Genomic DNA, 44,909 nt, shown 5'->3' with positions numbered 1-44,909 from the left:
ATGGCCGCACGGATCTCACGCCAGCCATCATCGCCGAGGCGGTTGACACCAGTCTGGCACGCCTACAAACCGGCTACATCGATCTGTATCAGATCCACTGGCCGCAACGCAACGTGCCGAATTTCGGTGCCACGGAATTCGATCCCTCCAAGGAGAAAGGCGGGCCCTCGATTCACGAACAAGTAATGGGCATGGCCGCCATGATCAAGGCCGGCAAGATTCGCTACTACGGGCTGTCCAATGAAACCGCTTGGGGGGGTGTGCGAGTTTCGGCGCGCGGCCAAGGAGTTGGGGGTTACGGGCCCTGTCACCATTCAGAACATCTATAGCCTGGTATCCCGCAACGTGGACAACGATCTCGCCGAAACGCTCTTTCGAGAAAACATGTCGTTGCTAGCTTATAGCCCGCTCGCTGGTGGCATTCTCTCCGGCAAGTACCTTGGGGGTGCGCGGCCGGCTGGCGCGCGCTTCACTTTGTTCGATTCGCTAGGCGTTAGCTTCCGCCCGCCCCTCGTGGCGGAGGCTACGCAGGCCTACGCAGCGCTGGCTAAACGCCGGGGACTCACGCTGGTGCAACTAGCGCTGGGCTACGTGGCCAGCCGCTGGTTTTTGGGCTCGTCCATCATCGGCGCCACAACCATGGGCCAGCTTGAAGAGGATATCGGCGCCGCGCAACTCACGCTCGATGCCGAAACGCTAGCGGACGTACGCGCCATACAAGCGCGTTACCCCAATCCGGGCGCTTGATCTTTCTCGTGGGAAAATCCCGGCACTCAACTTGAGGCCACCGCCATGCACACTTTGAATTTAAGCGACCAGGTCATAGCGATCACCGGCGGATTCGGCAGCCTCGGCATGGCAGTCGCCAAGGTAGCATCGCAAGCTGGCGCCATAGCCGCCTTGATCGACCGCGAGGCAGCGCCCGCATCGGATCTCGCGCCCGCCTTGTTGTTTGGGGGCGTGGACTTGAGTTCCGTGGAATCCACGCAAACGGCTTTCAACGATATTGCCCGGCGTTGCGGCCGCATCAATGCTCTGGTCAACGTGGCAGGGACTTTCCGTTGGGAGAAAATCGAAGACGGAGACGTACATACTTGGGATCTGCTCTACAACGTGAACCTGCGCACCGCGCTCAACGCCAGTCGCGCGGCGCTTCCCCATCTACTTAAGCAGCCCTCTTCGCGCATCGTGAACATCGGTGCGGGCGCGGCGGCCAAGGCGGCGCTCGGGATGGGTGCTTACGCGGCCTCGAAATCAGGTGTGGCGCGGCTGACCGAAGCCATGGCGGAGGAGTTCAAGGATCGCGGCTTGACGGTGAATGCGGTGCTGCCATCCATCATCGACACGCCACCCAATCGCGCGGACATGCCCACCGCGGATTTTTCGCGGTGGGTGAAGGCGGAAGACATCGCCAATCTGATCGTGTTCCTGCTATCGGGCCTTGCAAGCGCCATCAACGGCGCTTCGATCCCTATCGTGGGGAGAGTGTGATTATTCGAAGTGCACGTCCAAGGGCTTGGCTTTCCTAGCGGTGTCCGCATCGCGCGCGACAAAAAACAATAGCGGTAGTCCGATCAGGGCCGCTACCGCGAACATGCGAAAATCTCCCATGTAACCCAGCATCGCGGCTTGCATGTCGATCTCGCGCGCAAGAGCCGCCAAGCCTTCAGGGGTGTTGATGTCCCACAAGCTGGCGCTCGCTCCGTGTTGAAGTGCCTCGCTGAAGGGCGTGACGTGCTCGGTCATGTGAGCACGGCTGGCGCCGCTGGTACGCAAGAATAATGCGATGGCGGCCGAAATCCCCACGCTGGCCGCCACGCTTCGCACCAGGTTGAACAGCGCGGCGCCCTCCGTGCGCCGTTGCGGATCCAGCGAGGCGAAGGCGATGGCTTGATTGGGCACAAGCATGATGCCCCCGCCGATGCCTTGTAGAAAGTTGGTCCACACCAACGGCCACGCACCGACTTCAGGGGTCCAGCGCGCCATCTCCATGTCCGACGCAGCAAGCAAGATCAAGCCAACGGCCATCTGCAAGCGCGCATCCACTTTACCCAGCAAGCGGCCTCCCAAGGCCATGGCCAGCAACATTCCCATGCCGCGCGGAGCTTGCAAGAAGCCGATGGTATCGATGGGATAGCCGCGCATATCCTGTAGAAACGCCGGCATCAACACCACGAGCGGCGTCGTGACCAATCCGTAACCCGCCGAGTAGATCAGTCCGATGGAAAAATTACGGTTACGGAAAATACGCAAGTCCAGGAACGGATGCTTGCCGTAGGTGAGGCTATGCGCCAGAAACAGATAGAAGCCGAGTACCGCCAAGCATGCTTCGATCAGGATTTCCCATGAGTCGAACCAATCGAGCCTGCCGCCGCGATCCAGCATCAGTTGTAGCGAGCCAATCCCCAAGGCCAGCGCCAGAAACCCTGTCCAGTCCATGGAATGATCCTCATGGCGTTTGGTCTCCGGGACGAAGATGAAGGTCCCCAACAGAGCCAGCATACCCACCGGAATGTTGACGTAGAAGCAATAACGCCAGTTCATGTATTCGGTGATGATCCCGCCCACGAACGGACCGACGAAGCTACCTCCGGTGGACCCGATGGCCCATATCGACATCGCCTTGCCTTGCTCCTCCGGCGGGTAGGTGTCCAGAATGATGGCGTGGGAAATCGGGATAAGAAAGGCGCCGCCGATGCCTTGCACCACGCGCGCGAAGATCTCCACCTCAAGCGAGGTGGCCGCGCCGCAGGCCACGGAGGAAACTAGAAACAACGTGGTCGCGTACATGTAAACGCGCTTGCGCCCGAAGCGGGTCGCCAGCCATCCGGCCGTGGGCAAGGTGATGGCGGCTGCCACGATGTACGACGTAATCACCCAAGAGATCTGGTCCTGGGTAGCCGAGAAAGTGCCCTGCATGTGCGGCAGGGCCACCGCGACGATGGTCCAGTCCAGCGAGTAAAGGAAGCTCGCCGTCATCACCGAAATGGTGATGAGCAACGGGTGGCGCGCGGCGCTCATGGCGAGATTGGCTTAGCGCTCGTTACGCGCCATCGCCGAAGTGGGTTCGAGAAATTGCGGCAGATAGCCCTTGTCGATAAGGGCTTGTATGCGCTTTGGCAATCCTCGGTTGTGGCCGGTATCCACGCGCACCGTGACGGTCATGCCGGCGCGCAATGGCGGCTGCCCAGGGGATTGGTGCACGGTCACTCGCACCGGAATGCGCTGCACGACCTTCACCCAGTTTCCCGTGGCGTTTTGCGGCGGTAACACGGCAAACTCCGCTCCGCTCGCCGGTGCGATCGCCTCGACCTTACCGACCCACTCCACGTCGGGATAGGCGTCGGCCACCACCCATGCGGGCTGCCCTTCGCGCATGTTTGTAAGCTGGGTTTCCTTGTAGTTGGCTTCAACCCACGGCGGGCCGCTCTCGATCAAACTGAATACGGGCGCGCCGCGGTTCACCCATTCGCCCACTTGCAATTTCATATTGCTCACCACGCCGTCGTTGAGCGCTTTGACATGCGTGCGGGCCAATTCGAACATAGCGGCATCGTAGGCTGCCTTGGCTTCCAGATAGCGCGGATGCTCCTCGGCCGGCGCATTCAGATTTCCCCCCAAGCTCGCCTGCACGCGCTTGCTGTGCTCTTGAATGGTCTGTAGCCGGCGCTTGGACGCTTCAAGATTGTGCTTGGCCTCGTCGTATTGGTCCGCCCGGCTCATGCCGCGCTCCTTCAAGCGCTCTTGCCGCTCCACTTGCTTCGCAAGATACTCGATACGCTCCTTCGCTTCGGCCGCTTCGACCAAAGTGGTGCGATAGCCGGCACGCAAGGAATCCATTTCCGTGCGTACCACGTCCATCTGCGCCCGCGCGCGCGCAGCGGTAATTTCGTAGGGCGTGGGATCCAGGAGAAACAGCACATCGCCTTTCTTCACGGCGCTGTCGTCATCCACCGATACCTCGATCACCCGCCCCGTCACCGCCGCGCTTACCGTAACGATATTGGTCTTGACGTAAGCGTTCTCGGTTTCCATCTCGCGCCCGCCTTCCGCGTACATGCGCAGACCGATCAATGCCGCCACCAAGGGCACCACCAGCAGCAGTGTGAAGCGCACGAAGCGCATCCCCGGTATCCATGGTTCGATTTGCTTGCGGGTCATGCGCGCACCCGGGCCCTAGCCCCGCTTTTTACGCCGTTCTTGGCCCCGTTCTTCACTCCGTTGCCACCGTTTTCCGAGCGATACAAATTGGTCTTCACCGACAACAGGATGTCCACGAATCTTTCTTGTTCTTCAGCGGACAGCCCGGATAACGCATCGCGGCGCACGTCCGCAGCGGCTGAGCGCATGGTCTTCATCACTGGCTCAACGGCCTCTGTGAGGTAGATACGCTTCGCACGGCGGTCGGCGGCGTCGCTTTCGCGGCGTAGCCAGCCATTGCTTTCCAACCTGTCGATGAGACGGCCTAAAGTGGCTTTCTCGATCTCGAGAATATCGGCCAACTCGGACTGCGTGACCCCGGAATTACGAAACAAATGCAGCAACACCCACCACTGCGAGCGGGTGAGTCCCATGCCCTTCACCCTGCGGTCGAAGGTGGTGCGAAGCAGCCGCGCCACGTCGTGCAGGATGAAGCCGAAATTGCGGGATAAGTCTTCCTTGATAGCCATGCGGACATTTTAGTAGCCTAGCTTACGATAAGCAAGGCGACTATATTCATGATTACGGTAGTCTGGGCTATTAGTTGAGAAAAATTCTGGGAGGAGGGAGGCGTGAGGCGTCCGAACCCTTACTCGTAGACGAGGGCGCCATCGTCCAGATTGGCAGCAGGTAACTGGTCTTTTTCCGCCCAATAGTCCTGGCTATGTTGCCATTCAGGCTTGTCGCCGCGTTTGGGTAGTAAGTGCATGCTTCGCGCGAGATAGCCTGGATTGAAATTCTCCGGATCTATCCAGGGCAGGAGTGGCATGTCCTCATCCTCGGGACGAAGGGCCGGGGTCACCCTCCTCGCCCCTTTTTTCTTCATATGTTGGAGCAGGCGGCAAACGAAGTCGCCGGCCAGGTCCGCGCGCAAGGTCCAGCTCGCCCGGAAGTACCCGAATACCCAGGCCATGTTGGGAATGCCGGTGAACATCATTCCCCGGTAGGTCACCGTATCGGAGAAATTCAGCGGCTTGCCATCAATGGTGAATTCGATATCCCCCAGCACATTGAGGTTGAAGCCCGTGGCCGTGACGATGATATCGGCGTCAAGAGCCTTGCCTGACTTCAGCAGCAATCCGTCGCGCGTAAAGCGATCAATCTCATCGGTGACCACCGATACCTTGCCCTCCCGCACCGCCTGGAACAGGTCGCCATCCGGAATGAAGGCGATGCGTTGCCGCCATGGCCGGTAGCGCGGCGTGAAGTGCGCTTCCACCACGCTGTCCGAACCCAGATAGGCGCGCGCGGCATCGAGCAGTTCCCGCTTCACGGCCTCGGGTTCGTGGAAAGAGCGGCGCATGAACACGCTTTGCTCGTAGAGGATCTTCTTGCGGACGATCTCGTGAATCCACGCCTCGTCGATTTGCAGCGCGCGCAATTCGTCGGCCATGGGGATTGCATTTCGGCCTGTCCGAAAAAACGTTGGCGAGCGCTGAAGCATCGTGACGTGAGCACATTCTTCCGCGATGGCCGGAATCAATGTCGCGGCGGTGGCGCCTGAACCAATGACCACGACTCGCTTACCAGCGTACTCTAAGTCCTCCGGCCATTCCTGTGGGTGAACGATGCGGCCCTTGAACGCATCCATCGCCTCCCACCCCGGCGTGTAGCCCTTGGAGTGCCGGTAGTACCCCTGGCACATCCAGAGAAAGTTGGCGCTAAATCTCACCGCCTCGCCGCTGTCCGTGCGGATGGCATCGATCGTCCAGAGATTGTTCTCACCCGACCAACTCGCTGCCTCGATGCGATGCCGGTAGCGGATATGGGACGCGATTTCGTTCTCCTCGATGACTTCGCCCATATAGCGCAGGATCTCGGCTGCGGTGGCAATGGGCGCTCCTGTCCACGGCTTGAAGCGGTAACCGAACGTGTAGAGATCGCTGTCGGAGCGAATGCCTGGAAAGCGGTGGGTCAGCCAGGTACCGCCAAAATTTTCCTGGGCTTCGAGCACCAGGAAGCTCGTTCCAGGACATTGCGTGGTGAGGTGATACGCGGCACCGATCCCGGAGATTCCGGCTCCAATGATGAGCACCTCGAAGTGCTCGCAGGTATTTGCTGCCGCGCTGGTCATCGCATCCGGACCGTGGCCAGAAGAATTACGTTTTAGTTTTGACTCCTAGCACGAACGGCTGGGTGCGCCACCAATTCTCGGATCTGCCGTGCCACGGCCTCGAAATGATTGATCATCGATCCGACCGCGCGCTGAACGTCTTGCAACTCTCTCGGCGAAGCCGCCAAGCGGTAGTCGGTTTTATTGGTGAACGTATACGTGCTCATGAGCACCTCGCCCACGGACAGCTCGATCACATGGCGCTGCAATTGGCTTACTTCGGTCGTGAAATGCACGGCAATTTCATCCGCCTCCTCCTCCGTCATGTACTGGGCGATGGCGGCGCCGAGCACAGCATGGAACCATGCGGAGTCGCGCACCTGGGCATCGATTATGCGGCCTACCTCGGCAAGTTGCGTGGCGGATAGCGGCTTGCCGCCAGCCGAGCGGATCGCCTCCTGTTTCAGATAGAGGGCGCCGGTGCTCACGAATATGGCCGGATCGTGAGCCTGAACCAGGCGCCTCGCAGCATCCCCCTTGAGATTCTCCTCTTGCGCGTGAACGACGCCAAAGGCTAGAAAACACAGCAGGGCAAATCCACGATAAAGAATTGTCATGAGGAACCTTGGATAATAAGACCGGGGACCAGGGACGGGTTTCGCGAAGAGTTACGCCAGCCCCTTACTTAGATTTTTCTCCTACTCGCCAAGTCTTTAGTACCGGCAAGACTTCCTTGGCGAACAGTTTCAATCCGCGCTCGGCGGTTTCATAGGGCACTCCGCCAAAGCGGAATGCCACATTGAGTTCAAAGTCGCCGATGGCCTGGCGGCGGGCTTCCAGTTCTCGCAGGATACGCTCCGGATCTCCCCAGATGGCCGCCTTCATGAACGCTTCAACGGCGCCTTCCAAGCCCCCCTTGCGCGCAATTTCGGCTTTTTGAGCATAGGCGTCGTAGCCCTTCACGGCCTTGAAATGCTCGCCGAGAAATTCATAGTGGTGGAAATTGCTCTCGATGAACTTTCCCATGTATTGCCGCGCGTGCTCCTCTGCGCGCGCGGAATCCGAGCCGCAAACGGCGAAATCGGTGATCATCATGACGGGCGCTTCGCGGCCATGGAACTTTCGATGATGTTCGCGGTTGCTCTGTATAGCCGGCAAGCGCATGTGCCAGGGCCGGTCGGAGAACATCACCATGTGCGCGCCGATGCGCGCGGCGGACTCCACCGAATCCTCGCTGGATGCCACGGCGTAGATACGGCCATCGAAGCTGTATTTCGCGCGCGGGCGAATCTCCACGCGTGGCTGTTTGTAGTGCTTACCGTTGCCTTCCATGAAGCCCGTGCGCAGGGCTTCCACGATCATGGCCGCGGACTCGTCGAAGCGCTCGCGCGACTCGTTCATGGTTCCGCGAAAGCCCTCGAACTCGCGGCGGGCAAGGCCACGCCCAAGGCCCAGGCGCAGCCGGCCCTTGCAAAAATAATCCAGCACGGCAGCTTGCTCCGCCACGCGCAACGGGTCATGCCAGGGCAGGATGACGGCGGCGGTACCCAAATCGACATTCGGGCAAATACCCGCGAGATAGGTCATCAGTTGCAGATTGTCCGGGCAGAAGGAGTAATCAAAAAAATGATGCTCCGCGGACCACAACACATCGAAACCTGAACCGGCGGCTAGCCGTGCAAGCTTGATCTCTTCATCCCACACTCTATCATCGCTGCAATTCTCCCAGCCATAGCTGGCGAAGAGCATCATCATGCCTACATCCATCGCTGCCTCCCTTGCCGGCGGCACCGGCCCCAAGCGGATTCTAACCGCCAAAGCGTTCTCACGGCATGCCCTGCACCGGCCCAAACCGCACCCACTCCTTTCCGTCGAAACGCATGAGCTGTGCTTGCTTGACTGGAAAGTAATTCGTTGGAGTCGTATTCAGTGCGATGCCTGGCAAGAGCAATGGTAAGCGCAAGTTTCTGATGTCCGTTGCCTGGCGCATGACGTTCTCTCGAGTTAAGTCGTCGCCGCAACGCGCCAACACATCCACCATCGTCTGCGCGTAGAGATAGCCGTTGACATTGAAGTCGTCGGTGACATCCCCTTGAGGATAGTATTTCTTCATCCAGGCGAACCATTCCTTCATGCCGGGATCGTCCTGCCACTGCGGTTCCGTGGGATCCTTCGTCGAGTTGAGCGAGATGATGCCGGCCGCCTTCTCCAGGCCCGCGTTTCTGAGTACGGCGCCCACCGACGAGGAAACCTTGGGAATGAAGTACAAAGGCTTCCACCCGATGTCATGCACTTTGCGAATGGCTTGCGCCGCCCCCTTGGGCGCGGCAAAGGAGAAGAAGGTGTCGGCTCCCGAATTCTTCAAGGTCACGATCTGGCTGTCGATGGTGGGGTCGGTCACCTCGGTGGTGGCTTCGGCGATGATCATGGTGGCGGCTTTGTCGCCCAACCCGTCCTTGAGGCCCTTGAGATAGTCCCGGCCAAAATCGTCGTTGTTGTAGAGCACCGCGATCTTCGCGTTGGGTTTGTTGCCGAGCAGATAGCGCGCGAAGATTCTCGACTCGTATTGGTAGGGCATCTGCCACGACATCGTCCATGGAAAGTTCTTGGGATCTCCCCATTTCGTGGCACCCGTGGCAAGGAACAGGTGCGGCACCTTCTTATTGTTCACGTACTTGTGGATGGGGGTGTTGGGTGCCGTGCCGAGCGAGCTAAATAGCAAGAGCACTTGCTCGTCCTCGATGAGTCTGCGGGTCTGTTCGACCGTCTTCGCCGGATTGAACCCATCGTCCAAGCTGATCAATTTGATCTTGCGGCCGTTGATACCGCCCTGCGCATTGATCTTGTCGAAATAAGCGCTCTCGGCTTTGCCAAAGGTGCCGTAGGCCGAGACCGGCCCGCTGTAGGGCATGGTCTGACCGATCTTGATTTCCGTGTCGGTAACACCAGGACCGTACTTCTTCTCCGCTCCGGAACATAGGAACGCCGCACACCACGACAGCAGCCCCAGCGACAGCCCCATCCAGGAACGGCGATTCATCTTTTTTCCTCCGGTTGGAAGGCAAGGCGCCTCCTTGGGTGAATCTTACCTTTTCGCCCGATACAATGCCCCACCCTACACCGAGGAGAAAAAACCATGGGCGATATCACCACGAAGGACTTGTTCGAGACGGGTTTGAAGCTTCGCCGCGAAGTGCTGGGCGCGGACTATGTCGCGCGCGCCTTTGAGCTAAAGGACGAATTCAGCGAGGACGTGCAAAACTACCTGACCACCCACGCCTGGGGTGCGGTGTGGGCCCGGCGCGGCGCCGACGGGGAAATGACGCTCTCGAAGAAAATCCGCTCCATCATGAATCTCGCCATGCTGGCCGCCATCAACCGGCCCCATGAGTTGGAAATCCATGTGCGGGGCGCCATCAACAACGGCATCACGAAAAAAGAGATGCTGGAGATCTTTCTGCACGTCGCTCCCTACGCCGGAGCACCAGCCCTTATCGATGCGGTAAGGATCGCGCGCAAGGTGTGGGCGGAGCACGACGCCCAAGACAAGAAATAGGATGTATAGCGAAACAGTCACGAAGTAGAATTTCCGCCCTCATCCTATCCGCGAGCCCGCCATGAAAGTTACCGCCATCGAAACGATCAACCTGGACGAGTACCCGAACGTCCTCTGGGTCCATGTGCACACCGACGAAGGCATTACCGGGCTGGGCGAAACCTTCTACGCCGTGGAACCCGCCATCGCCCATATTCACCAGACCATCGCGCCTTACTTGCTGGGCAAGGATCCGCGGCAGATTGACAAGCACAGCCGCCACATGCTCTACAACTATCTGGGATTCAAAACGGTGGGCGCGGAGATGCGCGCGGCTTCGGCGGTGGATATCGCGCTGTGGGACATCTTTGGGCAAATTACCAACCAACCCATTTACCAATTGCTGGGCGGGGCTTCGCGCGACAAGGTGCGCGCCTACAACACCTGCGCCGGTTATCAGTATGTGCGCGCCAAGTCGGAACAAGGCACCGCCAACTTCGGTATGCCGGGCGACCATGGCAAGTACCAACCCTACGAAGATCTGGTGGGCTTCATGAAATACGCCGACGAGTTGGCGGTTTCGCTCCTCGAAGAAGGCTACACCGGCATGAAGATCTGGCCCTTCGACGAGTACGCCGAAGCCAGCAACGGCACCTACATCTCCAACGCGGATCTCAAGAAAGCCATGCATCCCTTCGAGAAAATCCGCAAGGCCGTGGGCGACAAGATGGACATCCACGTCGAGTTTCATTCTCTGTGGAATTTGCCCACCGCCATCAAGATCGCCAAGGCGCTGGAGCAGTTCGATCCCTTCTGGTACGAAGACCCCATCAAGATGGACAACCTCGACGCCATCGCCGAGTTCGCCCATCGCACCGATGTGTGGGTCACTGCCAGCGAAACCTTGGCCACCCGCTGGGCCTTTCGCGATTTATTCGAGAAGCGCGCGGTGAGCGTATGCATGTTCGACGTGGGCTGGACCGGCGGACTTTCCGAAGCGAAAAAAATCGCGACCATGGCGGAGGCCTATCAGTTGCCCGTCGCGCCTCACGATTGCACCGGGCCCATATTGCTTACCGCGTCCGTTCATCTCTCCATGAATTGTCCGAACACGCTCGTGCAGGAAGTGGTACGCGCCTTCTATACGGATTGGTACGGCAAGCTCGTCACCCAACTTCCCCCTCTGGAGAACGGCTATATCACGGCGCCGAAGGGACCCGGCTTGGGAACGAAGCTGCAACCGGATGTGTTGAAAAGGAAGGATGCACGGATACGAATCAGCAAACTGTAACTCCTGCGTGGTTTTTCGATGGATTTTTTTAGAGGATTGAACGTAATGCGAATTGCAATAGCGCTTGCGGCAACAATGCTGGTAATGAATGCGTCTCGCGCGCTGGACCTCGACGATCTCAAAAGCCTCAACAAACTGGCGGACAAGCCGCTGCTGGAGAACGCCAACAAGGCGCTGGCGGACCAGCAGATCAAGGACGGCCAGTTCGAATTCAAGACCGGCAAGGCTGAGTTCGCGCCTGGCAACGAAAGCCGCTTCAAAGGGCTGGTCAAGATTTTGGCCGACAACTCCAAGACGCTGAAAACGGCATTTCCAAAACTAAAGGTGACTGCGGAAGGCCACACCGACGCCGACGGAAAACCGGAGGCCAACATGAAGCTCTCTTTATCCCGGGCAACAAAGTGTGCTCGGCGCTCAAGGCCAAGGGAATGAAACTCCCGTGCGTGGCTTCCGGAGCCGGTTCTTCCAAGCCGCTAGTCTCGCCGGAGAACACACCTGCGGACAAGCAGCGCAATCGCCGGGTGCTGGTGCAGGTGGCAAAATAGGTACATGCGGGAACACGCATGAATACCGATCCGCGAGTTCTTGTACTGTCCCCAGGGGACAATGTGGCCATGTCGAAGACCGATCTTAGCGCCGGCACGCCAGTGAAGGTGTTGGGTGCAAGCGTCACGCTCAAGGTGAGAATTCTCACCGGCCATAAGTTCGCCTTCCGGCCCGTGAAGAAGGGCGAAACGCTGGTCAAGTATGGCGCGCCCATCGGTGAGGCCACGCAAGACATCGCTCCGGGCGGGTACATTCACATCCACAACGTGGCCAGCAGCTATATTCCCACCTACACGCTGGACGAAGGCCACGAGTTCTTCAAGGAGGCGCACTGATGAGCATCAACGTGTACCTACGCCCCGATGGCAGCAAAGGTATCCGCAATACCATCGTGGTGGGTTATCTCGTGGAGTGCGCGCATCACGTGTCGCGCGAGATCGTCTATCCCTATCGCGAACAAGGCGTGCACCTGATCGGATTTCCAGGATGCTTTCCCAATCCCTACTCCTACAAGATTATGGAGCGGCTATGCACCCATCCCAATGTGGACGCGGTGTTGTTGGTTCCGTTGGGCTGCGAGGGCTTCAACAAGGGCAAGTTACTGGAAAGCATTCGCCAATCGGGCCGGCCAGCGAAGCTTGTCATCATTCAAGATACTGGAGGCACGCGCAAATCCGTCACCGAAGGCAAGGCGTGGGTGGAGCAAACGCTGAAACAACTGGAGAACACCCCGCGCGCGCCCATGGCCATCGATGAGTTGGTCGTGGGCACCATTTGCGGGGGATCGGACGCCACCAGCGGCTTTACAGCGAATCCTGCCATGGGCCGCGCCTTCGATTTTCTGGTGGACCAAAACGCCACCTGCATCTTCGAGGAAACCGGCGAGTTGATTGGCATGGAGCATTGGATGGCCAAGCGTGCCGAGAATCCCGCTCTGGGCGAGGAGATCGTGAAGACCGTGGCCAAGGCCGCAAAGTACTACGCCGCTTACGGCCATGCCAGCCTCGGCCCCGGCAATGCGGACGGCGGTCTCACCACCATAGAGGAGAAATCGCTCGGTGCCTACGCCGTCGGGCCAATCGGTTATCTCCGGCATCATCAAGCCGGGCGATGTACCCATGCGCGGAGGTTTTTACTTGCTGGACGTCGTGCCGGATGGCGAGCCGCGCTTCGGTTTTCCCAACATCAGCGACAACGCCGAAATCGCCGAACTCATGGCGTGCGGCTCGCACCTGAGTTTGTTCTCGACGGGGCGCGGCTCGGTGGTGGGATCGGCCATCGCCCCGGTGATCAAGGTGTGCGCGAACCCGGCCACCTATAAGCGCATGAGCGAGGACATGGACGTGGACGCGGGCCGCATCCTGGAAGGGCGCGCGAGCTTGGACGAAGTGGGCCACGAAATCCACGACTTGATTTTGCGCGTAGCCAATGGCGAGCAAACCAAGTCCGAAGAGTTGGGCCACCAGGAATTTATTTTGACGTACAAGAGCTTCGAGCCTCTGGGTCCGGCATGCTTTCCGAGTGCCGCGTAATGAACATATATAACATATAGCATCGTATTTTAAGGAAAGTGCCATGGCTCTAGTCCTTACCAACATCTATCTCGAACCCAGTCAAAAGAAATTTCTGGAGAAGCGGGCAAAGCAGAATGACTCGAACGTCTCCGTGGAAGCCAGAAATGCCATCGACCTCTACAAGCTCGGTATATCGGCCGAAGATCTGGATATGCTCGACAAGGCAACAGCCCAAGCCAAGAACGACATTGACGGCATGATCGAGATCCTCGACCTAGGCGCTCGCCGGGCTGAAGCATTCTTCAAGAAGATCGACGCCATCAAGCGAAGCAATGCCGAATGAGCGTGCTAGCGGATATTCTCGACCGGCTGGCCGGCGTGGCAACTCTGAAGGAGAAAATTGGGAATCAGGACCGAATTATCGAGGGAATGCAACACGTCCTGCTAGATCAGCAGAAGGATCTGGCCGAGTTAAAGGGAATGATGCGCGCTCTCGTATCTATTCAGAGCGAAGGGAGGAAATCCCGTTGAGTTCGTTCCCTGCTCCCCGCGACTACGTGGCCCGCTCGGTGATTTTGCCGGGATGGCTCGCAGCCCTATGTCTTGCCGTTGGCAGCCACGTTGCCTTTGCCCAAGATGTCCCCCGGTTTGCGGTCGATGCCGCTTGGCCCAAGCCATTGCCCAACCGGTGGCTGCTCGGCGAGATCGGTGGCATCGCGGTGGACAAGCACGATCATATCTGGGTGTACCAGCGCCCCCGCAGCCTCACCGACGACGAGCGGGGCGCCGCGGTGGATCCGCCCACTTCCAAGTGCTGCATTCCGGCGCCCGCCGTTCTGGAATTCGATACAGAAGGTAATCTGCTGCAAGCCTGGGGCGGGCCTGGAGCGGGATACGAATGGCCCAAGCGGGAACACGGCATCTCCGTGGACGCCAAGGATTATGTGTGGATCGCCGGTAACGATAAGGATGCCGATCATCACATTCTCAAGTTCACGCACGACGGAAAGTTCGTGATGCAAATCGGCAAATCCGGCCGCAACGAAGGCAGCAACAGCCGCACCTCTCTCGGCAGGCCGGCACTTGCCATCGTCGATGATGCAGCCAACGAAGTGTATGTGGCCGATGGTTATGGCAACCGGCGCATCGTGGTGTTCGACGCTACGAGCGGCGAGTACAAGCGCCATTGGGGTGCCTATGGCAAGACCCCGGATGACAAGGATCTTGGCCCCTACAACCCCGATTCCATCGTGGCGGAGCAGTTTCGTACGCCCGTGCATTGCGTGCGCATCGCCATGGATGGCTTGGTCTACGTTTGCGACCGTGTGAACAACCGCATTCAGGTGTTTCGCAAGGACGGAGGCTTCGTCGCGGAATACACCCTCGAAACCAGGACAAGGTTCGCGGGTTCCGTCTGGGATATCGCGCTCTCCGAAGACCCAGCCCAGAAATATCTGTACGTGGCGGATGGAACCAACAACGAGATCCACATCCTCACCCGGGCCCATGGAAAGGAGATCGGAAGTTTTGGCCGGTCAGGGCGCAACGCGGGGGATTTTCATTGGGTGCATGGCATGGCCATCGACTCCAAGGGTAACCTCTACACTGGCGAAGTGGACAACGGCAAGCGCGTGCAGAAATTCTTTCGGCGAAAATAATACCGGCCCACATCTCGCGAAAGAAGCGCCCCTTCTTGCAAGCGAACTACAGCAACCCCCTTAACGCAAAGACGCAAAGGACGCGAAGGAACCCATTGGGGATTTTCTTTGCGTTCTTTGCGTTGATAGTTTTTACCGTCTGGGGACAGGGAAACTTACATTCACTTTTCCTCAGGGCAGAGCCTTTCGATTCTCACCGCTAAAGGCATGACTTGGCGTTGGGGTTACGAATAGAGAATTAGCCGCCCTGCCCGCACTCCGGCTTGAATTCGATAATCACGCCCAGCAGGGGAACATCGCCGATGTTCTTCGCCGTGTGAATCACCGGCGGGTTGAAAATGGGTTTGTCCGGCACTGTTTCCACCACGATCTCCGGCATTCCATCGGGCCACTGTCGTAGCGTTGCGCGATTGAGCTGGATCACCACGCGGTGGCTGTGGCTATGCCGCGCCCGCGTATCTCCGGGAGCCAGCCGTTCCTCGAACACGAAAAAACACGTCCCATCGTAGAGCATAGCGTTCTTCTCGGCGGGAATTGTTTCCTTTGGTTTGCCAGCCGGCGGATGCTCGCGCTTGAGCACCACTTCAAAATACCCCGGTCTAGTAGGTGCCGGCACGGATTCATCGTCCAGCGCAACTCTGATGTCTCCGCGCTTTAGGTCTCGTTCGCCAGCCCTCGTCTCCGCGATGGCCACGATCACCCGGTGTCCGCAGTTCGGCGCCTTGGCCGCGGGGCAGGAGATTTCATCACGGGTTACCCGAACGTAGGTGTTGTCGAGCACCACTTCGCCCGCGGTCACGGTGAGAGAGCAGAAATACAGTAGGAGTGGAGTCAAGCTTCGCACGGATACCGCCTCATGAGTACAACACCTTGGGTAACCACATCGCGATGGCGGGAAAAACGTACAACAAAAACATCGCGAATACCTGGATCAGCATGAAGGGCATCATGCCCGCGAAAATTTGCCCGAGGGTGACGTGCGGAGGCGCCACTCCCTTGAGATAAAACCCCGCCATCGCCACCGGCGGCGACAGGAAAGCGGCCTGCAGATTGACCGCGACCAGAATACCGAAGAACAGCGGGTCGATGCCGAAGTGATGCAAGAGCGGCAAGAAAATAGGCACGAAGATCACGATGATCTCGGTCCACTCCAAGGGCCAGCCCAGCAGAAAAATGATGACCTGCGAAAGCAGAAGGAACTGGATCGGGGTCATGTCGAGAGAGCGCACCCACCCTTCCAGCAACGACTGCCCCCCCAGCAAGGCAAAGGCCGACGAAAACAATTGCGAACCCACGAACAGCCACGCCACCATGGCCGTGGTGCGCGCGGTGAGGATGACCGACTCCTGAAACCGCCCCCACGTGAGCTTGCGGTACCCAAGCGCTAGCAATATCGCGCCCAGGGCGCCCACCGCGGCCGCCTCCGTGGGCGTCGCGATACCAGCCACGATGCTTCCCAGCACGGCGGTAATCAATGCCGCCAATGGAAGCACGGACGTGCATAGCATGCGCACCACTTCACCGACTGGCACATCGCGTTCCTCGGGCGGGGGCTTGGGCGCCAGGGAGGGATTGATGACGGCCCGCAGAATCGCGTAGGCGATGTAGAGCCCAGCCAGCATCATCCCCGGGAATAAGGCGCCCGCGTAGAGCTTCACCACCGACACTTGCGCCGTGGCGCCGTAGAGAATCAGCATGACGCTGGGCGGGATCAAGATCCCCAAACATCCGCCGGCGGTGATTACTCCGGCCGAAAGTTTGACGTCATAGCCCGCTCGCAGCATGGCGGGCAACGCCAGTAAACCCATCAACGTCACGGTGGCGCCCACGATCCCCGTCGCCGTTGCGAACACCGTGCACGTCAAAATGGTGGCGACCGCCAAGCTACCCGGCACGCGCACCATGGCCAATTGCAGGGCACGAAACAAGCGGTCGATGATGTTGGCACGCTCGATCAGATAGCCCATGAAGACGAAGAGCGGCACCGAGATCACCACATCGTTGGTCATCACACCGAAGGTGCGCAACACCATCTGGTCGAACACGGGGTTGCTGAAGACCGGCTGGCCCTCGCGGTAAAAGGCGAAGTAGCCGAACACCATGCCCAATCCCATGAGAGTGAAGGCCGTCGGGAACCCCAGCAGAATGGCCACCACGATGAGCCCCAGCATGAGCAAGCCCAAGTGTCCGCGCGTGATCTCCTCGGGGATCAGCAGCAGTAAGACGATGGCGGCGATGGCGGCGACCAGGAAGAACAACCCGAAGCGTGCTGCTTTCATTTTTCCGCGCTTTGCGCTTGCGCGAGGCTCGCTTTCAGTTCCTCGATGTCCAATTCCTCCACGTCTTGCAAGCGCATGGGCCATTCGCCGGTACGGATGCAGATCACGCACCTAACGATCTCGGCAATGCCCTGGACCAACAACAACGCGCCGGCGATGGGAATGATGGTCTTGAGCGGGTAGACGGGAAGCCCGTTGGAGGTGGTTTGAGATTGTTCCAGCATCGCCCAGGAATCCGTGGCGAATCCCACGCCGAACCAGGCAAGCGCGGAAATACCAGGAATGAAAAAGAGTAAATAAAGCGCGAGATCCAATGACGCCTGTACCCGGGGCGAAAGAAAGCGGTACAACACATCGCCGCGCACGTGCCCGTTACGCGAGAGGGTATATCCCCCGGCCATCATGAACAAGGCGCCATAGAACATCAGGCTCACGTCCAAGCCCCAGCTGGTGGGCGCACGCAAGACATAACGCACCACCACGTCATAGCACACCATGGCGGTAAGGCCTACGATGCACCAAGCGAAAGCCTTACCGATCCTGGCGTTCAGCCGGTCCACGGCGAGCAGATAACGGTTCATGCGGGCGGCGTCTGTTTAAGCCTTGCCGAAGAAATGCTCATAGGACATGGAAGGCGAGGCTTCGAACTTGATCTGATAACCCACCACGCGCTTCATGTAAGTCTTCTGCGATTCCAGCACCTTGGCGAAGAAGGGATTCTCCTTGCTCTTTTGCTCGGCCACTTGGTCCCAGGCCTTGAGCTGTGCCTGCAGCACATCCACCGGAGATTCGATGAACTTCACTCCCTTGTTATCGCGCAGGTCAAGATAGGACTGCGAATACGCATCCATGATCTTCCACGTGAACTCCGAACTCAGCACCTTGGGCGCATAGCGCAAAGCCATCTTGCCGATCTCGGGTAATGCCTCGAAGGTCTTCTTGTTGATGAGCACCTCGAAACATTCGGCCGGCTGGTGGTAGCTGCGCACCATGCAGAATTTCGCCACGTCTTGCAAACCCAGGCCCGCATCCACCGTGGGATTATTGAACTCGGCGGCTTCGATGACGCCTCGGTCCAAGGCCGGAACCACATCGGGCCCCGGCATCGCGGTCACCGCCGCGCCCATCGCGGTGAAAACATCCACCGAGAGCCCCACCGTGCGGTATTTAAGTCCCTTGAAATCCTCCGCGCTCTTCACTTCTTTCTTGAACCACCCCAATGGTTGGGTCATCATCGGGCCCATCATGAACGGCGTCACATCGAGTTTGAGGACGTCGCGATAAAGCTCTTCATAGAGTGCCTTGCCGCCGCCATGTTCGAACCACGACAAGAACGTATTGCCGTTGTGGCCGAGCGCCGGACCCGTGCCGAAGAGAGAAAGCGCCGAATTCTTGTTGTACCAAAACGCAGGCACACCGAAGCACGCATCCAAGGTTCCCTTGTGCACGGCATCGGCCATGTCGAAGGCCTTGACCACGGAACCCGGTTGCAAAACGTCGAACTTGAGCGCTCCGGCGCTCAAGTCGGACACAATGCGCGCATAATCCTGCACGAAACCGAAGAACAGGTCTCCGGCGCCGGTTCCGGCTTGAATTCGCAGGGTCATCGATTTCGCTGCTGTGGCCGCCGCGGCTGGACCGGCGGATTTTGGCTGCTCGGATTTGCCGCAGCCCGCCAGCCCGGCAACCGCTACGCCGCCCGCGAGTGCGGCGCGGCCGAGGAATTTCCTGCGGGAGTCCACGGCGGGCGAGTCAGCCTTTAAGAGTCGCTTGGATGGCATCTTGAATCTCCTCTACGTTTTTCTTACCTATGCGATTAGGCTTCAAACCACCGGCGTGGGCGGCTTATCCGCGCGCCAACAAACCTTCGCCCGCAGTGACCTTCCCGCGAATCTTGTATAGTTCGCGCCTTTTCTCGAAATACCGTACCTTATCCCATGCTATCTTCCATCGCCCATCGCATCGCCACCGAAATCGCCGCGCGTGAATCCCAAGCGCAAGCGGCCATCGCGCTCTTGGACGAAGGCGCCACTGTGCCATTCATCGCGCGCTACCGCAAGGAGGCCACGGGCGGGCTCGACGACACCCAGTTGCGCGCACTGGAGGAGCGATTGCACTACCTGCGAGAACTGGAAGAGCGCCGTACCACCATCCTGGCTTCCATCGAAGCGCAAGGCAAGCTCACCCCGGAACTGCGCGGGCACATCGAATCCGCGGCGGACAAGGCACGTCTGGAAGATCTCTATCTCCCCTATAAGCCGAAGCGCCGTACCAAAGCACAGATCGCCCGCGAGGCCGGCCTGGAACCCTTGGCCGATGCGCTTTTAAGCAACCCGGAACTGGTGCCAGACGACGAGGCACTCAAGTACATCAAGCCCGCCTTCAAGGCCGCGGATGCGGAGAATCCCGGCGTTCCCGACAGCAAGACGGCGCTGGAGGGGGCACGCCAGATCTTGCTGGAGCGTTTCGCCGAAGACGCGGATCTCGTTGGCGCACTGCGCGAGTATTTCCGCGAGCACGGCGTCGCGCAATCCAAGGTGATCGAGGGCAAGCAGGAGAAGGGCGCGAAGTTTTCCGATTACTTCGCCTATTCGGAGCGCATGAAGAATGTGCCTTCCCACCGAGCGCTGGCGTTGTTTCGCGGGCGGCGTGAGGAGATTCTGCACATTGCGTTACGCCTGGAAGGCGAGGAAGAAAAACCAAAAGGGGATGCACCGCTCAATCCCTGCGAGGCGCGCATCGCCGAGCGCTACCACATCGCGCAGCAAGGCCGCCCCGCCGACGCTTGGCTAGGTGACACGGTGCGTTGGGCGTGGCGCGTGAAAATATCCCAGTCCTTGGAAACCGAACTCATGGGCGAGCTGCGCGCCCGTGCGGAGACCGAGGCCATCCGCGTGTTCGGCATGAATTTGAAAGACCTGTTGCTGGCCGCCCCCGCCGGGCCGCGTGCAACCATGGGTTTGGATCCGGGCTTGCGCACGGGCGTCAAGGTCGCCGTGGTCGACGGCACCGGTAAGTTGCTCGATACCGCCACGATTTTCCCCCACGCGCCGCGCAACGATTGGGATGCTTCGGTGGCACTTCTGGCTGCGCTGTGCACCAAGCACAACGTGGAACTGATCTCCATCGGCAACGGCACCGCTTCGCGAGAGACCGACAAGCTCACCGGCGATCTCCTCAAGCGCCATCCCGAGTTGAAACCGCACAAGATCGTGGTGAGCGAGGCCGGTGCCTCCGTCTACTCCGCCTCCAGCCTGGCGGCGAAAGAGTTTCCCGATTTGGATGTATCCCTGCGCGGAGCCGTGTCCATTGCCCGGCGCGTGCAAGATCCCCTGGCCGAACTGGTGAAGATCGAACCCAAGGCCATCGGCGTGGGGCAGTACCAGCACGACGTGAATCAAGCGCATCTGGCACGCGCCCTCAATGCCGTGGTGGAAGATTGCGTCAATGCCGTGGGCGTGGATGTCAACACCGCCTCCGTTGCATTGCTCGCGCGTGTGGCGGGTTTGAGCAGCGGCATCGCGCAGAGCATAGTGAATCATCGCGATGCCAACGGTGCCTTCCTCACGCGCCATGACCTGATGAAGGTTCCGCGCCTGGGCGAGAAGACCTTTGAACAAGCCGCCGGTTTCTTGCGCATCATGAACGGCACCAACCCCTTGGATGCCTCCGCCGTTCACCCGGAAGCATACCCCTTGGTGGAGCGCATCCTGGCGGATATCCAACGCGAGGTAAGGACCATCATCGGAGACATCAACACGCTGAAGAACCTGGACCCCGCCCGCTACGCCGGCGAACACTTCGGCGTGCCTACAATCGCCGATATCCTGAAGGAGCTGGAGAAGCCAGGCCGCGATCCGCGTCCCGAGTTCAAGACCGCCGCCTTCAAGGAAGGTGTGGAAGCGCTGAAAGACCTGGCCCCCGGCATGATGCTCGAAGGTGTTGTCACCAACGTCACCAACTTCGGCGCCTTCGTGGACGTGGGCGTACACCAGGACGGATTGGTGCACATCTCCGCCTTGAGCAATAAGTTCATCAAGGATCCGCGCGAGGTGGTCAAGGCCGGGGACGTAGTGCGGGTTAAGGTCGTCGAGGTGGACGAGAAGCGCCAGCGCGTCGCGCTCACCATGAAATTTTCCGATCCCGCCGCCGCGCCGCCCGAAAAGCGCCGGGAGCCGGCCCGTCCGCCACGCGATTCGCGGCGGGACGCTCGCCCTCGCCATGATCCCAGGGCCAAGCCGAATAAACCTCCGCAGCCAGCGTCTCGCCCCGCCGTGGTGGAGTCGCGAGAACCGAGTGCGCTTGCTCTGGCAATGGCAAGGGCGCGACAGAAGTAGCGGGAAACGTGAGGAGTGAAGGGTGAAGCGTGATGACACGCGCACGCACATTTCACGTTTCCCGCCTCCCGCCTTCCGCCTCACGCCCTTCAGTTCCGCAAGCTAAACTATGCGCCCGCCTACAACTCGCGCTGAAGCCCATGTCAAAACTCGAACCCTATAAAGTCTATGCCGTCCAGTACGGCCATCATGAACGGCGCGCCAGCGCGAACTTCATCGGCGGCGACGAACACGACGGACCCATGCCCATCAATTTCTTCGTGTGGGCCATCGTCGGATCCGGGCGCACCTTCGTAGTAGACACCGGCTTCACCGCCGAAACCAGCGTGCGCCGCGACCGCACCCTCACACGCTCGGTGGAAGCAGGTCTGGCCAAAATCGGTATCGATGCCGCCAACGTCAAGGACGTCATCGTCACCCACATGCATTACGACCACGCCGGCAATCTGGACTTGTTTCCAAACGCGCGCCTGCATATTCAGGACGCTGAAGTCGAATTCGTCACCGGCCGCTGTATGACCCATGGGGCGCTTCGCCATGCCATGGACGTGGACGACGTGCTCACCTTGATCCGAAGGAATTTCGCGGGCCAGGTCGCCTTTCACGACGGCGATGAAGAACTAGCGCCCGGCGTAAGCGTGCACCGCATCGGCGGCCACACGAAGGGACTCCAATCCGTGCGCGTGTGGACCGAGCGCGGCTGGGTGGTGCTGGCCTCGGACGCCAGTCACTTCTACGCCAACATGGAACAAGGCCGCCCCTTCCCCATCGTCTACAACGTGCAAGACATGCTCGACGGCCATCGCAAACTAGTCTCGCTCGCGGAATCGCCCGATCACGTCATCCCCGGCCACGACCCTCTGGTACGAGAGCGGTATCCGAAGGCGGTTGAAGGCATCGCCGATATCGTCAGACTGGACCTCTCACCGCGTCGCTAGGAACATGGCTGGAGTTTTCCTCTGCAAGCGGCATGAGGGATACCCCGTCATATGAACAAAGCACGCTCAGCCATTGACCTTGGCACCACCAAGCCGCTGAAGATCTTCTCCCCGGAAGAGGCAGCGGATCTCGCGGTGCAGTGGATGAATGCGTTCTGCGCGAACATGCAAAACGCGAGCTCCGAGACTTTTATGTGGCACGTTTTCAGTGGCGGGAACTATCCAAGTGTGCGCCGAGCCGAGGCCATTGCAAGATACGAAGAACAGGTAGCGCCAGAGTACATCGTGCTGTCGAACGATCGCATACGTGCCATTGAAACGGATTCTCGTCCCGCCGCAGAGGTATGTGCCCGAACCGACTACTACGTTTTTCCGCGGAATCTAGCTTGGACCATGGCGTTTACCCATGAGGCGGGGTGGTTGGGTCCATACTTCGCGGCGCACCGAAACTACGAGGCACTAAACAAACAGAATCTTTCCGATGTTAGAGCCAGGTCACGTAAACGGCAAGAGGCCGAGAACGCGAGGCGCAGAGGCTGGAAGTAGAGCTTAACCAGCCGCCGCATCACAACACCGAGGTTGGAACGTAACCTACCCCGGCGCATCCACCACGCGCGTCTTGAAATCGGCCGGAGAAACGATCTCCAGCACTTCGTAATCCTCGGAACAATCGATCTCACGATGTCTGATGCCCGGGACCTGGTTGATGCAGTCGCCTTTGCGGATAGTTTTCACTCCCTGGCCTTCGTACTCGAAGGTGGCCCAGCCGTTGAGCACCAGCACAAACTGAAATGAGCAGTCGTGCACGTGCCACTCCTGCACTTTGTCCTTCGCCTTCTTACCGTTGTGGCGGATCAAGTGGGCGATGTAGTCGCCCTTGGTACCGTCCTTGATGCCCAAGTCGCGGTACTCGAAGATTTCCCGCAATCCCGGCGTCCATTTCGCGTCTTGCGCGAGGTTATGAACAAAATCCCAAGACTTCTTGCCCACCGTTTTGGCTTCACTCACGTTGTGCTCCTCCCCAATAATGCCCTTAATCTTATCGTACTTCGTGACATGTTCTTTCCCTCACCCTCGATCCCTCTCCCGGTGGGCGAGGGAAGCAACCCAAACCCCACCAGCGGATCTCCCATCCGAGTGAGTTGCTCGGCTCGCTCTTGTACATCGAAGAATCCAGGCTGCTTGGGTTTGGGTTGCTTCCTGCGTTTGTCTTTCTTCATCGGCCTCTGGATCACTTTGCGCTTCGAGGATTTTTATCACATCGATTCCATACGCACTACTCTAGAATGCTGAATTATTAGAGGTGCCCTATACACATGTTCGGTCCCATCGTCGTTTTCTCCAGTCCCTTGTTTAATTAGGCTGTCCAGGTTCACCGCTTGTGAGAACAGCCTCTAACCGAATGCCATCGACCGTACGGATGTACGGCCGGTTGATTCGCAGCCCCGGGGGAAGGGCGTCCAGGGCTTGCAATGCTTCCGCCCGGTTGAAGAAGGTTCCATACAACAGTGTGACCGAAGGCCCGCTACTTGTTCGGGTACGGTACACAAAGATTTTTTCCGGCTCAACCGACTTTTGCAATTCATCGAAATATCGGCGTAATAAACCCAGGTCGTTCGACCCCAGCAATTGAATGCCGAGGAGATTACCCGGTGTCTTGGCCAGCCATTCGTGCGTGGCCGAGAGACGCGATTCCAGAGGGTCGGAAAAGGCCTCGGCCCTTGAATTCGCGGAATTCGCGTTTACCGCCGGAGTTGACAGTGCGGATGGTGCCGGCTGGCTGGGAGCGGGCGCGGCCACGGCGGGTTGCGTATTTCGTGAAGTCGGGGGGGCGGCCGTGGCATTCCCGGGAGCTTTCGTGTCGTTCAGTGCGCGATAACCTACCCAGGCCATGGCTGCGACGATCAGGCACGTTGCCGCCATGAGCGCGATGCGCCAGCGGAACCCGGTTCCGGCGGCGAACTCGCTATCGGCGGCCGCCGCGTCCAAATGCTTCTTCTTGATGTTGTGTGTTCCGTCGGCGAAGGCCGCGAGCAAGGTCTTGTCGGCCAGGATGTTGATGCGCCGGGTCAACCCCTGGCTGGCTCTGGCCATCTGGCGGGCGATCTCGGGACTGAACAATTCGGGCCCGCGGTAGCCGGCCGCCCGTAAGCGGAAGGAGAGGTACTTATGCACATCGTCGATGCGCATGGGGCCAAGGGAAAAGCTGTGGGTGATGCGATCGCGTAGCTGGCGGATCTCGTTGCGGGCAAGATTGACGTCCAATTCCGGCTGTCCAAATAGCACGATTTGCAACAGCTTATGCTGCTTGGTTTAGAGATTGGAAAGCAGGCGAATTTCTTCAAGCGTGGGAATGGGCATGCTCTGCGATTCTTCCACGAACACCACGACCTGCCGCCCTTGCGCATGGCGCCCAAGCAAATATTCGTTCAAAGCATGCATGACTTCGAGCCGAGAAGCCTCCCTAGTGATGGGCAACTGTAGTTCGAAGCCTATGGCGTGAAGGATTTCCTCGGGCGATACGCTGGGGTTGGCCAAGTAGACGCCTTCCACGTGCTTGGGTAAACGTGCCTGCAGTACCCGGCACAGCATGGTCTTCCCGCTGCCGACTTCCCCCACGACTTTGACGATGCCCTCGCCTTGGGTGATGGCATAGACCAACGCCTCCAACACCGCGCCACGATTGGCGCCCTCGAAGAAAAAATCAGTGTCGGGGGTAATGCGAAAGGGCGGTTGGCTCAGGCCAAAATACGAGTAGTACATGGGCGGGAAGCATCATGACTGTGGTGCGCCGCCCGAACTTGCCGCCCCGCCACCAAAGGTCTGCATCCGGCTATATAGGGTTGTGCGATGCACGCCGAGTACCCTGGCCGCTTGGCTCAAGTTGCCATTGCTCAGCGCCATGGCGGCATCGATGAAGGTCTTTTCCCAGTGCCGGAGCAATGCGTAGAGACTGAAATCCTTGTGCGCTTGGAGGTAAGCTTTGGCCGACTCAAGAGCCGCGCCCGTCTCCCGCGGCAATACCAGCCAGCTGCTTTCCGAGGTGAAGGCGTCTGGATCCAGTTCGGCTTGCAATTGCTCCGTGTCGACGCACTGGCCGGGATACTTCGTGGCGAGCCGGATCACGATGTTGCGAAGCTCCCGCACGTTGCCTGGAAAGTCGTAGCGCATCCAAAGATCCGTTGCGCCCGCGTCGAAATCGAAGGGCGCGAGGCCGCTTTGCTTGGCGTAGAACGAGCAGAAAAATTCCGCCAACAAGCGCCGGTCCTCGCCCATTTCGCGAAGGGGCGGGACGTTGATCGTGAACACGCTCAACCGGTGATAAAGATCGACGCGAAAGCGGCCGGCCTTGGCTTCTTGCCGAAGATCTCGGTTAGTGGCGGCGATCACCCGTGCCTGGCTGAAACGGTTCTGTGTTTCGCCTACGCGCTGGTATTCGCCGTTTTCCAGCACGCGCAGCAGTTTCGCCTGCGAATCCAGAGGCAACTCGCCAATTTCATCCAGGAATAAGGTGCCATCCCGAGTGTCCTCGAAGAACCCGGCGCGCTGGATGGTGGCGCCGGTAAACGCCCCGCGCGCATGTCCAAATAGAGCGGCTTCCATCAGATTAGGCGCCATGGCCGCGCAATTCAGCGTGAGATAAGGCTTGCTCGCGCGCGGACTCTGGTTGTGCAGGGACACGGCCACAAGCTCCTTGCCGCTGCCCGATTCGCCTTCAATGAGCACGGAAAACGGGGGGCTGGCGTACTGCCGAATCTGCTGCCGAAGTTTCTCGACAGCGGGTCCTTTCCCAATCAGGCCATCCGCCTTTTGCTGTTTTTCCGCGGTGCGTTCGGCGGTGGCGATATTGCGCGCGCTGTGCAGCAAATCCTTGAGCCGCTCGGGCTCGCAGGGTTTCGAGACAAACTCGATCGCGCCCAATGTCCGCGCATGCTTGGCATTGCTTTCGTCGCTTTGGCCAGACAGCACCACGATCTTGATGCGCGGCGAATGCGCGAGCAATTCGGTGATGAGCTGAAAGCCTTCGTCCGGCTGATGCGGTTTCGGCGGCAGGCCCAAATCGATGAGAGCGAGTTCCGGCGGCGCGTCCAGTTGCCGCAACAGGCTTTTCACCTGCGGGCGCGACTCGGCGCAGAAGACATTGAAATCGCGGCTTAAGACGAATTGAAGCGTGTCGGTGATGAGCGGGTCGTCATCGACAATCAACAGATCGGGTTTCTTTGCATCTTTCATGCGGTTACCTGTTCGATCGAAACCAAGGCCAATTGTGCCAGATCATCCGCGGGGCCCGTTAACTCGTATAGTCCCGTTCATTTTCGTCCTTCCGAGATGCATTCAAGATAAGCGGCCTCCAAGGTGGGCGCGTTGAACTTCTCGCGCAATGCCTGGGGCGATCCCATGAATAGCAATCGTCCATGGTGCAACAACGCCATGCACTGGCACATTTCCTCGACATCCCCCAGCGAGTGGGACGTGAGCAACACAGAGCGGCCGCTGGCCACCGCGCCCCGTATCCGCGTCTTGAAAAGCGCCCGGGCCTTGGGGTCTAGGCCCGTTGTGGGTTCATCGAAGACCAGCAACTCCTTCTCGCTCAAGAAACACATGGCTAACCCGAGTTTCTGAGTCATGCCTTTCGAATAGTCGCGCACGGGCTTGCGCAGCGCGCTCTGATCTAGGTCCAGACCTTCAAGGATCGCGGCAGTCGCACCGGCGTCGTAGGGCCGCTCATGCAGCTTGAGCATGTAGCGCAGAAAATCCACTCCAGTCAGATAATAGGGAGGGACGAAGCGCTCCGGCAGGAAAGCGATCTTGGAGCGCGCGCGTGTCTCGCCGTAGGGAACACCGTATATCTCTATAGCGCCCGCATGTGCCGGGATGAAATCCAGCATGCATTTGAGCAAGGTGGTCTTGCCCGCGCCGTTTCCGCCAACCAAACCGAAACACTCTCCCGGCAGGACGTCGAAGCTCACGTCCTCCACGGCGAGGTGCGCACCGTAACGGCGGCTGGTATTGCGGAACCGAATGGCGGGCGGGCGGTCCGCGCTAGGAGTTTCTGGGGCTTCCATGATGGGGGCGAACAGTGCCGGGATTTTCCTTCGAATGCAACCGGCATACTAGAAATAGGCGGCGGGCTCGCATTGAATTAGAATGCCGCGCACCTTCAACGCGGAATGAACAGCGTGCCGGCAGGACAAGATAACGTCGTAGAAATCGATAACGTTCGTTTCGGCTACGGCTCTCGCGCAATTCTGAATGGAATTTCCATGTCCATTCCGCGCGGGAAGGTGGTGGCCATCATGGGTGGCAGCGGGAGCGGGAAAACGACGGTCCTGCGTTTGATCGGCGGGCAACTCAAACCCGGCGCCGGTCAGATACAGGTGATGGGTGAAGTCGTTCACCAATTGCCCCATGACGAACTGTACGCGTTGCGCCGCCGCATGGGTATGCTGTTTCAGTTTGGCGCTCTGTTCACGGATCTCACGGTGTTCGATAACGTGGCGTTCCCACTGCGTGAGCATTCCGGGTTGCCGGAATCCATGATTCGCGACTTGGTGCTCATGAAGCTCAACGCCGTTGGCTTGCGGGGCGCCCATGCGCTCAAGCCTTCGGAGTTGTCGGGCGGAATGGCGCGCAGGGTGGCCCTGGCCCGGGCCATCGCCCTGGATCCCATGCTGATGATGTACGACGAACCTTTCACTGGATTGGATCCCATTTCCGTGGGGGTCATCTCCAACCTCATCCGCAAGCTAAACGATGCCCTGGGTGCCACCTCGATTCTGGTGACCCACGATATCCACGGCTCCATGCCCGTGGTTGACTATGTCTATATCGTGGCGGCGGGAACCATCGTGGCGAAGGGCACGCCGCGGGAAATACTGAGTTCGGAAGATCTCTTCGTGAAGCAGTTTGTGCACGGACACCCCGACGGACCCGTCCCCTTTCATTATCCCTCGCTGCGGTACGCCGAGGATCTTGGCATGGCGGCACGATGATCAAAGCACTGGACAGCGGGGTGCGTCTGATTGGCCACCAGGTGGTCAATGGGGTGTGGCGCTTTGGCTCGGCCACACGCTTCATGGGGCAGGTAATCTCGCAAAGTTTGCTCGGTTTTCGCCGGCCGCGGTTGCTGTTGGACGAAGTGTTTTTTAGCGGCGTGCTGTCGCTCATCATCATCATTATCTCGGGCTTGTTCGTGGGTATGGTGCTGGGGGTGCAAGGCTATGAAACCTTGAAGCGCTACGGGTCGGCTGAAGCCCTTGGAACCTTGGTGGCACTGTCTTTGGTGCGCGAACTGGGCCCGGTGGTTTCCGCGCTGTTATTCGCCAGCCGCGCGGGCTCCGCCATGACGGCGAAGCTTGGACTCATGAAATCCAACGAACAACTCTCCGCCATGGAGATGATGGCGGTGGACCCCTTCGCGCGCGTGGTGTCGCCCATGTTCTGGGGCGGCTTTATCGCCATGCCTTTGTTGGCCGCCATCTTCAGCGCCATGGGCATTTTCGGGGGCTATCTGATCGGGGTGGTGATCCTCGGTGTGGATACGGGAGCCTTCTGGTCGCAAATGCAGGCCAATGTTGACCTACGCTACGACATCGTCAATGGCGTTATTAAGAGCGTGGTGTTCGGCGCGGCGGTCACGGCCATCGCTTTATTCGAAGGCTACGATTCGCCGCCCACCGCGGAGGGAGTGTCCTTCGCGGTGACGCGCACCGTCGTGACCTCCGCCTTGGCGGTGCTCGCGCTGGATTTCGTGCTGACCTCGTTCATGTTTACCGGAATATAAGGATCTCAAGATGTCACGTACCGCGGTCGATCTATGGGTGGGAATTTTCGTTACCGGGGGATTGATTGCCCTACTCGTGCTGGCTCTCAAGGTGGGCAATGCCAGCTCCGTCAGCGAAACCGGCGGCTACCGCGTTATCGCGGAATTCGACAATATCGGCGGCTTGAAGGTGCGCGCACCCGTCAAGAGCGCGGGCGTGGTCGTCGGGCGCGTGGAGCAAGTGCAGTTCGACAACAAGAAGTTCGTGGGGCGCGTTACCATGCTCATCGGCAAGAGTTACGAGTTTCCCAAGGATACGATCGCCTCGATACTGACGGCGGGTCTGTTGGGCGAGCAATATGTGGGGCTGGAGGGCGGCGGCGACGAGTTGCTTTTGAAGAACGGGGACACCATGAAGATGACGCAGTCCGCCGTGGTCTTGGAGAAGATAATCGGGCAATTCCTTTACAGCAAGGCCGCCGAGGGTAATTCGCAGAAATAGCCGGAAAATTCAAGCGAGGGTAAGAATGAATTTCAGCAGAAGAACGTTTGTTGTATGGGCCGGCATCGCGGCATTGTCGGTGTTCGCGCGCCTGAGCTTCGCGCAACTAGCACCCGACGCGCTGGTAAAGGGCGTGGCTGACGATGTCCTCAAGATTTTGAGTAAAAACGATACGGACGCCGCCACGGTGGCGAAGGCCATCGAGGAAAAAATCGTCATGCACTTCGATTTCGAGCGTATAGCGCGCTTGGCGGTGGGCAAGAGCTGGCGCCAAGCTACGCCGGAGCAACAGCAGAGCATCGTCGCGCAGTTCCGGGCGCTGCTGCTGCGCTCCTATACCACCGCTTACTCGGCGGCGCGGGGGGTGGTGGTGGACGTGAAGCCCGTCAAGCTGCAACCTACCGACGACGATGTACAAGTGAAGACCCAGATCCGCTTGCCCGGCGGTGCGCCCCCCATCAGCGTGGACTACAGCATGTTCAAGGCGCCGGACGCCTGGAAGGTTTACGACGTGACGGTGAACGAGGTGAGCCTGGTCAGCACCTATCGCAGCACTTTTTCCGAGCAGATCAAGCAAGGCGGCATCGATGGCCTCATCAAGGCATTGACCGAGATGAATAGCAGGCGCACCGCCGCCGCGCAAACCAAGAAGTGACCATCGAGAATAGGGATGGCCGTTACTGGGTAGCGGGCCCGGTGACGATTCGAAATGCCACGGCGTTGCGAGACGAGGGCCTTCGGCAATTCCAGCAACGGGGAGGCGGAGCCATCGAGGTGGATCTCTCCGCCGTCACTGAAGTGGATTCCTCTGCCTTGAGCATCCTCTTCGAATGGGCGCGAGTCCTTTCCCGCCAAGGTGGAACCGTACGGTTTCACAACCTTACTCAAAACATGCGCAGCTTGGCCTCGGTGTACGAGGTCCTCGATCTGTTACCCAGCGCTTAAAGCATGGCGGCCATCGAAGTGCAAGGCGCGTACAAGCGCTTTGGCCGTGTGCAGGCCTTGGACGGTGTGACGCTTACCGTGCAATCTGGCGAGTTCTTTGGCCTGCTGGGGCCCAATGGCGCGGGGAAAACGACGCTCATCAGCATCCTGGCGGGGCTCGCGCGCGCTGACCAGGGAAGCTTTAGAGTCGCCGGTCACGATGTGCGTACCGGTTACCAACAGGCGCGCAGGGCCTTGGGCGTGGTGCCGCAGGAATTGGTCTTCGATCCGTTTTTTTCCGTGCGCGAAACCTTGCGCATTCAATCGGGGTATTTCGGTTTGCGGAATAACGATGCGTGGATCGGCCACCTCATCGAGCGCCTCGACTTGCAGGACAAGGCGCATGCGAACATGCGATCCCTCTCGGGGGGCATGAAGCGCCGGGTGCTGGTGGCGCAGGCTCTGGTCCACAAGCCCCCGGTCATCATATTGGATGAGCCCACGGCAGGTGTGGACGTGGAGTTGCGCCAAGCCCTCTGGCAATTCGTTCGAGAACTCAATGTGGCCGGCCACACCATTGTGCTGACGACGCACTATCTGGAGGAAGCGGAAGCTCTATGCGGGCGCATCGCGATGCTCAAGCAGGGCCGCCTCGTCGCCCTCGACACGACGGCCAATCTCGTGCGCGGCTTGCCGGGGGTGCATTTGCGGTTGCGAACGGCGCAGGCTCGATTGCCGCCTGCTCTGCGCGCCAAGGTCACCGCGGAGCAGGAGGGCGGTTTTGTAATGAGCCTCAAAAGTTATGGGGAAATCGAAGCGACTCTCGCCGCGCTACGGGAAGCCTCGGTAGAAGTGCTGGAAATGGAAGTGTTGCAGGCGGATCTGGAAGAAGTATTCGTGCGCATGATGGCCAAGGCGGCATGAGCGGATTTTCGACCCTGCTGTACAAGGAGCTGTTGCGCTTCTGGAAGGTGGCGTTTCAAACCGTGGTCGCCCCCGTGCTCACGGCCTTGCTCTACCTCCTCATTTTTTCCCACGTTCTGGAGGGGCGCGTCGAAATCTATCCCGGAGTGGGCTATACGGCCTTCCTGATCCCGGGCCTCGCCATGATGTCATTGCTGCAAAACGCCTTTGCCAACAGCTCGTCGAGCTTGATCCAGTCCAAGGTGACGGGCAACATCGTATTCCTTCTGCTCACGCCCCTGACCCCGGGAGCCACCTTCCTCGCCTACGTCCTGGCCGCCACCTTGCGCGGGATAACGGTATGCGTGGGCGTGGTACTGGGGACCATGTGGCTGACTCAGCTTCCCCTGGTGCATCCCCTCTGGGCGCTTGCGTTTGCCATCGGCGGTGGTGCTATCCTCGGCGCTCTGGGACTGGTGGCCGGACTGTGGGCGGATAAGTTCGATCAGATGGCTGCATTCCAGAATTTCATCATCGTGCCGCTCACATTTCTCTCCGGCGTGTTCTACTCCATCCACTCCCTGCCCGCTTTCTGGCAGGGGATTTCGCATTTGAACCCGTTCTTCTACATGATCGATGGCTTTCGCTTCGGCTTTTTCGGAATGAGCGATGTGCCCCCGGCGAAAAGCCTGGCCATCGTGGCGGTATGTCTGGTGCTGCTCAGTGCCTTCACTTTGCATCTCATTCGAACGGGCTACAAATTGCGCCATTAGCAAAGTAGCGAAAGGAGTATCCCTTGGTATCACCGGAAGACGTCAAGAAGTACATCTTGGAAGGCTTAGCGTGCGAACACGTCGAAGTGGGCGGCGACGGCCATCACTTCGAAGCGGTCATCGTGTGCGAGGCGTTTCGTGGCAAGAACCGCGTGCAGCAGCACCAATTGGTCTACAAGGCATTGGGAGACCGCATGCGCCAGGAGATCCACGCGCTCTCCATGAAGACCTTGACGCCCGACCAATGGGCACGGGAAGCGAACTAATTTGGACAAGTTGCTGATCGAAGGCGGAGAGCGCCTCACCGGCGAGGTACGCGTTTCCGGCGCCAAGAACGCCGCGCTGCCCATCCTGTGCGCTTCACTCCTCACCCCGGAGACTTTGCGGGTGCAAAACGTGCCGCACCTGCGCGATGTCACGACCAATCTAACCCTCTTGGGGCAGATGGGCGTGGAGGTGGAACTCGACGAGAAGTTGGGCGTGTGCTTGACCGCGGCCAATGTCCATTCTCCGGTGGCGCCTTACGAGTTGGTGCGCACCATGCGGGCATCGGTGCTCGTCCTTGGCCCCTTGGTGGCGCGTTTCGGCGATGCCAAGGTGTCATTGCCTGGCGGTTGCGCCATCGGGCTGCGGCCCGTCGACCAGCATATCAAGGGCCTTCAGGCCATGGGTGCCGAAGTCAGCATCGAGCATGGCTACGTGCATGCCCAGGCAAGGAGACTCAAGGGCGCGCGTATCGTGATGGACTTGGTGACCGTCACCGGTACGGAAAACCTCATGATGGCCGCCACGCTGGCGCAAGGCACCACCGTGCTGGAGAACGCCGCGCGCGAGCCCGAGGTCGTGGACTTGGCCCGCTGCCTGATCGCCATGGGCGCCAAAATCAGCGGGGAAGGTTCCGACGTGATCACCATCGAAGGGGTGGCGCGCCTGGGGGCGGCCACCCATGGAGTCATGCCCGATCGCATTGAAATGGGGACTTTCCTGGTGGCAGGTGCCATTACTCAGGGCGATATTCGCCTGCGCGATACCCGGCCTGGGCTGGCGGACGCGGTGCTGGCGAAGTTGCGCGAAGCGGGCGCCCAGGTGGAAGAAGGCGCGGACTGGGTGGGTGTGCGCATGACGGGCAAGCCCAAGGCCGTAAGCCTTAGAACGTCACCTTTCCCGGCCTTCCCCACGGACATGCAAGCGCAGTTCATGGCGCTGAATTCCGTGGCCGAGGGTACAGCGGTGATGACCGAAACCATCTTCGAAAACCGCTTCATGCACGTGCAGGAACTGCGGCGCCTGGGCGCGCGGATCGACGTTGAGGGCAATACTGCCATCATCCGTGGTGTTTCGCAATTGGAGGGCGCCAGCGTGATGGCGACGGACTTGCGGGCCTCTGCCTGCCTGGTGCTGGCAGGCTTGGTGTCCAATGGGCAGACACTTGTCGACCGCGCCTACCACCTCGACCGCGGCTATGAGTGTATCGAAGAAAAGCTCGGTCAATTGGGTGCGCGAATAAGGCGCACCCGGTGACCGAGCTTTCGGTGAAGGCTAACCCACGCGGTTTTGTGCGGGTTAAGGTTGCCCCTCGCGGGCAACCGGCCGGAGCCAAAAGCCCTTCGGTGGGTGCGCGCATAAGGCGCACCCGGTGAGCGGGATAGAATTGTCCTTTATGTAGCCGAACTCGAAGTGAATCAAGTCACCATCGCCCTATCCAAGGGCCGCATCTTTACCGAAACCTTGCCTTTGCTGGCGGCGGCCGGAATCCGGCCGAGCGAGGATCCGGAGTCCTCTCGCAAACTTGTGATTGGAACCAACCGCGCGGACGTTCGCATCGTCATCGTGCGGGCCACCGATGTTCCCACCTACGTGCGTTATGGTGCCGCGGATCTTGGGATCGCGGGCAAGGATGTGCTGCACGAACACGGTTCCGAAGGGCTCTACCAGCCTCTCGATCTAGCCATCGCGCGTTGCAAGATGGTCGTGGCGGCACCGGAGGATTTCGACTATGCCCAAGCCGTGCGCCGGGGTGCGCGGCTCAAGGTGGCGACCAAGTATGTAAAGACGGCGCATGAGCACTTTGCGGCAAAAGGCGTGCATGTGGATCTCATCAAGTTGTACGGATCCATGGAATTGGCGCCCTTGGTGGGGTTGGCCGACGCCATCGTCGACTTGGTGAGCACTGGCGGCACCTTGAAAGCCAACCGGCTGCGGGCGGTGGAGGACATCATGGCGGTGAGCGCGCGCTTGATCATTAACCAAGCGGCGCTGAAGGTGAAAAGCGCGCTCATTGCTCCATTGCTCTCGGCATTCGAAGCGACCGCGGCCAAGAATGCTTGAGGTTTCCTTGTTACGCAGCGATGCGCCGGGTTTCGATGCGGCCTTGGGGAGATTGCTGGCTTTCGAAGCGTCTCTGGACGAGGGCATCGAATCGGCCGTGCGCGCGATCCTCGCGGATGTGAAAAGCCGGGGTGACCAGGCTGTGCTGGACTACACGCGGCGCTTCGACGGCGTCGCTGCCCAGGACATGGGCGCGCTGTGCATCCCGAAGGCGGAGTTGGAGGCTGCCTTCGCGGGCTTGCCCCATGCCCAACGCGATGCGCTTGTTCAAGCCGCCGGGCGCATACGTAGCTACCACGAGAGACAGGTGCAAGAGTCGTGGAGTTTCACCGATGGGGACGGTAACAAACTGGGACAGAAAGTCACGGCCCTGGAGCGAGTGGGTCTCTACGTTCCAGGAGGCAAGGCAGCTTATCCTTCGACGGTGATGATGAATGCATTGCCCGCAAAGGTGGCGGGCGTGGCGCGGATCATCATGGTGGTTCCCACCCCTGGCGGAAATCGTAATGCCCTGGTACTGGCTGCGGCGGCCTTGTGCGGCGTGGACCAAGTCTACGCCATCGGTGGTGCGCAAGCCATCGGCGCGCTGGCGTACGGAACCACGAGCATTCCCCAGGCGGACAAGATCGTCGGCCCAGGTAATGCATACGTCGCATCAGCGAAGCGCCAGGTGTTCGGAACCGTTGGCATCGATATGTTGGCGGGCCCCAGCGAAATCCTGGTGCTAAGCGATGGCACGGGCAATCCCGATTGGGTGGCCATGGATTTATTTTCGCAAGCCGAGCACGACGAAGTGGCGCAGGCCGTCCTGCTTTGCCCGGATGCCAACTTCATCGATGCCGTGCACGCGAGCATGGCGCGCCAGATTCACGACATGCCGCGAGCGGGCATTATCCGAAAATCTCTCAAGAATCGTGGGGCGTTGATACAGGTTCGAGATCTCAATGAGGCCTGCGAGATCGCCAACCGAATGGCGCCCGAGCACTTGGAATTGAGCTTGGCGGATCCCGAGGCATGGCTCGGCAAGATTCATAACGCGGGCGCGATCTTCCTGGGCCATTACGCCTCCGAGGCTCTGGGCGATTACTGCGCGGGGCCAAATCACGTGCTTCCCACGGCTCGCACGGCGCGATTTTCTTCGCCTCTTGGCGTCTACGATTTTCAGAAGCGCACCAGCATCATTCAGGTTTCGCGCGAAGGTGCCGACAAGCTGGGAAGGGTGGCCAGCGAACTGGCGCGTGGCGAAGGCTTACCGGCGCACGCCAAATCCGCGGAATACCGGCTGCATCACTAAGGCGTAGCGGCTGGCGCTACGTTCGATCCCCTATAATGGCGTTGCATACCCAACAGGTTCCTTCATGCGTGAAGCGCAGGTAGTTCGCAATACCATCGAGACGCAGATCTCGGCCAGGCTTAATCTGGACGGCACGGGCCGTTCCAAATTATCGACAGGGATCGGATTCTTAGATCACATGCTCGACCAGGTGGCGCGCCATGGTTTGATGGATCTGGAGATAGACGCCAAGGGCGATTTGCACATCGACGCGCACCACAGCGTCGAAGATGTGGGAATCACGCTGGGCCAGGCTTTCGCCAAGGCCGTGGGCGACAAGGTGGGACTACGCCGCTACGGCCACGCCTACGTGCCCTTGGACGAAGCCTTGAGCCGGGTCGTGGTCGATCTATCGGGGCGGCCGGGACTGGAATACCACATCGATTTTTCGCGCAGCTTGATCGGCGCGTTCGATGTGGATCTGACCCGGGAATTCTTTCAAGGCTTCGCCAATCACGCCTTGGTTACCTTGCACATCGACAATCTGAAGGGTCGTAATGCCCACCACCAGGCCGAAACCGTGTTCAAGGCCTTTGGGCGGGCGCTGCGCATGGCGGCCGAACCCGACCCGCGCATGCAGGGACAGCTTCCGTCCACCAAGGGGGCGCTCTAGCCGTATCCCCCATGTCGTACGTGGCGATCGTCGATTACGGTATGGGCAATCTGCGCTCCGTGGCCAAGGCCGTTGAGCACGTGGCCTCCCATGGAAGCGTCCAAGTAACGAGCGATGCCAATGTGGTTGCGGCCGCCGAAAGGGTGATCTTTCCTGGGCAAGGGGCCATGCCCGATTGCATGCGCGAACTGAAGGCGCGCGGATTGCGAGAAACGGTCATCGAAGCGGCACGCAGCAAACCTTTCCTGGGAATATGCATCGGTCTTCAGATGCTGTTCGGCATAAGCGAGGAAGGAGACCAACCCGGCCTTGGGCTTCTCGCCGGCAAAGTCGTGCGATTTCCCGCTAACGCGCGTTCGCCCGGCGGCGAAAAACTCAAGGTGCCTCACATGGGCTGGAACGAGGTGGAACACACCCGGCCGCATCCGCTGTGGGAAGGCATCGTCAATGGCTCGCGGTTCTACTTTGTGCACAGCTACTACCCGGTGCCCGCCGATGAGACGCTCATCGTGGGTTGCACGACCTATGCTTCACGCATAGCTTGTGCGGTGGCCAGAAGCAATTTATTCGCTGTCCAGTTCCATCCCGAGAAGAGCCAGGCGGCCGGTCTACGCCTGCTCGGCAATTTCTTGAGTTGGGATGGGCGCGCCACGTAAGATCCGGACTGTTGTATGATGCCCTTGCTTATCGTCACGACTTCTCAGCGCACGCACTCGGCCCGCCCCTATAACGCTTCGCGAACCACGAGTATGGTAATCCGCTCCGCGCGTGATGCTTCCCGCGTACTTGCCTTGCCTCGCTGACCGTACGACATCCCATGCTCATCATTCCCGCAATAGATCTCAAGGACGGGCACTGCGTTCGCCTCAAACAAGGCGATATGGGCAGTGCCACGGTGTTCTCCGAAGACCCGGCCGCCATGGCAAAAGTCTGGGCGAGCCAAGGTGCCCGCAGGCTTCATCTCGTGGATCTGAACGGAGCCTTCGCGGGCAAGCCCAAGAACGAGCCAGCCATCAAAGCCATCGTGAGCGCTCTGGGAGAAGAGATTCCGGTGCAACTGGGAGGCGGTATTCGCGATCTGGACACGGTGGAGCGCTATCTCGACGATGGCATCGAATACGTCATCATCGGCAGCGCGGCAGTGAAGACGCCGGGATTTCTGCACGACGCCTGTTATGCCTTTCCTGGGCACATCATGGTGGGCCTAGACGCCAAGGATGGCAAGGTTGCGGTGGATGGGTGGTCCAAGGTCACCGGCCACGACGTGATCGATCTGGCCAAGAAGTTCCAAGACTATGGTGTCGAGGCCATCATCTACACGGACATTGGGCGCGACGGCATGATGACTGGCGTCAACGTGGACGCGACGCTGGAGCTGGCCAAGGCGCTTTCCGTACCCGTGATCGCCAGCGGTGGCATCAACAGTTTGGAAGATATTCGCGCCTTGTGTGGCATCGAATCCGAGGGTGTTACCGGTGCCATCAGCGGACGCGCGCTCTATCAGGGCACCCTGGATTTTGCCAAGGCGCAGAAATTAGCGGACGAGTTGAGTCCCAAAACCCCCTGAGCGCACACGTGCCCAAGCGCGGGCGCGCAGCTTACCAACGAAGACCATGAGTTTGGCCAAACGCATCATCCCCTGCCTGGACGTCGATCGAGGACGCGTGGTCAAAGGCATCAATTTCGTGGGTCTGCGCGATGCCGGCGACCCGGTGGAAGTGGCGCGGCGTTACGATGAGCAAGGGGCTGATGAACTGTGTTTCCTGGACATCACCGCCAGCTCGGACGGGCGTGGGTTAATTCTCGGCATCATCGAGAAAGTGGCTGCCCAGGTGTTCATTCCCCTGACCGTGGGCGGTGGGGTGCGCACCGTGGAGGATGTGCGGCGCTTGCTCAATGCGGGCGCCGACAAAGTGAGCATCAATACCGCGGCCTTGCTCAATCCGGACTTGGTGGCGCAGACGAGCGGCAAGGTCGGCTCGCAATGCATCGTGGTGGCGATCGATGCGAGACGAGCCGGGACATCTTGGGAAGTATTCACGCACGGAGGCCGCAAGAGCGCGGGGCGCGACGCCATTGAGTGGGCGCGGCGCGCAAGTACACTGGGAGCGGGCGAAATTCTACTCACCAGCATGGATCGCGACGGAACACGGGATGGATTCGATATCGAGCTCACGCGTGCGGTCTCCGATGCGGTGCCAATACCCGTGATCGCCAGCGGTGGCGCCGGAAATCTCGATCACCTTGCCCAAGGGATTTTATCGGGCCGCGCCGATGCCGTGCTCGCGGCCAGCATCTTTCATTACGGCGAATACACGGTAGGGCAAGCCAAAGCCCATATGGCGCAACGCGGAATCGAGGTCCGCCTGTGAGTGGCGATTGGCTAGACGAAATCGTGTGGACCGAGGAGGGGCTATTACCCGCCATCGCCCAAGATGCCGCGACAGGCCGCGTCCTGATGTTCGCTTGGATGAACAAAGAGTCCTTGCGGATTACGGTAACAACCGGCGAGGCCGTGTACTGGTCCCGGTCGAGGAACCGGCTTTGGCGCAAGGGCGAGGAGTCGGGGCACGTACAAAAGGTCAAGGCAATACGCCTCGACTGCGATGGCGACGTAATTCTGTTGCGCGTGGAGCAAGCGGGCGGCATCGCTTGCCACACGGGGAGAGAAAGCTGTTTTTTTCGCGAACTGAAGAACGGCGAATGGAGCGTGGTGGATCCCCAGATCAAAGCCCCTGAGAAGATTTACCGGCCCTGAAGGAGGCGCCATGACCGATCAAACCATTTTGTTCCGGGTGGCGCAGGCCATCGAATCCCGCAAACAGGCGGATCCTTCCACGTCCTACGTGGCCAAACTCTTCAGCAAGGGCCATGATGCGATTCTGAAGAAGATCGGCGAGGAGAGCGCCGAAACCCTGCTCGCGTCCAAAGACGGTGATAAACTGCACATCGTTCGTGAAGTGGCCGATCTGTGGTTTCATAGCATGGTTTTGCTCGCATACCACGGGTTAGCCCCGGACGACGTGTTGGCCGAGTTGCAGCGCAGAGAGGGGATTTCCGGAATTGACGAGAAAGCTTCACGCGGCACTTAGGGCCTAGGACTCGGGGCAGGGGTTATCTCCCGCCTCACTTGCGCGGAAGCCAGCATGGATGCTTGTATTTTTTGCAGGATAGTTCGCGGCGAAATCCCCATCCGGAAAGTCTACGAGGACGATGCGGTATTGGCGTTTCACGATATTCACCCAGTGGCGCCAGTGCATTTCCTCTTGATTCCCAAAGAGCACGTGGAGTCGCTGGCGGTCGTGGAGGAGCGTCACGCAAGCACGCTGGGACGGATGATGTGCTTGGCCCCCACGCTGGCGAAGGAGCAAGGGTCGGACGATGGATTTCGTTTGATCGTAAACACGGGTAGAGTAGGGCGCCAGGAAGTGGCACACGTCCATTTGCATGTGCTGGGTAGTAAACAGCCCTTGCCCGCCATGATTTATCGCACCTAGACCGTTCTTGCGTTGCGTTTTGTGAAGGTGAAAGCGAAGGAGGAGAGCAATGGGTTCATTTAGTATTTGGCACTGGTTGATCGTGCTGGTGGTAGTGTTGTTGATCTTCGGGACCAAGAAGCTGCGCAACATCGGGGCGGACTTGGGCGGCGCGGTCAAGGGCTTCAAGGAGGGCATGAAGACCGAGGAGGATAAAACGCTACAAGCCAAGATCGAAGAGGATAAGGCGGGGCAAACCATCGAGGGCGAGGTCAAAGAGCGCTCGAAAGCCTGATCGTTCCAAAGCCTAGTTCTCCTCGCCCCGACCATGTTCGATATTGGATTCTCGGAGTTGGCCGTCATCGGAGTGGTGGCGTTGGTCGTGATCGGCCCCGAACGCTTGCCACGGGTCGCGCGCACCGCTGGGCATCTCCTCGGACGCTTTCAACGCTATGTTACGCAGGTTAGGACGGATATCAGCCGCGAGATGGATTTGGCGGATCTGAAGAAAATTCAGACAGAAGTCGAATCCGCGGCGAAGGGGATACAAAGCTCCGTGACCGCAACCTTTGGCGAGGCGCAAAAGGATCTCGCGGGCGCGGGCGAGGAAATCAAGAAGGCCGGAGAGGCCATTCAACAAACGGCATCGGGGGTCAATCTCATGGCGGGTTGGCCCTACCAGCAAGCATCTTCGGATGCCGCCGCCGAGGCGGCCCCCGTGGAAACGCAATCTGCACAGTTAGAACTTGGGCTAGATGCCTCCGCGGGCGCGGACAGCCGCAAAGCGTAACTGCCTCCAATCCAATTGAGTGTATAGCGCAACACCGTGAGTGAATTTAGCGGCGAGTCGTTCTTTTCCCATTTGATCGAGCTGCGCAACCGCCTCGTGCGCGCCTTGCTCGCGCTGTTGATCGTATTCCTTTGCATTGCCTTCTGGGCATCGGACTTGTACGACCTATTGGCGTTTCCGATGATGACGGCTTTGCCGGAGGGCACCAAGATGATCGCCACCGGCGTGGTGACTCCGTTCTTGGTGCCTATCAAGGTGGCTCTGCTGGTGGCCTTCATGATCGCGCTACCGTACATCTTGTACCAAGCCTGGGCCTTTGTGGCCCCCGGGCTCTATAGCCACGAAAAGAAGCTTGTGTTTCCGCTGGTGATCGCAAGCACCTTGCTGTTTTATCTGGGCATGGCGTTTTGTTATTTCTTCGTCTTCAACACGGTCTTCAAGTTCGTTTATTCGTTCGCGCCCAAGAGCATCACCGTTGCGCCGGATATCGAGAATTACCTGAGCTTCGTCATCACCATGTTCTTGGCCTTCGGCGTTACCTTCGAGGTTCCCATCGCCCAGATCGTGCTGGTCAAGATCGGTTTCGTGACTGTCGAGAAACTGAGGGAAATTCGTCCTTACTTCATCGTCGCGGCGTTCATCGTCGCCGCCGTGGTCACCCCGCCCGATGTGGTGTCCCAACTTCTCCTGGCGTTCCCCTTGTGCATCTTGTACGAGGCCGGGATCATCGTCGCCGCAATTCTGGTTCGCTCCTCCTCCTCTGCCCGTACCGAATATCAAGAATAGCCCAGCAAGTGCGTTATTCTTCCTCCTCGTGAGGCTGGGGCGCCGGTCTTTTCCCGACCAGTACTTTGAGCTCGACGGGTTTACCATGGCGCAGCAACTTCACCGAGGTTGTCTTGCCTGGTGCCACCGCGGCAATGACATTGAGAATGACCGAGCTGTCCGGGAGCGGTTTCCCATCTACCGATAGCAATACGTCTCCGGGCCGGATGCCAGATTTCGCCGCGGGGCTGCCCGGCATGACGCTCGCGATCAGAACGCCCTTCGTATCTGGAAGCTGGAAGGATTCCGCTAGCTCGGAATTCAGGTCTTGCACTCCCACGCCGATCCAGCCTCGTGTCACCGAGCCGGATTGAATGATCTGCTCCATCACTTGGCGCGCCAAGCTCACGGGGATGGCGAAACCGATTCCCATGGATCCGCCAGTTCCCGAGTAGATGGCGGTATTGATCCCGACGAGGTGCCCCGAGGCGTCGATGAGCGCCCCACCCGAGTTCCCCGGATTGATTGCGGCATCCGTTTGAATGAAGTTCTCGAATGTATTGATTCCCAGGTGGCTACGCCCCAAGGCGCTCACGATCCCCATCGTGACTGTCTGTCCCACGCCAAACGGATTACCAATGGCCAGTACCACATCGCCAACCTGGAGCTTGTCCGATTGCGCGAAGGTGACCACGGGCAAGTCGCCCAAATTGATCTTGAGCACCGCAAGATCGCTTTCAGGATCCACGCCCACGACCTTGGCCAGAGCTTGCCGGCCGTCGTTCAGGGCCACTTGAATTTCGTCGGCCGCCTCCACCACATGGTTGTTGGTAATCACATAGCCCTCCACGCCCACGATGACCCCCGATCCTAGACTGGAGGATCGCTGCGCCTCGCTTTCTGGTTCGCCGAAAAAGCGGCGGAATAAGGGGTCGTCCATGAGGGGATGCTTCGGGCGCCGCATCTCCTTGCTGGTAAAGATATTGACTATGGAGGGAACAGCTGCCCTCACGCCTCCATGATAGGAAACCGATGACGACGTGGCTGTGCCTCCGGAGCCCGCCGCTCCGCTCTCACGAATCGTCACGACGCTGTTGCCCGAGCCCATCGTGCGGACTGGCAGGAGGTCGGGGCGCAAAGTGGTGACCACGAGTAACAGAGCCAGCGCCACGGTCACACACTGTGCGAAAATGAGCCAAAGCTTATTCATATCAGGAAAACCTTGAGAGAGGGAATTAAGCCAAGGATGGAGTCATCCCCTAAACCTTTGATTATGCAATATGGCTATGGCCAAAGAAAAGGGAAAAAGTAGGGGCCGGGAAGAGGCCGCAGCATTACAAGGGTTGCCATCGCAGATGAGGCGAAATAATCGGCTTTGACACCATTGCACCCAATCAATTACACTGCGCGCCCTTTTCAAAGCTGTACGCTCTCTGCTGGGTACCAATGAAGACCTTTTCGGCAAAACCCCATGAAGTAAGGCGCGACTGGTTGATCGTGGACGCGAAAGATCGCGTGCTTGGCCGCCTCGCGACCGAGGTCGCGAAGCGCCTTCGCGGCAAGCATAAGCCTGAATACACGCCCCACGTCGACACTGGCGATTACATTGTCGTGGTGAACGCCAGTCATATTCGAGTGACCGGTAATAAGGCCGAGGCGAAGACTTACCACCGGCATAGCGGACAGCCAGGTCAAATGCACACCGCCACCTTCACCGAGATGAAGGCCAAGTCACCGGAGCGAGTGATAGAAATCGCGATCAAGGGCATGCTGCCCAAGGGCCCTCTGGGCAGTGCGATGTTTCGAAAACTCAAGGTGTATCCAGGCACCGACCATCCGCATGTTGCGCAGCAGCCCAGAGAACTGAAGATATAAGAGGCATCCATATGGCAACACCAGAGAACTATTACGGCACGGGACGGCGTAAGACGTCGGTGGCCCGTGTGTATCTGCGCGCGGGAGCGGGTGGAATTGTCGTTAATGGAAGGCCGGTAGATGAGTTTTTCTCCAGAGAAACCGGTAGGATGATTGTTCGCCAGCCCCTTCAAGTCTCTAACCACCTTACGACCTTCGACATTTCCGTCAATGTGTCTGGGGGCGGAGAAAGCGGCCAGGCGGGGGCGGTGCGCCATGGAATCGCCCGCGCGTTGGTGAACTACGATGCCGCATTGAAGCCTGCTCTGCGCAAGGCGGGGCTGGTTATCCGTGACGCGCGTGAAGTGGAGCGCAAAAAAGTTGGCTTCCACAAGGCACGCCGCCGGAAGCAATTCTCGAAGCGGTAGATATCGAGCAAATCTCAAAAAGCCGCCCATGGGCGGCTTTTTTGTTTGTATCTATCGTGAATAGGTGGATAGCGCAGGGGTAGCTGAACGATTTTGGTTCTGGCTACACCGGCTTAGGGGTTAATGACTCGTGCATATGCACAACGTGGCATGCGCCGTGCCTACCTCGGACCTGCTGGCCTGGTTATGGATACTGGTGAACCATGACATCCCCGTGTAATTGACCCGCTGCCCGCTGGCCGGCCTGAAAATGAAGACGTTGCAAGGATAATGGCACTTCTTACCGCCACAAGAAAATTCGGGATATCCGCACCGAGGGTCGCGGTTCATACGCAGTTGCCTTGGTATTGGCGATGGGCCCTCATAGCCATAACCGTGGTGATAGTGGTTGGTTTGGCGTGGGCCACGTTCCTTTTAGGGCAAACCTTTGCCTTCAAGCCGTTCGATCCCAATGCCGCCACACGTGAAACCGTGGAACAGGCACTCGCGAGAGTTCAGCGGGAAAATCAGGACCTTAGAACGCAATTGGCCGCCCTCGAACAAAAAGTCCGGATTGATGGAGCGACCCATCAAACCCTGTCTGACCAACTCAAAGTCATGACGGAGCAAAACGCTACACTCAAGGAAGAGCCGGGGTTTTTCCAGGCGATTAGCAGAGACTCCGCCGGGATCAGCGTTCAGCGGTTAACTGTCGGTGGCACGGGCGGGCCCGGCGAGTTCCGGTACCGGCTCTTGGTGGTTCAGTCCAAACAACGGGCTGAGCATTTTCGGGGGCATATTGAGTTAGTGGTCAATTTGGTCGATAAAGGAGTTCAGCGAACCCTGGTATTCCCAAAACCCGGAGAGAAAACTCAACCCTACACCTTGGGGTTCAAGTTTTTCCAGCGCATCGAGGGGGTGTTCAAGGTCCCGCCGGAGGCAAAAATTACTCGTGTCGAAGCGCGCATCTACGAGGCAGGCAAAGAAACACCTTATTCGTCTCAAGCCGCCTCAATGACATAGGAGGTTAGTATGTTTAAGAAGGAAGCATCCAAGCGGCAGCAGACACGGATCGAGTGTTTGATTGTGGGTACGACATTCATCGAAGGAAGCGTCGCTTTCAGCCG

At 59.2% G+C, this 44,909-nt stretch carries 52 protein-coding genes and 2 pseudogenes; 38 read left to right on the top strand and 16 right to left on the bottom strand.

Features of this window, described 5'->3' with window-relative positions:
* The 3 genes from EXR36_03765 to EXR36_03755 form a co-directional block, all read left to right on the top strand.
* Positions 1 to 329 (top strand): hypothetical protein (locus EXR36_03765; GenBank protein ID MSQ58769.1); only part of this gene is annotated, 329 nt, incomplete at its 5' end.
* Positions 241 to 747, top strand: coding sequence for a hypothetical protein (locus EXR36_03760; protein ID MSQ58768.1), 507 nt, complete (start codon positions 241 to 243; stop codon positions 745 to 747). The genes EXR36_03765 and EXR36_03760, both read left to right, overlap by 89 nt.
* A gap of 45 nt (positions 748 to 792) precedes the next feature.
* Complete coding sequence (locus EXR36_03755) at positions 793 to 1,491, top strand: SDR family NAD(P)-dependent oxidoreductase (protein ID MSQ58767.1); 699 nt, start codon at positions 793 to 795, stop codon at positions 1,489 to 1,491.
* Here the strand turns inward: EXR36_03755 and EXR36_03750 are convergent, their stop codons facing one another.
* The 7 genes from EXR36_03750 to EXR36_03720 form a co-directional block, all read right to left on the bottom strand.
* A complete protein-coding gene (locus EXR36_03750) occupies positions 1,492 to 3,021 on the bottom strand; it encodes a DHA2 family efflux MFS transporter permease subunit (GenBank protein ID MSQ58766.1) in 1,530 nt (509 codons plus the stop codon).
* 12 nt (positions 3,022 to 3,033) lie between these two features.
* Entirely contained in the window at positions 3,034 to 4,161 is a 1,128-nt protein-coding gene (locus EXR36_03745; protein MSQ58765.1) for an HlyD family secretion protein, read from the bottom strand.
* A complete protein-coding gene (locus tag EXR36_03740) occupies positions 4,158 to 4,670 on the bottom strand; it encodes a MarR family transcriptional regulator (protein MSQ58764.1) in 513 nt (170 codons plus the stop codon). Before EXR36_03740 ends, EXR36_03745 begins: the two co-directional genes overlap by 4 nt.
* Before the next feature lie 119 nt (positions 4,671 to 4,789).
* The gene (locus tag EXR36_03735) at positions 4,790 to 6,274 is read right to left on the bottom strand and encodes an NAD(P)/FAD-dependent oxidoreductase (protein MSQ58763.1); all 1,485 of its coding nucleotides are present in this window, start codon (positions 6,272 to 6,274) and stop codon (positions 4,790 to 4,792) included.
* A gap of 32 nt (positions 6,275 to 6,306) precedes the next feature.
* The gene (locus EXR36_03730; protein MSQ58762.1) at positions 6,307 to 6,870 is read right to left on the bottom strand and encodes a hypothetical protein; all 564 of its coding nucleotides are present in this window, start codon (positions 6,868 to 6,870) and stop codon (positions 6,307 to 6,309) included.
* A 64-nt stretch (positions 6,871 to 6,934) separates the two neighbouring features.
* Positions 6,935 to 8,020, bottom strand: coding sequence for an LLM class flavin-dependent oxidoreductase (locus tag EXR36_03725; protein MSQ58761.1), 1,086 nt, complete (start codon positions 8,018 to 8,020; stop codon positions 6,935 to 6,937).
* Between the two features lie 58 nt (positions 8,021 to 8,078).
* Positions 8,079 to 9,293 (bottom strand): branched-chain amino acid ABC transporter substrate-binding protein, encoded by a 1,215-nt coding sequence (locus EXR36_03720; GenBank protein ID MSQ58760.1) that lies wholly within the window; start codon positions 9,291 to 9,293, stop codon positions 8,079 to 8,081.
* 96 nt (positions 9,294 to 9,389) lie between these two features.
* On the opposite strand from EXR36_03720, the gene EXR36_03715 reads away from it, so the two are divergent.
* From EXR36_03715 to EXR36_03680, 8 genes and pseudogenes are all read left to right on the top strand, one after another.
* Positions 9,390 to 9,809, top strand: coding sequence for a 4-carboxymuconolactone decarboxylase (locus EXR36_03715; protein ID MSQ58759.1), 420 nt, complete (start codon positions 9,390 to 9,392; stop codon positions 9,807 to 9,809).
* Positions 9,810 to 9,870: 61 nt separating this feature from the next.
* Positions 9,871 to 11,079: a mandelate racemase/muconate lactonizing enzyme family protein gene (locus EXR36_03710; GenBank protein ID MSQ58758.1), complete on the top strand. Its 1,209-nt coding sequence runs from the start codon at positions 9,871 to 9,873 to the stop codon at positions 11,077 to 11,079.
* 18 nt (positions 11,080 to 11,097) lie between these two features.
* Positions 11,098 to 11,511: a hypothetical protein gene (locus tag EXR36_03705; protein ID MSQ58757.1), complete on the top strand. Its 414-nt coding sequence runs from the start codon at positions 11,098 to 11,100 to the stop codon at positions 11,509 to 11,511.
* Positions 11,512 to 11,642: 131 nt separating this feature from the next.
* The gene (locus EXR36_03700; GenBank protein ID MSQ58756.1) at positions 11,643 to 11,960 is read left to right on the top strand and encodes a hydrolase; all 318 of its coding nucleotides are present in this window, start codon (positions 11,643 to 11,645) and stop codon (positions 11,958 to 11,960) included.
* A pseudogene (locus tag EXR36_03695) lies at positions 11,960 to 13,157 on the top strand (hydrolase). The gene EXR36_03700 and the pseudogene EXR36_03695 overlap by 1 nt, the downstream one beginning before the upstream one ends.
* 43 nt (positions 13,158 to 13,200) lie before the next feature.
* Positions 13,201 to 13,482 (top strand): hypothetical protein, encoded by a 282-nt coding sequence (locus tag EXR36_03690; protein MSQ58755.1) that lies wholly within the window; start codon positions 13,201 to 13,203, stop codon positions 13,480 to 13,482.
* The gene (locus EXR36_03685) at positions 13,479 to 13,670 is read left to right on the top strand and encodes a hypothetical protein (GenBank protein ID MSQ58754.1); all 192 of its coding nucleotides are present in this window, start codon (positions 13,479 to 13,481) and stop codon (positions 13,668 to 13,670) included. The genes EXR36_03690 and EXR36_03685 overlap by 4 nt, the downstream gene beginning before the upstream one ends.
* A gap of 26 nt (positions 13,671 to 13,696) precedes the next feature.
* The gene (locus EXR36_03680) at positions 13,697 to 14,797 is read left to right on the top strand and encodes a hypothetical protein (GenBank protein ID MSQ58753.1); all 1,101 of its coding nucleotides are present in this window, start codon (positions 13,697 to 13,699) and stop codon (positions 14,795 to 14,797) included.
* 238 nt (positions 14,798 to 15,035) lie between these two features.
* Here the strand turns inward: EXR36_03680 and EXR36_03675 are convergent, their stop codons facing one another.
* The 4 genes from EXR36_03675 to EXR36_03660 are packed head-to-tail and all read right to left on the bottom strand — an operon-like array spanning position 15,036 to position 18,857.
* Positions 15,036 to 15,632 (bottom strand): hypothetical protein, encoded by a 597-nt coding sequence (locus EXR36_03675; GenBank protein MSQ58752.1) that lies wholly within the window; start codon positions 15,630 to 15,632, stop codon positions 15,036 to 15,038.
* 19 nt (positions 15,633 to 15,651) lie between these two features.
* On the bottom strand, positions 15,652 to 17,076 hold the full coding sequence (locus EXR36_03670; GenBank protein MSQ58751.1) for a TRAP transporter large permease subunit: 1,425 nt from the start codon (positions 17,074 to 17,076) through the stop codon (positions 15,652 to 15,654).
* Positions 17,073 to 17,657 carry a TRAP transporter small permease subunit gene (locus EXR36_03665; GenBank protein ID MSQ58750.1) on the bottom strand — a complete coding sequence of 195 codons (585 nt, stop codon included), beginning with the start codon at positions 17,655 to 17,657 and terminating at the stop codon, positions 17,073 to 17,075. Before EXR36_03665 ends, EXR36_03670 begins: the two co-directional genes overlap by 4 nt.
* Before the next feature lie 15 nt (positions 17,658 to 17,672).
* Positions 17,673 to 18,857: a TRAP transporter substrate-binding protein gene (locus tag EXR36_03660; GenBank protein MSQ58749.1), complete on the bottom strand. Its 1,185-nt coding sequence runs from the start codon at positions 18,855 to 18,857 to the stop codon at positions 17,673 to 17,675.
* Positions 18,858 to 19,013: 156 nt separating this feature from the next.
* Between EXR36_03660 and EXR36_03655 the strand changes: the two genes are divergently transcribed.
* From EXR36_03655 to EXR36_03645, 3 genes are all read left to right on the top strand, one after another.
* On the top strand, positions 19,014 to 21,413 hold the full coding sequence (locus EXR36_03655) for an RNA-binding transcriptional accessory protein (GenBank protein MSQ58748.1): 2,400 nt from the start codon (positions 19,014 to 19,016) through the stop codon (positions 21,411 to 21,413).
* Positions 21,414 to 21,553: 140 nt separating this feature from the next.
* Positions 21,554 to 22,351 (top strand): N-acyl homoserine lactonase family protein, encoded by a 798-nt coding sequence (locus EXR36_03650; protein MSQ58747.1) that lies wholly within the window; start codon positions 21,554 to 21,556, stop codon positions 22,349 to 22,351.
* Between the two features lie 51 nt (positions 22,352 to 22,402).
* Entirely contained in the window at positions 22,403 to 22,897 is a 495-nt protein-coding gene (locus EXR36_03645) for a DUF4275 family protein (GenBank protein ID MSQ58746.1), read from the top strand.
* A 45-nt stretch (positions 22,898 to 22,942) separates the two neighbouring features.
* Here the strand turns inward: EXR36_03645 and EXR36_03640 are convergent, their stop codons facing one another.
* The 4 genes and pseudogenes from EXR36_03640 to EXR36_03625 form a co-directional block, all read right to left on the bottom strand.
* Positions 22,943 to 23,341, bottom strand: coding sequence for a cupin (locus tag EXR36_03640; GenBank protein ID MSQ58745.1), 399 nt, complete (start codon positions 23,339 to 23,341; stop codon positions 22,943 to 22,945).
* Positions 23,342 to 23,704: 363 nt separating this feature from the next.
* Positions 23,705 to 25,114: pseudogene (locus tag EXR36_03635) on the bottom strand (general secretion pathway protein).
* 12 nt (positions 25,115 to 25,126) lie between these two features.
* Positions 25,127 to 26,584: a sigma-54-dependent Fis family transcriptional regulator gene (locus EXR36_03630; protein ID MSQ58744.1), complete on the bottom strand. Its 1,458-nt coding sequence runs from the start codon at positions 26,582 to 26,584 to the stop codon at positions 25,127 to 25,129.
* Between the two features lie 77 nt (positions 26,585 to 26,661).
* Positions 26,662 to 27,417: an ABC transporter ATP-binding protein gene (locus tag EXR36_03625; GenBank protein MSQ58743.1), complete on the bottom strand. Its 756-nt coding sequence runs from the start codon at positions 27,415 to 27,417 to the stop codon at positions 26,662 to 26,664.
* A gap of 105 nt (positions 27,418 to 27,522) precedes the next feature.
* On the opposite strand from EXR36_03625, the gene EXR36_03620 reads away from it, so the two are divergent.
* The 21 genes from EXR36_03620 to tatC all read left to right on the top strand — a co-directional run bounded on the left by EXR36_03620 (position 27,523) and on the right by tatC (position 41,542).
* Positions 27,523 to 28,344 carry an ABC transporter ATP-binding protein gene (locus EXR36_03620; GenBank protein ID MSQ58742.1) on the top strand — a complete coding sequence of 274 codons (822 nt, stop codon included), beginning with the start codon at positions 27,523 to 27,525 and terminating at the stop codon, positions 28,342 to 28,344.
* Positions 28,345 to 28,352: 8 nt separating this feature from the next.
* Positions 28,353 to 29,135: a lipid asymmetry maintenance ABC transporter permease subunit MlaE gene (gene mlaE / locus EXR36_03615; GenBank protein MSQ58741.1), complete on the top strand. Its 783-nt coding sequence runs from the start codon at positions 28,353 to 28,355 to the stop codon at positions 29,133 to 29,135.
* Positions 29,136 to 29,145: 10 nt separating this feature from the next.
* Positions 29,146 to 29,616: an outer membrane lipid asymmetry maintenance protein MlaD gene (gene mlaD, locus EXR36_03610; GenBank protein MSQ58740.1), complete on the top strand. Its 471-nt coding sequence runs from the start codon at positions 29,146 to 29,148 to the stop codon at positions 29,614 to 29,616.
* Between the two features lie 25 nt (positions 29,617 to 29,641).
* Complete coding sequence (locus tag EXR36_03605) at positions 29,642 to 30,271, top strand: ABC transporter substrate-binding protein (GenBank protein MSQ58739.1); 630 nt, start codon at positions 29,642 to 29,644, stop codon at positions 30,269 to 30,271.
* On the top strand, positions 30,268 to 30,561 hold the full coding sequence (locus EXR36_03600; protein ID MSQ58738.1) for an STAS domain-containing protein: 294 nt from the start codon (positions 30,268 to 30,270) through the stop codon (positions 30,559 to 30,561). Before EXR36_03605 ends, EXR36_03600 begins: the two co-directional genes overlap by 4 nt.
* A gap of 3 nt (positions 30,562 to 30,564) precedes the next feature.
* Entirely contained in the window at positions 30,565 to 31,464 is a 900-nt protein-coding gene (locus tag EXR36_03595; GenBank protein ID MSQ58737.1) for an ABC transporter ATP-binding protein, read from the top strand.
* A complete protein-coding gene (locus EXR36_03590; GenBank protein ID MSQ58736.1) occupies positions 31,461 to 32,216 on the top strand; it encodes a metal-dependent hydrolase in 756 nt (251 codons plus the stop codon). The genes EXR36_03595 and EXR36_03590 overlap by 4 nt, the downstream gene beginning before the upstream one ends.
* Before the next feature lie 23 nt (positions 32,217 to 32,239).
* Complete coding sequence (locus tag EXR36_03585; GenBank protein ID MSQ58735.1) at positions 32,240 to 32,482, top strand: BolA family transcriptional regulator; 243 nt, start codon at positions 32,240 to 32,242, stop codon at positions 32,480 to 32,482.
* A 1-nt stretch (position 32,483) separates the two neighbouring features.
* Positions 32,484 to 33,737 carry a UDP-N-acetylglucosamine 1-carboxyvinyltransferase gene (murA, locus tag EXR36_03580; GenBank protein ID MSQ58734.1) on the top strand — a complete coding sequence of 418 codons (1,254 nt, stop codon included), beginning with the start codon at positions 32,484 to 32,486 and terminating at the stop codon, positions 33,735 to 33,737.
* A gap of 156 nt (positions 33,738 to 33,893) precedes the next feature.
* The gene (locus EXR36_03575; protein ID MSQ58733.1) at positions 33,894 to 34,544 is read left to right on the top strand and encodes an ATP phosphoribosyltransferase; all 651 of its coding nucleotides are present in this window, start codon (positions 33,894 to 33,896) and stop codon (positions 34,542 to 34,544) included.
* On the top strand, positions 34,537 to 35,838 hold the full coding sequence (gene hisD / locus EXR36_03570) for a histidinol dehydrogenase (GenBank protein ID MSQ58732.1): 1,302 nt from the start codon (positions 34,537 to 34,539) through the stop codon (positions 35,836 to 35,838). Before EXR36_03575 ends, hisD begins: the two co-directional genes overlap by 8 nt.
* 64 nt (positions 35,839 to 35,902) lie before the next feature.
* A complete protein-coding gene (gene hisB, locus EXR36_03565) occupies positions 35,903 to 36,490 on the top strand; it encodes an imidazoleglycerol-phosphate dehydratase HisB (protein MSQ58731.1) in 588 nt (195 codons plus the stop codon).
* 11 nt (positions 36,491 to 36,501) lie between these two features.
* A complete protein-coding gene (gene hisH, locus EXR36_03560; protein ID MSQ58730.1) occupies positions 36,502 to 37,146 on the top strand; it encodes an imidazole glycerol phosphate synthase subunit HisH in 645 nt (214 codons plus the stop codon).
* Positions 37,147 to 37,307: 161 nt separating this feature from the next.
* On the top strand, positions 37,308 to 38,057 hold the full coding sequence (gene hisA / locus EXR36_03555) for a 1-(5-phosphoribosyl)-5-[(5-phosphoribosylamino)methylideneamino]imidazole-4-carboxamide isomerase (GenBank protein MSQ58729.1): 750 nt from the start codon (positions 37,308 to 37,310) through the stop codon (positions 38,055 to 38,057).
* A gap of 46 nt (positions 38,058 to 38,103) precedes the next feature.
* A complete protein-coding gene (gene hisF / locus EXR36_03550) occupies positions 38,104 to 38,862 on the top strand; it encodes an imidazole glycerol phosphate synthase subunit HisF (protein ID MSQ58728.1) in 759 nt (252 codons plus the stop codon).
* On the top strand, positions 38,859 to 39,248 hold the full coding sequence (gene hisI, locus EXR36_03545; protein ID MSQ58727.1) for a phosphoribosyl-AMP cyclohydrolase: 390 nt from the start codon (positions 38,859 to 38,861) through the stop codon (positions 39,246 to 39,248). The genes hisF and hisI overlap by 4 nt, the downstream gene beginning before the upstream one ends.
* A 10-nt stretch (positions 39,249 to 39,258) precedes the next feature.
* Positions 39,259 to 39,582: a phosphoribosyl-ATP diphosphatase gene (locus EXR36_03540; protein ID MSQ58726.1), complete on the top strand. Its 324-nt coding sequence runs from the start codon at positions 39,259 to 39,261 to the stop codon at positions 39,580 to 39,582.
* 54 nt (positions 39,583 to 39,636) lie between these two features.
* Complete coding sequence (locus EXR36_03535) at positions 39,637 to 39,987, top strand: histidine triad nucleotide-binding protein (protein ID MSQ58725.1); 351 nt, start codon at positions 39,637 to 39,639, stop codon at positions 39,985 to 39,987.
* A 49-nt stretch (positions 39,988 to 40,036) separates the two neighbouring features.
* Positions 40,037 to 40,261 carry a Sec-independent protein translocase subunit TatA gene (gene tatA / locus EXR36_03530; GenBank protein MSQ58724.1) on the top strand — a complete coding sequence of 75 codons (225 nt, stop codon included), beginning with the start codon at positions 40,037 to 40,039 and terminating at the stop codon, positions 40,259 to 40,261.
* A 33-nt stretch (positions 40,262 to 40,294) separates the two neighbouring features.
* Positions 40,295 to 40,756, top strand: a complete 462-nt coding sequence (gene tatB, locus EXR36_03525) for a twin-arginine translocase subunit TatB (GenBank protein MSQ58723.1) — start codon at positions 40,295 to 40,297, stop codon at positions 40,754 to 40,756.
* Between the two features lie 36 nt (positions 40,757 to 40,792).
* Complete coding sequence (gene tatC / locus EXR36_03520) at positions 40,793 to 41,542, top strand: twin-arginine translocase subunit TatC (GenBank protein MSQ58722.1); 750 nt, start codon at positions 40,793 to 40,795, stop codon at positions 41,540 to 41,542.
* A 13-nt stretch (positions 41,543 to 41,555) separates the two neighbouring features.
* Here tatC and EXR36_03515 read toward each other — a convergent pair whose 3' ends face one another.
* Complete coding sequence (locus EXR36_03515; GenBank protein ID MSQ58721.1) at positions 41,556 to 42,731, bottom strand: Do family serine endopeptidase; 1,176 nt, start codon at positions 42,729 to 42,731, stop codon at positions 41,556 to 41,558.
* A 236-nt stretch (positions 42,732 to 42,967) separates the two neighbouring features.
* Here EXR36_03515 and EXR36_03510 point away from each other — a divergent pair, with 236 nt between their 5' ends.
* The 3 genes from EXR36_03510 (at position 42,968) to EXR36_03500 (ending at position 44,805) form a co-directional block, all read left to right on the top strand.
* Entirely contained in the window at positions 42,968 to 43,396 is a 429-nt protein-coding gene (locus EXR36_03510; GenBank protein ID MSQ58720.1) for a 50S ribosomal protein L13, read from the top strand.
* 11 nt (positions 43,397 to 43,407) lie between these two features.
* Positions 43,408 to 43,803: a 30S ribosomal protein S9 gene (locus tag EXR36_03505; GenBank protein MSQ58719.1), complete on the top strand. Its 396-nt coding sequence runs from the start codon at positions 43,408 to 43,410 to the stop codon at positions 43,801 to 43,803.
* A gap of 375 nt (positions 43,804 to 44,178) precedes the next feature.
* A complete protein-coding gene (locus EXR36_03500) occupies positions 44,179 to 44,805 on the top strand; it encodes a hypothetical protein (protein MSQ58718.1) in 627 nt (208 codons plus the stop codon).
* The last annotated feature ends 104 nt before the right edge of the window (positions 44,806 to 44,909 follow it).

The sequence above is a fragment of the Betaproteobacteria bacterium genome (assembly GCA_009693245.1).
Taxonomy (GTDB): domain Bacteria; phylum Pseudomonadota; class Gammaproteobacteria; order Burkholderiales; family SHXO01; genus SHXO01.
Note: the sequence above shows the minus strand (reverse complement) of the source record. Positions and strands in the feature narration are given on the sequence as shown.

What these genes read in the sequence shown, in the direction of transcription:
- EXR36_03760 (MSQ58768.1), top strand. Translation starts at nt 241, where the DNA reads ATGAAACCGCTTGGGGGGGTGTGCGAGTTTCGGCGCGCGGCCAAGGAG.
- EXR36_03755 (MSQ58767.1), top strand. Translation starts at nt 793, where the DNA reads ATGCACACTTTGAATTTAAGCGACCAGGTCATAGCGATCACCGGCGGA.
- EXR36_03750 (MSQ58766.1), bottom strand. Translation starts at nt 3,021, where the DNA reads ATGAGCGCCGCGCGCCACCCGTTGCTCATCACCATTTCGGTGATGACG.
- EXR36_03745 (MSQ58765.1), bottom strand. Translation starts at nt 4,161, where the DNA reads ATGACCCGCAAGCAAATCGAACCATGGATACCGGGGATGCGCTTCGTG.
- EXR36_03740 (MSQ58764.1), bottom strand. Translation starts at nt 4,670, where the DNA reads ATGGCTATCAAGGAAGACTTATCCCGCAATTTCGGCTTCATCCTGCAC.
- EXR36_03735 (MSQ58763.1), bottom strand. Translation starts at nt 6,274, where the DNA reads ATGACCAGCGCGGCAGCAAATACCTGCGAGCACTTCGAGGTGCTCATC.
- EXR36_03730 (MSQ58762.1), bottom strand. Translation starts at nt 6,870, where the DNA reads ATGACAATTCTTTATCGTGGATTTGCCCTGCTGTGTTTTCTAGCCTTT.
- EXR36_03725 (MSQ58761.1), bottom strand. Translation starts at nt 8,020, where the DNA reads ATGGATGTAGGCATGATGATGCTCTTCGCCAGCTATGGCTGGGAGAAT.
- EXR36_03720 (MSQ58760.1), bottom strand. Translation starts at nt 9,293, where the DNA reads ATGAATCGCCGTTCCTGGATGGGGCTGTCGCTGGGGCTGCTGTCGTGG.
- EXR36_03715 (MSQ58759.1), top strand. Translation starts at nt 9,390, where the DNA reads ATGGGCGATATCACCACGAAGGACTTGTTCGAGACGGGTTTGAAGCTT.
- EXR36_03710 (MSQ58758.1), top strand. Translation starts at nt 9,871, where the DNA reads ATGAAAGTTACCGCCATCGAAACGATCAACCTGGACGAGTACCCGAAC.
- EXR36_03705 (MSQ58757.1), top strand. Translation starts at nt 11,098, where the DNA reads ATGGATTTTTTTAGAGGATTGAACGTAATGCGAATTGCAATAGCGCTT.
- EXR36_03700 (MSQ58756.1), top strand. Translation starts at nt 11,643, where the DNA reads ATGAATACCGATCCGCGAGTTCTTGTACTGTCCCCAGGGGACAATGTG.
- EXR36_03690 (MSQ58755.1), top strand. Translation starts at nt 13,201, where the DNA reads ATGGCTCTAGTCCTTACCAACATCTATCTCGAACCCAGTCAAAAGAAA.
- EXR36_03685 (MSQ58754.1), top strand. Translation starts at nt 13,479, where the DNA reads ATGAGCGTGCTAGCGGATATTCTCGACCGGCTGGCCGGCGTGGCAACT.
- EXR36_03670 (MSQ58751.1), bottom strand. Translation starts at nt 17,076, where the DNA reads ATGAAAGCAGCACGCTTCGGGTTGTTCTTCCTGGTCGCCGCCATCGCC.
- EXR36_03665 (MSQ58750.1), bottom strand. Translation starts at nt 17,657, where the DNA reads ATGAACCGTTATCTGCTCGCCGTGGACCGGCTGAACGCCAGGATCGGT.
- EXR36_03660 (MSQ58749.1), bottom strand. Translation starts at nt 18,857, where the DNA reads ATGCCATCCAAGCGACTCTTAAAGGCTGACTCGCCCGCCGTGGACTCC.
- EXR36_03655 (MSQ58748.1), top strand. Translation starts at nt 19,014, where the DNA reads ATGCTATCTTCCATCGCCCATCGCATCGCCACCGAAATCGCCGCGCGT.
- EXR36_03650 (MSQ58747.1), top strand. Translation starts at nt 21,554, where the DNA reads ATGTCAAAACTCGAACCCTATAAAGTCTATGCCGTCCAGTACGGCCAT.
- EXR36_03645 (MSQ58746.1), top strand. Translation starts at nt 22,403, where the DNA reads ATGAACAAAGCACGCTCAGCCATTGACCTTGGCACCACCAAGCCGCTG.
- EXR36_03630 (MSQ58744.1), bottom strand. Translation starts at nt 26,584, where the DNA reads ATGAAAGATGCAAAGAAACCCGATCTGTTGATTGTCGATGACGACCCG.
- EXR36_03625 (MSQ58743.1), bottom strand. Translation starts at nt 27,417, where the DNA reads ATGGAAGCCCCAGAAACTCCTAGCGCGGACCGCCCGCCCGCCATTCGG.
- EXR36_03620 (MSQ58742.1), top strand. Translation starts at nt 27,523, where the DNA reads ATGAACAGCGTGCCGGCAGGACAAGATAACGTCGTAGAAATCGATAAC.
- mlaD (MSQ58740.1), top strand. Translation starts at nt 29,146, where the DNA reads ATGTCACGTACCGCGGTCGATCTATGGGTGGGAATTTTCGTTACCGGG.
- EXR36_03605 (MSQ58739.1), top strand. Translation starts at nt 29,642, where the DNA reads ATGAATTTCAGCAGAAGAACGTTTGTTGTATGGGCCGGCATCGCGGCA.
- EXR36_03595 (MSQ58737.1), top strand. Translation starts at nt 30,565, where the DNA reads ATGGCGGCCATCGAAGTGCAAGGCGCGTACAAGCGCTTTGGCCGTGTG.
- EXR36_03590 (MSQ58736.1), top strand. Translation starts at nt 31,461, where the DNA reads ATGAGCGGATTTTCGACCCTGCTGTACAAGGAGCTGTTGCGCTTCTGG.
- hisD (MSQ58732.1), top strand. Translation starts at nt 34,537, where the DNA reads ATGCTTGAGGTTTCCTTGTTACGCAGCGATGCGCCGGGTTTCGATGCG.
- hisB (MSQ58731.1), top strand. Translation starts at nt 35,903, where the DNA reads ATGCGTGAAGCGCAGGTAGTTCGCAATACCATCGAGACGCAGATCTCG.
- hisH (MSQ58730.1), top strand. Translation starts at nt 36,502, where the DNA reads ATGTCGTACGTGGCGATCGTCGATTACGGTATGGGCAATCTGCGCTCC.
- hisA (MSQ58729.1), top strand. Translation starts at nt 37,308, where the DNA reads ATGCTCATCATTCCCGCAATAGATCTCAAGGACGGGCACTGCGTTCGC.
- hisF (MSQ58728.1), top strand. Translation starts at nt 38,104, where the DNA reads ATGAGTTTGGCCAAACGCATCATCCCCTGCCTGGACGTCGATCGAGGA.
- EXR36_03540 (MSQ58726.1), top strand. Translation starts at nt 39,259, where the DNA reads ATGACCGATCAAACCATTTTGTTCCGGGTGGCGCAGGCCATCGAATCC.
- EXR36_03535 (MSQ58725.1), top strand. Translation starts at nt 39,637, where the DNA reads ATGGATGCTTGTATTTTTTGCAGGATAGTTCGCGGCGAAATCCCCATC.
- tatA (MSQ58724.1), top strand. Translation starts at nt 40,037, where the DNA reads ATGGGTTCATTTAGTATTTGGCACTGGTTGATCGTGCTGGTGGTAGTG.
- tatB (MSQ58723.1), top strand. Translation starts at nt 40,295, where the DNA reads ATGTTCGATATTGGATTCTCGGAGTTGGCCGTCATCGGAGTGGTGGCG.
- EXR36_03515 (MSQ58721.1), bottom strand. Translation starts at nt 42,731, where the DNA reads ATGAATAAGCTTTGGCTCATTTTCGCACAGTGTGTGACCGTGGCGCTG.
- EXR36_03510 (MSQ58720.1), top strand. Translation starts at nt 42,968, where the DNA reads ATGAAGACCTTTTCGGCAAAACCCCATGAAGTAAGGCGCGACTGGTTG.
- EXR36_03505 (MSQ58719.1), top strand. Translation starts at nt 43,408, where the DNA reads ATGGCAACACCAGAGAACTATTACGGCACGGGACGGCGTAAGACGTCG.